49 protein-coding genes, 1 tRNA gene and 2 pseudogenes (2 of these 52 cut by a window edge) are annotated in these 57,671 nt (G+C 57.2%); 27 read left to right on the forward strand and 25 right to left on the reverse strand.

Annotation, left to right across the window (positions count from 1 at the left end; translation table 11 throughout):
• The 3 genes from N8E88_RS26735 to N8E88_RS26745 all read right to left on the reverse strand — a co-directional run.
• A protein-coding gene (locus N8E88_RS26735) for a RidA family protein (protein ID WP_262293232.1) crosses the window boundary here: on the reverse strand, positions 1–192 show its beginning. 204 nt of this gene lie to the left of the window's left edge; 192 of the gene's 396 nt are visible here — the first part of the coding sequence; its start codon is at positions 190–192; the stop codon falls past the left edge of the window.
• 259 nt (positions 193–451) lie between these two features.
• Positions 452–2,527 carry a DNA topoisomerase IV subunit B gene (gene parE / locus N8E88_RS26740; RefSeq protein WP_262293233.1) on the reverse strand — a complete coding sequence of 692 codons (2,076 nt, stop codon included), beginning with the start codon at positions 2,525–2,527 and terminating at the stop codon, positions 452–454.
• A 379-nt stretch (positions 2,528–2,906) separates the two neighbouring features.
• Positions 2,907–3,203 carry a GIY-YIG nuclease family protein gene (locus N8E88_RS26745; protein WP_262293234.1) on the reverse strand — a complete coding sequence of 99 codons (297 nt, stop codon included), beginning with the start codon at positions 3,201–3,203 and terminating at the stop codon, positions 2,907–2,909.
• A gap of 526 nt (positions 3,204–3,729) precedes the next feature.
• Between N8E88_RS26745 and N8E88_RS26750 the strand changes: the two genes are divergently transcribed.
• The 7 genes from N8E88_RS26750 (at position 3,730) to tgt (ending at position 11,085) form a co-directional block, all read left to right on the forward strand.
• Positions 3,730–4,653 carry a DMT family transporter gene (locus N8E88_RS26750; protein ID WP_262293235.1) on the forward strand — a complete coding sequence of 308 codons (924 nt, stop codon included), beginning with the start codon at positions 3,730–3,732 and terminating at the stop codon, positions 4,651–4,653.
• A 296-nt stretch (positions 4,654–4,949) separates the two neighbouring features.
• Entirely contained in the window at positions 4,950–6,962 is a 2,013-nt protein-coding gene (locus N8E88_RS26755) for an acetyl-CoA carboxylase biotin carboxylase subunit (protein WP_262293236.1), read from the forward strand.
• A gap of 269 nt (positions 6,963–7,231) precedes the next feature.
• A complete protein-coding gene (gene coaD, locus N8E88_RS26760; RefSeq protein ID WP_262293237.1) occupies positions 7,232–7,726 on the forward strand; it encodes a pantetheine-phosphate adenylyltransferase in 495 nt (164 codons plus the stop codon).
• Between the two features lie 13 nt (positions 7,727–7,739).
• Positions 7,740–8,318: a peptidylprolyl isomerase gene (locus N8E88_RS26765; protein ID WP_262293238.1), complete on the forward strand. Its 579-nt coding sequence runs from the start codon at positions 7,740–7,742 to the stop codon at positions 8,316–8,318.
• A gap of 35 nt (positions 8,319–8,353) precedes the next feature.
• Entirely contained in the window at positions 8,354–8,863 is a 510-nt protein-coding gene (locus N8E88_RS26770; protein ID WP_114429408.1) for a peptidylprolyl isomerase, read from the forward strand.
• Positions 8,864–8,875: 12 nt separating this feature from the next.
• Entirely contained in the window at positions 8,876–9,955 is a 1,080-nt protein-coding gene (gene queA / locus N8E88_RS26775) for a tRNA preQ1(34) S-adenosylmethionine ribosyltransferase-isomerase QueA (RefSeq protein ID WP_262293239.1), read from the forward strand.
• A complete protein-coding gene (gene tgt, locus N8E88_RS26780; protein ID WP_262293240.1) occupies positions 9,952–11,085 on the forward strand; it encodes a tRNA guanosine(34) transglycosylase Tgt in 1,134 nt (377 codons plus the stop codon). The genes queA and tgt overlap by 4 nt, the downstream gene beginning before the upstream one ends.
• On the opposite strand, the gene N8E88_RS26785 is transcribed toward tgt, so the two are convergent.
• A complete protein-coding gene (locus N8E88_RS26785) occupies positions 11,086–11,664 on the reverse strand; it encodes a TetR/AcrR family transcriptional regulator (protein WP_262293241.1) in 579 nt (192 codons plus the stop codon).
• A 157-nt stretch (positions 11,665–11,821) separates the two neighbouring features.
• On the opposite strand from N8E88_RS26785, the gene N8E88_RS26790 reads away from it, so the two are divergent.
• Positions 11,822–13,195 carry an efflux RND transporter periplasmic adaptor subunit gene (locus N8E88_RS26790; protein WP_315975264.1) on the forward strand — a complete coding sequence of 458 codons (1,374 nt, stop codon included), beginning with the start codon at positions 11,822–11,824 and terminating at the stop codon, positions 13,193–13,195.
• Positions 13,192–16,282 (forward strand): annotated as a pseudogene (locus tag N8E88_RS26795) (efflux RND transporter permease subunit). The gene N8E88_RS26790 and the pseudogene N8E88_RS26795 overlap by 4 nt, the downstream one beginning before the upstream one ends.
• 71 nt (positions 16,283–16,353) lie before the next feature.
• On the opposite strand, the gene N8E88_RS26800 reads toward N8E88_RS26795, so the two are convergent.
• The 3 genes from N8E88_RS26800 to N8E88_RS26810 form a co-directional block, all read right to left on the reverse strand.
• Entirely contained in the window at positions 16,354–16,608 is a 255-nt protein-coding gene (locus N8E88_RS26800) for a GlsB/YeaQ/YmgE family stress response membrane protein (protein WP_114429411.1), read from the reverse strand.
• A 298-nt stretch (positions 16,609–16,906) separates the two neighbouring features.
• Complete coding sequence (locus tag N8E88_RS26805; RefSeq protein ID WP_112526967.1) at positions 16,907–17,137, reverse strand: hypothetical protein; 231 nt, start codon at positions 17,135–17,137, stop codon at positions 16,907–16,909.
• Positions 17,138–17,179: 42 nt separating this feature from the next.
• The gene (locus N8E88_RS26810) at positions 17,180–17,461 is read right to left on the reverse strand and encodes an FKBP-type peptidyl-prolyl cis-trans isomerase N-terminal domain-containing protein (protein WP_262293242.1); all 282 of its coding nucleotides are present in this window, start codon (positions 17,459–17,461) and stop codon (positions 17,180–17,182) included.
• A gap of 305 nt (positions 17,462–17,766) precedes the next feature.
• Here N8E88_RS26810 and N8E88_RS26815 point away from each other — a divergent pair, with 305 nt between their 5' ends.
• Together N8E88_RS26815 and N8E88_RS26820 are read left to right on the forward strand one after the other, a co-directional pair.
• Positions 17,767–18,483, forward strand: coding sequence for a response regulator (locus N8E88_RS26815; RefSeq protein ID WP_112526971.1), 717 nt, complete (start codon positions 17,767–17,769; stop codon positions 18,481–18,483).
• Positions 18,480–19,892, forward strand: coding sequence for an ATP-binding protein (locus N8E88_RS26820; protein ID WP_262293243.1), 1,413 nt, complete (start codon positions 18,480–18,482; stop codon positions 19,890–19,892). The genes N8E88_RS26815 and N8E88_RS26820 overlap by 4 nt, the downstream gene beginning before the upstream one ends.
• A 23-nt stretch (positions 19,893–19,915) precedes the next feature.
• On the opposite strand, the gene doeB is transcribed toward N8E88_RS26820, so the two are convergent.
• The 10 genes from doeB to N8E88_RS26870 all read right to left on the reverse strand — a co-directional run bounded on the left by doeB (position 19,916) and on the right by N8E88_RS26870 (position 29,535).
• Positions 19,916–20,920 carry a N(2)-acetyl-L-2,4-diaminobutanoate deacetylase DoeB gene (gene doeB, locus N8E88_RS26825; RefSeq protein WP_262293244.1) on the reverse strand — a complete coding sequence of 335 codons (1,005 nt, stop codon included), beginning with the start codon at positions 20,918–20,920 and terminating at the stop codon, positions 19,916–19,918.
• 7 nt (positions 20,921–20,927) lie between these two features.
• Positions 20,928–22,109 (reverse strand): ectoine hydrolase DoeA, encoded by a 1,182-nt coding sequence (gene doeA / locus N8E88_RS26830; RefSeq protein ID WP_262293245.1) that lies wholly within the window; start codon positions 22,107–22,109, stop codon positions 20,928–20,930.
• A gap of 33 nt (positions 22,110–22,142) precedes the next feature.
• A complete protein-coding gene (gene eutC, locus N8E88_RS26835) occupies positions 22,143–23,135 on the reverse strand; it encodes an ectoine utilization protein EutC (protein WP_262293246.1) in 993 nt (330 codons plus the stop codon).
• Positions 23,123–24,124 (reverse strand): hydroxyectoine utilization dehydratase EutB, encoded by a 1,002-nt coding sequence (eutB, locus tag N8E88_RS26840; protein ID WP_262293247.1) that lies wholly within the window; start codon positions 24,122–24,124, stop codon positions 23,123–23,125. Before eutB ends, eutC begins: the two co-directional genes overlap by 13 nt.
• Before the next feature lie 3 nt (positions 24,125–24,127).
• Entirely contained in the window at positions 24,128–24,907 is a 780-nt protein-coding gene (gene eutA, locus N8E88_RS26845; RefSeq protein WP_262293248.1) for an ectoine utilization protein EutA, read from the reverse strand.
• Between the two features lie 11 nt (positions 24,908–24,918).
• Positions 24,919–25,575 carry an ectoine/hydroxyectoine ABC transporter permease subunit EhuD gene (gene ehuD / locus N8E88_RS26850; RefSeq protein WP_262293249.1) on the reverse strand — a complete coding sequence of 219 codons (657 nt, stop codon included), beginning with the start codon at positions 25,573–25,575 and terminating at the stop codon, positions 24,919–24,921.
• Between the two features lie 9 nt (positions 25,576–25,584).
• Positions 25,585–26,244 (reverse strand): ectoine/hydroxyectoine ABC transporter permease subunit EhuC, encoded by a 660-nt coding sequence (gene ehuC / locus N8E88_RS26855; protein WP_262295641.1) that lies wholly within the window; start codon positions 26,242–26,244, stop codon positions 25,585–25,587.
• Positions 26,245–26,323: 79 nt separating this feature from the next.
• On the reverse strand, positions 26,324–27,172 hold the full coding sequence (gene ehuB / locus N8E88_RS26860) for an ectoine/hydroxyectoine ABC transporter substrate-binding protein EhuB (RefSeq protein ID WP_262293250.1): 849 nt from the start codon (positions 27,170–27,172) through the stop codon (positions 26,324–26,326).
• A 54-nt stretch (positions 27,173–27,226) separates the two neighbouring features.
• Positions 27,227–28,024: an ectoine/hydroxyectoine ABC transporter ATP-binding protein EhuA gene (gene ehuA, locus N8E88_RS26865; RefSeq protein WP_112526990.1), complete on the reverse strand. Its 798-nt coding sequence runs from the start codon at positions 28,022–28,024 to the stop codon at positions 27,227–27,229.
• Between the two features lie 125 nt (positions 28,025–28,149).
• On the reverse strand, positions 28,150–29,535 hold the full coding sequence (locus tag N8E88_RS26870) for a MocR-like ectoine utilization transcription factor EhuR (protein WP_262293251.1): 1,386 nt from the start codon (positions 29,533–29,535) through the stop codon (positions 28,150–28,152).
• A gap of 86 nt (positions 29,536–29,621) precedes the next feature.
• On the opposite strand from N8E88_RS26870, the gene N8E88_RS26875 reads away from it, so the two are divergent.
• The 5 genes from N8E88_RS26875 (at position 29,622) to N8E88_RS26895 (ending at position 35,273) form a co-directional block, all read left to right on the forward strand.
• Complete coding sequence (locus tag N8E88_RS26875; RefSeq protein WP_262293252.1) at positions 29,622–30,119, forward strand: Lrp/AsnC family transcriptional regulator; 498 nt, start codon at positions 29,622–29,624, stop codon at positions 30,117–30,119.
• 84 nt (positions 30,120–30,203) lie between these two features.
• Positions 30,204–31,157, forward strand: a complete 954-nt coding sequence (locus N8E88_RS26880; RefSeq protein WP_262291788.1) for an IS481 family transposase — start codon at positions 30,204–30,206, stop codon at positions 31,155–31,157.
• Between the two features lie 119 nt (positions 31,158–31,276).
• Positions 31,277–32,770, forward strand: coding sequence for an NAD-dependent succinate-semialdehyde dehydrogenase (locus N8E88_RS26885; protein WP_262293253.1), 1,494 nt, complete (start codon positions 31,277–31,279; stop codon positions 32,768–32,770).
• Positions 32,771–32,788: 18 nt separating this feature from the next.
• A complete protein-coding gene (locus N8E88_RS26890; RefSeq protein WP_262293254.1) occupies positions 32,789–34,168 on the forward strand; it encodes an aspartate aminotransferase family protein in 1,380 nt (459 codons plus the stop codon).
• A 10-nt stretch (positions 34,169–34,178) separates the two neighbouring features.
• Positions 34,179–35,273 (forward strand): alcohol dehydrogenase family protein, encoded by a 1,095-nt coding sequence (locus N8E88_RS26895; RefSeq protein ID WP_262293255.1) that lies wholly within the window; start codon positions 34,179–34,181, stop codon positions 35,271–35,273.
• A gap of 13 nt (positions 35,274–35,286) precedes the next feature.
• Here the strand turns inward: N8E88_RS26895 and N8E88_RS26900 are convergent, their stop codons facing one another.
• Positions 35,287–36,219, reverse strand: coding sequence for a LysR family transcriptional regulator (locus N8E88_RS26900; protein ID WP_262295643.1), 933 nt, complete (start codon positions 36,217–36,219; stop codon positions 35,287–35,289).
• 99 nt (positions 36,220–36,318) lie between these two features.
• On the opposite strand from N8E88_RS26900, the gene N8E88_RS26905 reads away from it, so the two are divergent.
• Complete coding sequence (locus N8E88_RS26905) at positions 36,319–37,200, forward strand: NmrA/HSCARG family protein (protein ID WP_262293256.1); 882 nt, start codon at positions 36,319–36,321, stop codon at positions 37,198–37,200.
• Between the two features lie 82 nt (positions 37,201–37,282).
• Here N8E88_RS26905 and N8E88_RS26910 read toward each other — a convergent pair whose 3' ends face one another.
• On the reverse strand, positions 37,283–37,780 hold the full coding sequence (locus N8E88_RS26910) for a GNAT family acetyltransferase (protein ID WP_262293257.1): 498 nt from the start codon (positions 37,778–37,780) through the stop codon (positions 37,283–37,285).
• Between the two features lie 191 nt (positions 37,781–37,971).
• Positions 37,972–38,047 (reverse strand) — tRNA-Lys (locus tag N8E88_RS26915).
• A gap of 272 nt (positions 38,048–38,319) precedes the next feature.
• Here N8E88_RS26915 and N8E88_RS26920 point away from each other — a divergent pair.
• The 3 genes and pseudogenes from N8E88_RS26920 (at position 38,320) to glmS (ending at position 42,446) form a co-directional block, all read left to right on the forward strand.
• Positions 38,320–39,066 carry a cytochrome c biogenesis CcdA family protein gene (locus N8E88_RS26920; RefSeq protein ID WP_262293258.1) on the forward strand — a complete coding sequence of 249 codons (747 nt, stop codon included), beginning with the start codon at positions 38,320–38,322 and terminating at the stop codon, positions 39,064–39,066.
• A gap of 88 nt (positions 39,067–39,154) precedes the next feature.
• Positions 39,155–40,516: a bifunctional UDP-N-acetylglucosamine diphosphorylase/glucosamine-1-phosphate N-acetyltransferase GlmU gene (gene glmU / locus N8E88_RS26925; protein ID WP_262293259.1), complete on the forward strand. Its 1,362-nt coding sequence runs from the start codon at positions 39,155–39,157 to the stop codon at positions 40,514–40,516.
• A 105-nt stretch (positions 40,517–40,621) separates the two neighbouring features.
• Positions 40,622–42,446, forward strand: a pseudogene (gene glmS, locus N8E88_RS26930) (glutamine--fructose-6-phosphate transaminase (isomerizing)).
• Here glmS and recG read toward each other — a convergent pair.
• Positions 42,447–44,555, reverse strand: a complete 2,109-nt coding sequence (gene recG / locus N8E88_RS26935; RefSeq protein ID WP_262293260.1) for an ATP-dependent DNA helicase RecG — start codon at positions 44,553–44,555, stop codon at positions 42,447–42,449.
• A gap of 116 nt (positions 44,556–44,671) precedes the next feature.
• On the opposite strand from recG, the gene N8E88_RS26940 reads away from it, so the two are divergent.
• A complete protein-coding gene (locus N8E88_RS26940) occupies positions 44,672–44,959 on the forward strand; it encodes an FAD assembly factor SdhE (RefSeq protein ID WP_262293261.1) in 288 nt (95 codons plus the stop codon).
• A 7-nt stretch (positions 44,960–44,966) separates the two neighbouring features.
• Entirely contained in the window at positions 44,967–48,467 is a 3,501-nt protein-coding gene (gene mfd, locus N8E88_RS26945; RefSeq protein WP_262293262.1) for a transcription-repair coupling factor, read from the forward strand.
• Here the strand turns inward: mfd and N8E88_RS26950 are convergent, their stop codons facing one another.
• Together N8E88_RS26950 and N8E88_RS26955 are read right to left on the reverse strand one after the other, a co-directional pair.
• Positions 48,468–49,133 carry a DsbA family oxidoreductase gene (locus N8E88_RS26950; protein ID WP_262293263.1) on the reverse strand — a complete coding sequence of 222 codons (666 nt, stop codon included), beginning with the start codon at positions 49,131–49,133 and terminating at the stop codon, positions 48,468–48,470.
• An 8-nt stretch (positions 49,134–49,141) separates the two neighbouring features.
• Entirely contained in the window at positions 49,142–50,959 is a 1,818-nt protein-coding gene (locus N8E88_RS26955; RefSeq protein ID WP_410010620.1) for an extracellular solute-binding protein, read from the reverse strand.
• 285 nt (positions 50,960–51,244) lie between these two features.
• Here N8E88_RS26955 and N8E88_RS26960 point away from each other — a divergent pair, with 285 nt between their 5' ends.
• Positions 51,245–51,868: an invasion associated locus B family protein gene (locus tag N8E88_RS26960; protein WP_114430156.1), complete on the forward strand. Its 624-nt coding sequence runs from the start codon at positions 51,245–51,247 to the stop codon at positions 51,866–51,868.
• 68 nt (positions 51,869–51,936) lie between these two features.
• Here N8E88_RS26960 and hspQ read toward each other — a convergent pair whose 3' ends face one another.
• Complete coding sequence (gene hspQ, locus N8E88_RS26965) at positions 51,937–52,269, reverse strand: heat shock protein HspQ (RefSeq protein WP_262295645.1); 333 nt, start codon at positions 52,267–52,269, stop codon at positions 51,937–51,939.
• Between the two features lie 98 nt (positions 52,270–52,367).
• On the opposite strand from hspQ, the gene N8E88_RS26970 reads away from it, so the two are divergent.
• Together N8E88_RS26970 and N8E88_RS26975 are read left to right on the forward strand one after the other, a co-directional pair.
• Positions 52,368–53,312: an AEC family transporter gene (locus N8E88_RS26970; protein ID WP_262295646.1), complete on the forward strand. Its 945-nt coding sequence runs from the start codon at positions 52,368–52,370 to the stop codon at positions 53,310–53,312.
• Positions 53,313–53,442: 130 nt separating this feature from the next.
• Positions 53,443–54,789: an Nramp family divalent metal transporter gene (locus tag N8E88_RS26975; protein ID WP_262293264.1), complete on the forward strand. Its 1,347-nt coding sequence runs from the start codon at positions 53,443–53,445 to the stop codon at positions 54,787–54,789.
• A 37-nt stretch (positions 54,790–54,826) separates the two neighbouring features.
• Here N8E88_RS26975 and N8E88_RS26980 read toward each other — a convergent pair whose 3' ends face one another.
• Positions 54,827–56,026, reverse strand: coding sequence for a UbiH/UbiF family hydroxylase (locus N8E88_RS26980; RefSeq protein WP_262295647.1), 1,200 nt, complete (start codon positions 56,024–56,026; stop codon positions 54,827–54,829).
• A gap of 151 nt (positions 56,027–56,177) precedes the next feature.
• Here N8E88_RS26980 and pcsA point away from each other — a divergent pair, with 151 nt between their 5' ends.
• Both pcsA and N8E88_RS26990 read left to right on the forward strand, forming a co-directional pair.
• A complete protein-coding gene (gene pcsA / locus N8E88_RS26985; protein WP_262293265.1) occupies positions 56,178–56,930 on the forward strand; it encodes a phosphatidylcholine synthase in 753 nt (250 codons plus the stop codon).
• Positions 56,930–57,671, forward strand: partial view of a quinone oxidoreductase family protein gene (locus N8E88_RS26990; protein ID WP_262295648.1) — the 5' portion only. Its footprint extends 236 nt past the window's final position; 742 of the gene's 978 nt are visible here — the first part of the coding sequence; its start codon is at positions 56,930–56,932; the stop codon falls past the right edge of the window. The genes pcsA and N8E88_RS26990 overlap by 1 nt, the downstream gene beginning before the upstream one ends.

Below are 57,671 nucleotides of genomic sequence, written 5' to 3' on the forward strand. Positions count from 1 at the left end.
AAGCGCCCTGCCGATGTTTGCAAACACCTGACGGGCCTGAGCCGTCATATCGCCGCGACCGACAAGGTTGCCCTGGCTGTCTTCAGCCACCTGTCCAGCGATAAAAATCATTCGGCTGCCCGTAGCAACGATCACATGGCTGTAGGTCTGCGGGGTGGAGATGCCGTCAGGATTGATACATTTCAATGTCATGGTTTTGTCCTCGCGTTGTTCGAAAAAAACCCCCCTCCCTGCTGCTACGCAGCCTCCCTCCCCACAAGGGGGAGGACAAGACCCTAGCAGGCCTTCGCCTCTGTCCAAATTAAACCATTACTCTACAAGACATGGCACCATTACCCTCCCCCTTGTGGGGAGGGACAGAGCGAAGCGACAGGGAGGGGTGTTTTGAAAGCCGTGCAATGCGCGGCACGCATAGTAAGCTAGTCGAGCGACGCAAGTTGAGGCAGAAGCCCTAAATATCCAGTTCCTCAACGAACGCGGCGCGATCCTGGATGAAGCGGAAGCGCGCGTCGGGGCGGGTGCCCATCAGATCGTCCACGGCAAGCTTGGTTTCGTTGGCCCATTCCTCGTCGATCTGGACACGCAGCAGGGTGCGCTTCTTGCGGTCCATCGTGGTTTCCTTGAGCTGGTCGGCGCGCATTTCGCCAAGGCCCTTGAACCGGCCGATCTCAACCTTGCCCTTGCCGGTAAACAGCGTCTTCAGGAGCTCGTCCTTATGGGCATCGTTGCGGGCATAGGCGACCTTGCCGCCCTGCGCGAGACGGTAGAGTGGCGGTACACCAAGGAAGAGGTGGCCGTTGCGGATCAGCTCGGGCATTTCCTGGTAGAAGAAGGTGATGAGCAGCGATGCGATATGCGCGCCATCGACGTCGGCGTCGGTCATGATGATGATGCGGTCGTAGCGCAAATCCTCGTCGCGGTATTTCGAGCGGGTGCCGCAACCGAGCGCCAGGATGAGATCGCCGATCTGCTGGTTGGCCGTCATCTTTTCGCGTCCGGCACTGACCACATTCAAAATCTTGCCGCGCAGCGGCAGCACAGCCTGTGTGGCGCGATCGCGCGCCTGTTTGGCCGAACCGCCAGCGCTGTCGCCCTCCACGATGAAGAGCTCGGCGCCCAGCGCCCCGGTCTGGCTGCAATCGGCAAGCTTGCCCGGCAGGCGCAGCTTCTTGACGGCGGATTTGCGATTGACCTCTTTTTCCTGGCGGCGTTTGACGCGCTCTTCAGCCCGGTCCACCACCCAGTCGAGCAACTTCGATGCTTCCTGCGGCGAGGCGGCGAGCCAATGATCGAATGGATCGCGAATGACATTTTCAACGATGCGCTGTGCTTCGACCGTCGCCAGCTTGTCCTTGGTCTGGCCAACGAACTCCGGCTCGCGGATGAACACCGAAAGCATGGCGGCAGCGGAGATCATGACGTCATCGGTGGTGATGATCGAGGCGCGCTTGTTGCCGGTGAGTTCCGCATAGGCCTTGAGGCCGCGGGTGAGCGCGATGCGCAGCCCCGCTTCATGGGTGCCGCCTTCGCCTGTCGGAATGGTATTGCAATAGGAATTGACGAAACCATCGCCGCCATACCAGGCGACAGCCCATTCCATGGCGCCATGGCCGCTGGTTTTCTCCGTCTTTCCTGCAAACATTTCGCGCGTGATCTGAAAATCCTTGCCGAGCGAGGCGCCGAGATAATCCTTGAGGCCGCCCGGGAAATGGAAGACGGCCTTGTCCGGCGTCGGATCCTTCGGATCGAGCAGCGACGGCGCGCAATTCCACCGGATTTCGACGCCACCGAAGAGATAGGCTTTCGAGCGCGCCATCTTGTAAAGCCGCGCGGGGTCGAACTTGGCGCCCTGACCGAAGATCTCGGCATCGGGATGGAAGGTCACACGCGTTCCGCGCCGGTTCTGCACTTCGCCGACTTCTTCAAGCGGTCCAAGCGCCTTGCCGCGCGAAAAGCGCTGGCGATAAAGGCGGCGGTTGCGCGCGACCTCGACTTCAACGTGGTCCGAGAGCGCGTTGACGACCGAAACACCGACGCCATGCAGGCCGCCGGAGGTTTCGTAGACTTTGGAGTCGAACTTGCCGCCGGCGTGCAGCATCGTCATGATGACTTCGAGCGCGGATTTGTCCTTGAATTTCGGATGCGGATCGACCGGCATGCCGCGACCATTGTCCGTGACCGACAGATAGCCGTTTTCGTCGAGATCGATATCGATGAAATTGGCGTGACCGGCAACGGCCTCGTCCATGGAATTATCGATGACTTCAGCGAACAGATGATGCAGCGCGCGCTCGTCCGTGCCACCAATATACATGCCCGGACGGCGGCGAACCGGCTCCAGCCCTTCCAGAACCTCGATATCGGCGGCATTGTAATTGCCGCTGGCTTCGGGCGCGGTGCGCGCGGATTTGACAGGCAGGGCGGGGGCAGGCTTGGCAACTTGATCAGAACGTGCGGGTTCGCTCGCCGCCTGCCGCTCGCGCGCGGTTTTTACGATCGCTGAAAAGAGGTCGTTATTGTCATCCATGGTCTTGTTCGGCCAACTTCATAGAGATTCTGAATCACCCTTGATATTTGCACGCTTCATGGCGAAACGCGATGGGAGTTCGCTGTCTGTTCCGGTGTTCACCCACAGAACTATACGCCCGAGCGCTTACATTCAAGTGTGGCTGAAAAACTGACGCAAAGCATCGTGGAGAGTAAAACGTGGCAAAACCGCCATGTGCGTGGTTCGTCGTTCGACAAGCTCACGATGAGGGAGGTTGAGTGCTGCAAGATTAATCACCAACGTTTGAGCCATCCCAGCATTCAAGCTCCCCTGCAATCAACCCACCTCCCTCATGGTGAGCTTGTCGAACCACGCACATGGCGGTTTTGCCAAGCCTACCACCCAGTAACTATACAAATTATTCTGAGCGCTTTGAGCGATTCCTGGAGAGCTCGGGAAGTCCTTCATAGTTCATGGCAATAAGTGCTTGCTTCTTCACACGCGACCATCCTTTGATTTGCCGTTCGCGCGCGATCGCATCCAAAATGCGATCGTAGGTCTCGGTAAAAACAAGTTCAACAGGAAGCCGCGAGCGTGTGTAACCATTGTAGATCGCCGCGTTGTGCTCCCACACCCGGCCTTCGACTTCCTGCTTCGTGAGTCCTGTGTAATATGAACCATCCGCACAACGAAGAATATAAACGGTTACTTCCATAAGGACCTCGCCCAACCTGCGACACCGTAGAAACGATAGTCAGTTCGGGCAATTCAACCAAAGTTTGAACAACGCAATTGCATCGATTCCATGTGCGTGGTTCGACAAGCTCACCATGAGGGAGGTAGGGTATTGCAATAACAATCACCAACGTTTGGCTGTCGACAACTGTTGAGCAATCCCAGCGTTTCAAACTCCCCCGCAATCAACACACCTCCCTCATGGTGAGCTTGTCTTTGAGGTTCATTGTGGACGTGGAGAGTACCTTGGCAAAACCGCCATGTGCGTGGTTCGACAAGCTCACCATGAGGGAGGTAGAGTATTGCAACGTTAATCACCAACGTTTGAGCCATCCCAGTTAATCACCAACGTTGGAGCCATCCCAGTTAATCACCAACGTTTGAGCCATCCCAGCTTCAAGCTCCCCTGCAATCAACCCACCTCCCTCATGGTGAGCTTGTCGAACCATGGCGGGAGCGATATTCCAGCAAGCCACGTCGCCGCGGCGTCCAGAGGAATGATGAGCATGGAAAATACAACCGCACAGCAGGTGCAGGGTGTGTCGATGATGGCGGCGGCCATGTTCTTCCTGCCCGTGATGGACGCCATTGCCAAATGGCTTTCGACGGTGGACAGCGTCTCGCCGGCAACCGTAACGCTCTTCCGTTTTGGATTTCAGGCCATGCTTGCCGCGATGATCATCATTGCCATGACCGGGGTCAAATCCTTAAGGCCCGTCAAGCTATGGGGTAATCTGTTTCGCGGCGTTCTCATGGGTGTCGGAGGGCTCTGTTTCTATGCGGCGATCAAATACATGCCGTTGGCGGACGCCATAGCCGTGTTCTTCGTTGAACCGTTGATGCTGACGACCCTTTCGGCAATCCTGCTGAAGGAACATGTCGGCTGGCGCAGGTGGATGGCCGTCGCCATCGGGTTCATCGGCACACTGATCGTTATTCAGCCCAGCTGGGAACTCTTCGGCTGGGTTTCGCTTTTGCCTCTGGGCACGGCAGCATCCTTTGCCTTCTATCTTATCCTGAACCGACGGTATGGCACCGCCGACACAACGCTTGTCATGCAGTTATATGCGGGAGTAGGCGGTACGCTGACGACTCTCGTCGCGCTGTTCTTCGGCGCAGCCTTCGAGGTCAGCGATATGACATTCGGACTTCCCGCCAATGCCCTGTCGTGGTCTTTGCTCTTCGCAATGGGCGTCATTGCGACAACCGGACACCAGCTGATCACCAACGCCTCGCGCCTTGCCCCCGCCTCGCTGCTGGCGCCGTTTCAATATCTCGAAATCGTCATGGCAGTGCTCATCGGGCTCTTTGTCTTCAACGAATTCCCTACCGCATCGAAGTGGCTGGGAATCGCCATCATCGTCGCTTCCGGCGCCTATCTGATCTGGCGAGAGGGCAAACGCAAAGCGAGCGAGCCTGCGTATAACTAGGAACTACAGATTTTTAACAGTTGAGCGAAACGAGCTTTGGCAATAGAAACAAAGGCATATTTCGGGAGGTGAGAAAACTGTTTTCGATCGGGCAACACCATTGTGCGTGGTTCGACGGGGCTCACCATGAGGGTAGTGGGTTGATTGCAGGGAGCCAGGAGCTGCAACGCTGGTGATTGTCATTGCAATCCACGTGTCCCCCTCATGGTGAGCCCCGTCGAACCACGCACAATGCATTCTGCCAGCTCGTTCACTCATCCCCTCAATCTATTTGACCAGGGGCAGGAGATCATCGCGTGTTCAAAAAGATACTGATTGCCAACCGTGGCGAGATTGCCTGCCGGGTCATTAAAACTGCGCGCAGGATGGGGATTGCCACGGTTGCGGTTTATTCCGATGCGGATCGCGATGCTGTGCATGTGGAGATGGCCGACGAGGCAGTGCATATCGGGCCGGCTGCTGCTGCCGAAAGCTATCTGGTGGCGGACAAGATCATCGCCGCATGCAAGGAGACCGGCGCGGAAGCCGTTCACCCCGGCTACGGGTTTCTCTCCGAGCGGGCTTCCTTTTGCGAGGCGCTGGAAGAGCAGGGCATCATCTTCGTCGGGCCGAAGCCCAAGGCGATCATCGCCATGGGCGACAAGATCGAATCGAAAAAATTCGCCAACGCGGCCAAGGTGAGCACTGTTCCGGGCTTTCTCGACGTCATCACCGACCCGGCCCATGCGGAGCGGATCGCCGGCGAGATCGGCTACCCGGTGATGATCAAGGCTTCAGCAGGCGGCGGCGGCAAGGGCATGCGCATCGCCTGGAACAAATCGGAAGTGCGCGACGGTTTCGAGCGTGCGACCTCCGAAGCGCGCAATTCCTTCGGTGATGAGCGGGTTTTCATCGAGAAGTTCATCGTCGACCCGCGCCATATCGAAATTCAGGTGCTGGCCGATGCTTTCGGCAACTCCATCTATCTGGGCGAGCGCGAATGTTCGGTACAGCGACGCAACCAGAAGGTGGTGGAGGAAGCGCCGTCACCCTTTCTGGACGAGGCGACGCGCAAGGCCATGGGCGAGCAGGCGGTGGCGCTGGCCAAGGCGGTGGACTACCAGAGTGCCGGAACGGTGGAGTTCATCGTCGACAAGGACCGCAATTTCTATTTCCTCGAGATGAATACGCGGCTGCAGGTGGAACACCCGGTGACCGAACTGATCACCGGGATCGATCTGGTCGAGCAGATGATCCGCATTGCCGCTGGCGAAAAGCTGGCGATCAAGCAGGCCGATGTGAAGCTCAATGGCTGGGCTGTCGAAAGCCGGCTCTACGCGGAAGACCCGTATCGCAACTTCCTGCCGTCGATCGGACGGCTGACGCGCTATCGCCCGCCGGCGGAGGGGCCGGTGGGCAAGGCGATCATCCGCAACGACACGGGCGTGACCGAGGGCTCGGAAATCTCGATGTTCTACGACCCGATGGTCGCCAAGCTCTGCACCTGGGCACCGACGAGGCTCGAAGCCATCGATGCGATGGCGGACGCGCTGGATACGTTCGTCGTCGACGGTATCGCGCACAACATCCCGTTTCTCGCCGCGCTGATGCAGCACACGCGCTGGCGCGAGGGCAGGCTTTCGACCGCCTTCATCGCCGAGGAATTTCCCGATGGGTTCAAGCCGATTTCGCCGTCACCGGACGATCTGGATATATTGGCGGCGGTCGCGCTGGCAGTCGAACTGGTGCGCAAGGAGCGGCTGGATCGATTGTCGGATCGTTTGCGGCCGCATACGGGCAAGATGCGCACCGAATGGGAAGTGCGGATCAAGGACGATTATGTGCCGATCACGATTGCAAACTGTGTGGCCAAACCGCCTGTGAAGATCGAGCTTTCAATTCGTGGCGGCGATGTCGTTACCGTTCGCAGCGACTGGCAGCCCGGCGACGCCGTATGGAGCGGCTATATCGACAAGCGGGCGGTGAAGGCGCAACTGCGCCCGGTGCTCAATGGCATGCGCATCGACTGGAGGGGCATGTCGATCATCGCCCACGCCATGCAGAAGCACGTGGCGGCGCTGGAAAAGCTGATGCCGGTGAAGATACCGCCGGATACGTCGAAGCTGTTGCTATGCCCGATGCCGGGGCTGATCGTGTCGATCAATGTGACAGAGGGGCAGGAGGTCAAGGCGGGGGAAACGCTTGCCATCGTCGAGGCGATGAAGATGGAGAATGTCTTGCGTGCCGACCGCGATCTGACAGTGTCGGCGATCAACGCCAAGCAGGGCGACAGCCTGGCTGTGGACGCGGTGATCATGGAGTTCATCTAGAGACCTTTGCCAATCCACCCCGACGGTCATCTGATGCGACTTTCTGCGCTTCCGGTGCTCACGGACCAATACGTCCGCTGCCCGCCGGTTCTCGAAAATCACACCAGCTGACCGTCGGGCTGAATTCTCAAAAGGTCTCTGCCGCCATTCACGCTTCTTCTTGCATCTTTTTGCCGTTTCAGGCGCCATTTTCGATCATATTAACAGGTCCTGCCCCTTGCCGATTACCGACCATTGAAAGCGCGCAGCAAAACGGTTAGGACACGCTCATGACAATCGCGATCTATGCAGGATCATTTGATCCTATTACCAACGGTCATATGGATGTCCTGCAGGGGTCGCTCCGGCTTGCGGACAAGGTTTTCGTGGCGATCGGCGTTCACCCGGGCAAAGCCCCGCTGTTTTCGTTCGAAGAACGCGTCAATCTGATCAAGCGCGTCGCGACTGATGTTTTCGGCAAGGATGGCGAGCGGATCGACGTTGTCGAATTTGATGGTTTGCTGATCGACGCAGCGCGCAAATACGGGGCGTCCCTGATGGTTCGCGGCTTGCGTGATGGTACCGATCTCGACTATGAGATGCAGATGGCCGGGATGAACGGCAAGATGGCGCCAGAGCTGCAAACGGTATTCCTGCCGGCCGATCCGGCGGTTCGCACCATTACCGCCACATTGGTTCGCCAGATTGCAGCTATGGGCGGCGACGTCCGGCATTTTGTTCCCGCTCTTGTGGCCGACGCGCTCAAGACAAAATTCAAATCCTGATCTGGAGACTTTCATGTCCGTATTCCGCACAGCACTGCTTGTTGCTGCCGTCTCGTCCCTGTCATTCGCAAGTATAGCGCGTGCGGACGACGCCAATACCATGACGATCAAGCTCAAGGACGGCGACGTCAAGGTCGAGCTGCGTCCCGACCTGGCGCCGAAACATGTCGAGCAGATCAAGGCGCTCGCCAAGGAAGGCGGCTATAACAATGTCGTCTTCCACCGGGTCATTCCAGGCTTCATGGCACAGACCGGTGATGTCCAGTACGGCAATACGGAAAAAGGCTTCAATCCGCAGGCTGCAGGCACTGGCGGTTCGACGCGGCCCGATCTGCCCGCAGAGTTCTCGAAGGAACCTTTCGTGCGCGGAACAGTTGGCATGGCACGTGCCCAGAGTCCAAATTCTGCAAACTCGCAGTTTTTCATAATGTTCACCGAGTACCCCTCGCTGAATGGCCAATATACAGTCGTTGGCAAGGTCACGAGCGGCATGGATATCGTCGACAAGATCAAGAAGGGCTCGGAGGCAGACAATGGCGCTGTCGAAAACCCCGACAAGATGCTCAAGGTCACCGTTGGCGCGGGCAAGTAATCACGCAATTCAATAAAATCAGGAGATTGCCGGATATGGCTTACAAAGATCCAGAAAACACCATCCTTCTCGAAACCACAAAGGGCGATGTCGTTATCGAACTTTATCCGGACCTTGCGCCCGGACATGTGGAGCGTATCAAGGAGCTCGCACGGGAAGGCGCCTATGATGGCGTCGTCTTTCATCGCGTAATCGATGGCTTCATGGCGCAAACCGGCGATGTCAAATTCGGCAAGCAGGGCGGAAGTTCCTTCAACCCGGGACGCGCCGGAATGGGTGGCTCGGACAAGCCGGACCTCAAAGCTGAATTCTCCAATGCCAACCATGGCCGCGGCGCTTGCTCGATGGCTCGTTCACAGAGCCCGAATTCTGCCAATTCGCAGTTCTTCATCTGCTTTGACGATGCGGCATTCCTCAACCGCCAGTACACGGTATGGGGCCAGGTCATTGAAGGCATGGACAATGTCGACAAGATCAAGCGCGGCGAGCCGGTGCAGGATCCGGACTCCATCGTTTCCATGCGCGTTGCCGCAGACGCCGAATAATATTGATGCACTATGCGAGTTGATCTTTTCGATTTCGACCTGCCCGAGGAGAGCATCGCATTGAGACCTGCAGAGCCGCGCGATTCAGCGCGGCTTTTGCTTGTGCGGGCGGACGGTTCCGAGTTCGAGGACAGCAGCGTTCGCAATCTCGGTGATTTTCTAAAAGCAGGCGACGCTCTGGTATTCAATGATACCAAAGTGATACCGGCGCAACTTGAAGGCTTTCGTGAGCGCGAAGGTGTGAAAGCACAAATCGGTGCGACGCTGCACATGCGGACTGGACCCGACCGCTGGAAGGTCTTCCTGCGCCCGGCAAAGCGCATCAAGGCGGGGGAGCGGATCGACTTCGGCCACGGCAACAATGCCTGCCTGCTTGGATCTTTGCAGGCGACTGTCACTGAGAAAGGCGATGCCGGCGAAGCACTGCTGGTTTTCGATTTCAGCGGTGCCGATCTGGATCAGGCAATTGCCGCAGTCGGGCACATTCCGCTGCCACCCTACATTGCTTCAAAGCGTGCGGATGATGTTCGTGATCGAGAGGACTACCAGACCGTCTACGCCCGGGAAGAAGGTGCCGTTGCCGCGCCCACTGCTGGGCTGCATTTCACACCCGAACTGCTGGATGATCTGAAGAAATGCGGGATCGAAGAGCATTTCGTTACGCTGCATGTGGGGGCGGGCACCTTTCTTCCCGTCAAGGTCGACGATACCGCCGATCACAAGATGCACGCGGAGATCGGGACGGTCGATCAACGCACGGCAGATGCCCTCAATGCGGTAAAAGCGCGAGGCGGGAGGATCGTTTCCGTCGGAACGACATCGCTGCGCCTGCTTGAAAGTGCAACCGGCGAAGACGGCGTTATCAAGCCATGGTCGGGCCCGACGGATATTTTCATTACTCCGGGGTATCGGTTCCGCGCAGTCGATATGCTGATGACGAATTTTCATCTGCCGCGCTCGACACTGTTCATGCTGGTGTCGGCATTCAGCGGGTTCGAGCGGATGCATGCAGCCTATGAATATGCCATCAAGAATAACTACCGCTTCTATTCCTATGGCGATGCAAGCCTGTTATGGCGATCCGCATCATGAGCGAAAATTTCGAATTCAAACTGACTGCCACGGATGGCAGAGCGCGACGCGGCGAAATTACAATGCCGCGCGGGACAGTGCGGACGCCGGCCTTCATGCCGGTGGGCACCGGTGGAACAGTCAAGGCCATGTATATGGACCAGGTGCGTGACCTTGGTGCCGATATCATCCTCGGTAATACCTACCATCTGATGCTGAGGCCGGGCGCCGAGCGCGTGGCAAAGCTTGGTGGATTGCATGAATTTGCCCGTTGGCAGCCGCCAATCCTGACGGATTCCGGCGGGTTTCAGGTCATGTCGCTGGCACAATTGCGCAAGCTGACAGAAAGCGGCGTGACGTTTCGCTCGCATATCGATGGCCGCGCGTATGAGATGACGCCAGAACGCTCGATCGAGATTCAAGGGCTGCTGGATTCAGACATCCAGATGCAGCTCGACGAATGCGTGGCCCTGCCATCGACACCGAAAGACATCCAGCGGGCCATGGAATTGTCGCTGCGCTGGGCGGAACGCTGCAAGACCGCCTTTGGCAATCAGCCCGGCAAAGCCATGTTCGGCATCGTGCAGGGCGGTGATGTCGCCGATCTGCGTATTCGCTCGGCGCAGGCGCTTAAGGGCATGGATCTGAAAGGCTATGCCGTTGGCGGCCTCGCGGTTGGAGAGCCACAAGACGTCATGCTGGAAATGCTCGACGTCACCTGTCCGGAACTGCCGGATGACAAGCCGCGCTATCTCATGGGCGTGGGCACGCCTGACGATATCCTGAAATCGGTAGCGCGCGGCATCGATATGTTCGATTGTGTGATGCCAACGCGGGCAGGGCGCCACGGCCTCGCCTTCACCAGGCGCGGCAAGGTCAACCTGCGCAATGCACGACATGCGGATGATCCGCGTCCTTTGGACGAGGAATCGTCCTGTCCGGCGGCGCGCGACTACAGCCGCGCCTATTTGCACCATCTGGTCAAGTCAGGCGAAGCGCTTGGCGCCATGCTTCTGACGTGGAACAATCTTTCCTATTACCAGCAACTGATGCAGGGTATTCGCGGCGCTATCGAAGCCAGCAATTTCAATGGCTTCACGGAAGAAACGCAAGTCGCATGGGCACAGGGCGATATACCCCTATTTGCGTGATCACGCTGTAACGGGTACCTCTGCCGTTTGAGCATCAGCCGGTTCGAACAGGTTCTTCAACCGGTCGATGGCGGCGATTTGTTCTTCCTTGCTGAGCAGACCCATCTCGAACAGTTTCAGACTGCGTAGCCCCTCGATCGTCAAGAATACCATCATTGCCAGCGTAGGATCTTCTGCGTTCTCGCGCATGCGCTGCAGTAGCTGCTTGTTGTACCGCCGGATTGGCTCAAGAAATCCCGGATCGTTGGCGATGGCCGCAAGAATACCGGAAGGCTCCGGTTCGTTGCAAAGAAACTCCGCCCGATAAACGGCTATGCACGCCAGAACGACGCTGTTTGGGCCGTGATTTCGGGCCGCCTCTTCCTTGCGCAGTGATTCGTCAAATTCCGAAACGTGCTGTTCAACGAGTGCTTCCAGCAGTTTGGCCTTGGTCGGAAACGTATAGAGCAATCCCCCTTTTGAAAGACCCGCTCGCCGCGCCACGGCATCGAGTGACAGGTGCACAGGCCCGACTTCCTTGGCGATTTCGGCCGCCGCTTGCAGGATCTTGTCTTTCGTAGATAGGGTATCACTCGCCATTCCAACACTTTCGATGTAGGGCATTTATCGCCCGTATTGACATTACCGTCCGGACGGTACAGTACATTGCGCGTGGTCATCAAGTCCACACGATTCAAATTCATATGACAGGCTGGCAGACTTTTGCTGGCCATTGTTTTGTTGGAGCCGCCTTTCCATGATTAAGCGCTACATTGCACCCCTGATCGTTCTAATCCTGGTCGCCGTGATCAGTGGATTGGTGTGGACAAAGGCTCCGGAGTTCAAGGGTTACGTATTGCCCACGGCAATCGGCATCCTGGTCTTCGTTGGATTGATCTGGGCGTTGTTCCCCAAGATCAAGCGCTACATGATGCCTGCGATCATTCTAATTCTTGTCGTAGCAGTTGCCGGCGGCCTGGTCTGGTTCAATTTCTTCAGAGATTCGATGATCAAGCAGTTCTTTGCGACCATGCAGCAGCCAGCTGCGCCGGTCTCGACCTATACGGTCAAGCCGGGTGAATGGATGCCTGAGATCGAAGCGATCGGTACGGTAAGCGCGATCCAGGGTGTCGAGCTCTCCGTCGAAGTTGCCGGTATCGTCAAGGACATCCCGTTCAAAGCCAACCAGACAGTCGAGAAGGACGCACCGCTGCTGCAGCTCGACGATGCGATCGAGAAAGCCGATATTGTTGCGGCCCGGGCACAAGATGTACTGATGGATCAGACTCTGGCGCGTGCCCGCACGCTCAATACCCGAGGTGTTGGTGCTGTGTCTGCCGTCGACGAGGCGCAATCTGCATCGCTGGCCAAGAAGGCCGAGATTGCCAAATTGCAGGCCGTTATGGATCAGAAGCTGTTGAAGGCGCCTTTCAAGGGCACAGTCGGCATCCCGCGCATTGAACTCGGGCAATATCTGCCAATCGGCACGGTGGTCGTTTCCTTGCAGGATCTCACGACGATGCGCGTGGACTTTACAGTGAATGAGCAGGTCCTCAGCCAGATCAAGATCGGTCAGCCGATCAGACTTGGCCTGACGGATAGTGACATCAATTATGACGGCAAGATCACGGCGATCGAACCCAGAATCGATCCGGCCACAAGGCTTGTTTCGGTGCGTGCCCAGGTCGACAATTCCGAAGGAGAATTGCGCCCAGGTCAGTTTTCCCAGGTCCGGGTGACGCTGCCGAAGGAAGAAAATGTTTTCACACTGCCGCAGACGGCGCTCGTTTCGAGCCTCTATGGCGATTACGTGTACGTCGTTCGTCCTGCTCCGGATGAAACCAAGCCGGCAGATCCAGCAAAACCTGCGGATGCGCCAAAGCCTGCCGACGAGACCGCGTCAACACAACCAGCTTCTGCTGAGAAAAAAGAAGAAAAGCTCATCGTCACGCAGGTTTTCGTCAGACCAGGACGTCGCTCCGGCCTTGTCGTCGAAATAACCAAAGGTCTCAAAGAGGGCGACGTTGTCGTTACGGCGGGCCAGAATCGTTTGAGCCCTGGTGCAGCGGTCAAGATCGCCAATGATGTGAACCCCGCCAGCAAAACAGAATCAGGACTGCCAACAAAATGAATTTCTCAGACATATTCATTCGCCGTCCTGTCCTGTCGACGGTTGTCGCTCTGATGATCATCCTGCTTGGCGCGCAGGGACTTGTGAACCTTTCGGTGCGCCAGTACCCCAAGGTCGAAGAGACGGTTATCACCATCAAAACCGCCTATGCCGGCGCCAGTGCCGACCTGATGCAGGGCTTTATTTCTGCTCCGATCGCTAAGGCTGTGACCACCACGGAAAACATCGACTACGTGACATCTTCTTCCGCTCCGTCATCGAGCACGGTGACGGTACAGATGAAGCTTGGCGCAAATCCCGATGCGGCGTTGACCGAGGTAATCTCCAAGGTCAACCAGGTGCGCGGGGATTTGCCGGAAGAAGCCGACGATCCTGTCATCACCAAGGGTACCGGTCAGGACTTCGCAACGATGTATCTGGCCGTGCAAAACCCGAACATGACGAGCGAGCAGATCACCGAATATCTGGAACGCGTTATCCAGCCGCGCATGTCGACCATTCAAGGTGTCGCCGACGCCCAAATTCTGGGCGGTCAGGTATTCTCCATGCGCGTTTGGATCGATCCGATCAAGCTGGCGGCCCGCAAGACGACGGCGTCTGAAGTATTGACGGCGATCAACCAGTCGAACTTCCTGTCTGCGCCGGGCAAGATCGAAAATCTTTACACGGCTTCTCCTATCACGTTGAAGACGACGTTGCAGACGCCTGAAGCTTTTGGCGCGATGCCGATCAAATCTGACGGCGACAATATCATCCGTCTGCGCGATGTGGCGCGGGTTGAGCTCGGCGCCGTGAACAAGGACACGATCGTCAGCTTCAATGGAGCCAGTGGTACGTTCCTTGGGATATTCCCGACACCTGCTGCCAATCCCATCGATATGACAGCTGCTGTTCGCAAGGAATTGCCCTCGATTCAGGCGACCCTGCCCGAAGGCATGCAGCTTTACATGGTTTACGACTCGACGGAGCAGATCAGCTCATCGATCGAGGAGGTGTTCAAGACCATCGGCGAGGCGGTGTTGATCGTCGTTGCCGTGATTCTGCTCTTCCTTGGATCTTTCCGTTCGGTCATCATTCCGGTCGTAACCATCCCGATATCGCTGATTGGCGTGTGCTTCTTCCTGTTCATGCTCGGTTATTCGATCAACCTGCTCTCGCTTCTGGCGATGGTTCTGGCCATCGGTCTCGTGGTCGACGATGCGATTGTGGTCCTGGAGAATATCCACCGACATATCGAGGAGGGGCTGAGACCGCTTGATGCCGCATTGAAAGGCATGAAGGAAATCACCGGACCCATCGTGGCAATGACAATTACGCTTGCCGCCGTGTTCGCCCCGCTCGGATTTACCGGCGGCCTCACTGGCTCGTTGTTTCGTGAGTTTGCGTTCACGCTTGCCGGCGCCGTGATCATCTCCGGTGTGGCCGCTCTGACCGTCTCGCCGATGATGTGCGCGCTTTTGCTGCGGGCAGGCGGGCACAGCCGGTTTCAGCGGATTGTTGACAATAGTTTTGGCTGGCTTGAAAGCGCCTATGAACGACGTGTCGCGGGCTCGCTCAACTTTCGGTTCGTGACCTTGTTCATAGTCGTCGCGCTTGTCGCGTTGACCGGATTTCTCCTTACCAAGACCAATTCGGAACTTGCTCCTGAAGAAGATTCGGGCGCTCTCTTTGCCATCGTCAATGGTCCGCAATATGCGACGTCGCAATACACCAAGCTCTATGCGGATCAGATCGATGCCTTGACCAAGGATTTGCCGGAGTTGAAAACACGCTTCAACATCCTCGGCTTCGGCACAACGAATTCTGCCTTCGCCATCTGGGTGTTCAAGGATTGGTCCGAGCGCACCAAGTCGCAAGCACAGCTTAAAGAGGAATTGCAAGGCATGATCGGCCCGCTTGCCGGCGTCGAAGCCTTCATCTTCGCGCCTCCGGACTTGCCGGGTACCGGTGGTGGGCTGCCGATTTCAATCATTATCCAGTCGACAGGCCCGGCGGACAAGGTGTTCGAAGTTGCCGAAGAGATCAAGAACAAGGCGCAAGCCTCGGGGCAGTTCATCATCGTGCAAAACTCGCTCTCGTTCAATGCACCGCAAGTGACGGTGACGATCGATCGCGATCGTGCCTCGGCGTTGGGCGTGCCCGTAAGCGATATTGGCCAGACACTTGGGCTGTTGGTCGGTGGCGGCAAGATCTCGAAATTCGATCGGGATTCCAATAGCTACGACATCATCCCCCAGGTGCCGCAGGACTACAGGTCGAGATCCTGAAAATCTGGGTCAGTATTTCGTCAAGAGTGCATCTGGCGAGATGGTTCCGTTGTCGGCGGTCATCAAGGTCACCGAAAACGCTTCACCGGCCGCCATCGAGCAGTTCAATCAGCTGAACTCGGCGACGATTTCGGCTCTGCCGCTGCCGGGTGTTACGACCGGTCAAGGGTTGCAGACGGTTATCGATACGGCTAGGCCTTTGATGCCGGATGGGTTCTTCATGGATTATTCCGGCCAGTCGCGTCTGGAAATCGAGCAGGGAAGCACGATCCTTATTGCCTTCCTGCTGGCCGTGGTGGTGATCTATCTGGTGCTGGCGGCGCAGTTCGAAAGCTTCCGCGATCCGTTTATCATCATGATGTCGGTACCGCTTTCGATCTTCGGTGCGATCGTGCCGCTCAACCTGGGACTCGGCACACTCAACATCTATACGCAGGTGGGTCTGATCACACTGGTGGGACTGATTACCAAACACGGTATTCTGATGGTGGAATTTGCCAATCAGCAGCGTGAACTGCATGGTATATCGCGGCATGACGCGATCATCCTTGCGGCGAAGACCCGGCTTCGTCCGATTCTGATGACCACTGCGGCCATGGCGCTCGGTGTCATACCGCTCATCACAGCCACTGGTGCCGGTGCCGCAGCACGCTATTCGATTGGTCTGGTGATTTTCTCCGGCATTCTTGTCGGGACAGTCTTCACCCTGTTCGTCGTGCCGATGTTCTACACGTTCATTTCCAAGAAGGACGTAAAAGCTGAAGCAACGACGGGGATTCCCGACGCGGGAGGCGCCGCTCCGCAGGTGAGCCACACCTAGCAAGGTCTTCAAAGCCAAATAAAAAAGCCTCCGAACTGTCAGTTCGGAGGCTTTTTTTGTACCAACTGAAATCAGGCCCGTTTAACGGCGCGAAGGATAAAGAGAAGAATGACCGCTCCGACCGTCGCGGCGATGATTGCACCTATGATGCCGCTGCCGAGCGAGATGCCGAGCCTCGGAAAGAGATATCCTGCAATAAAGGCGCCGATAACGCCTACCACCAGGTCACCCACGAGGCCAAAACCGCCTCCGCGCACGAGCTGGCTCGCGAGCCATCCCGCTATCAATCCCACCAAAAGAAAAATAAGAAGGCTTTCTCCGCCCATAGCCAATTCTCCATAAAACCGGTTTGCCGGAGCACAATCCCGAGAGGACTATGTTCCATTCAATGTTGTGCGTCCGATTTGAACGCACGGCGCAGTAAGATGCTCCACCGGCCCCGGATTCTTGATCCATGCATTGGCCAAGAGAATCACCAAGTCGATTTTACGATGGGATGGGGGATTTGAATAACGAAAGTTTGCAAATGAAATTTAGACTTTGGCACTATCAAAAACTATGCCGGCTATGGTTTCCCACGACCGGCACAGTGTCTGTTACTAACTGATCTTTTGTTTGCAGAAATTATTGTGCAGGAGCAGGAGCAGTTGACTCAGCAGGCTTCACGGCCTTCTTCTTGGCGGACATCTTGTGCACCTTCTTAACAGGCTTGTGAGCCTTTTTTACTGTCGTCGTCGTATCCGGGGTAGTTGCCGTTGTTGCAGCAGGGGCGGCGTTGGCGCTGGAAGCGATAACCGGAGCCGAAACAGCGAGGGCAACGGCAAGACCGAGAGCTGTATAGAGGGACTTTTTCATTGGTCAGTTTCCTTTCGATGCGGGCCTGTGTGAAACAGTCGGTCAGTCGTCAACCGGCTGCACACCAAGCAGCTTCAAAGCCTGGGCATACGATCTGATCCCCTGCGCCTGCTTGTTGCTTGCACAGAATCTCGTTCCCGTTTTCTGAAGTGCTTTCGCCTTGGCTGCCCGTTTTGCCTCGGCGTGTTCCGTCATTGCGTGTTGAACTTGTTGCTGGAGTTTGCCGCACAACTCTGTGCGGGTGAGTGTCTCTGCTGCCATTGACTGCTCTATTGGTACGATGGATACGATCGCACCGGTCAGGACGATTGTCGAAATGGTCAATATGTTCCGCATAAGAGCCATTTGAGTTACGAAGAAATCCTGTTTCGACCAGTCAACCACGAGTTGACGGGCCTTTATCGGACGTGAGTGTTGCCTGAGTTTTTCTGTTTTGTGGTGTTTTGTTTCTGCATTGTAACAAGACACCAAACGACAGAATTTTGCCCGGTTCGCCAGTCATTGGATGTTGCGAGTTTGCTGTTCGATCCAAAGAATTACATGGCTTCCACAATGGATCGTGCGTAAAAACAACGGGTTGAACCGCGCCGTATGGCTGGGCGCAAAACGATCGCCATCAGGAATTGAGCATGAAATCTGAAGCGCATATTCTGATTGTCGACGACGATGAAGCCATTCGCGATCTCCTGCATGAATTTTTGAAGAAGCGGGGAATGCATGTCTCGGTTGCACGAGACAGCGAGGAAATGCAGGAAGTCCTTTCCCGTACGCCCATAGATCTTCTCATTCTCGATGTGATGCTTCCTGGCAAAAGCGGTATGGAAATTTGCAGGGATATCCGGATGCATTCGCGTATCCCGATCATCATGCTGACTGCCGTCACAGAAACCACCGACCGGGTGGTGGGGCTCGAAATGGGTGCGGATGATTATGTTTCCAAGCCATTCGATCCGAGGGAGCTACTGGCGCGGGTCAGGGCAGTGCTGCGCCGGCTCGATACATCCGGTCCTGACCGGCGCCTCGAACCGACGGTCTACAAATTCGCCGGCTGGACGATGGACTGCTCGCGACGGCGGCTTGTGTCTCCAGATGCAGTGCGCGTGGAACTGACGACGGCAGAATTCAATCTTCTGGAAACATTGGTCAAAAGCGCCCAGCGCATGTTGAGCCGCGACCAGCTCCTGGAATTGGTCGGCAACAACGCCGCCTATGGTTATGACCGCAGCATCGATATTTTGATCAGCCGCCTTCGCCGCAAGATGGAAGACGATTCCCGTTCGCCGAAGTTGATCCTGACGATCCGTGGCGGCGGCTATCAATTCGTTCCCGAAGTCAGCGCGGAATGAAACGGTTTCTGCCCCAGTCACTGCCAAGCTGGGTCCTGCTCATCCTGATTGCCAGCCTGCTGACGACGCAGGTTGCAACATTATCGATCGTGTCGCGTGATCGCGCCGAAAACAACAATGTGCTCGAACTGTTCCGCTTGAGCGAACGCGCTTATACGCTCGTCAAGGTGCTCTATGCCGCGCCGCCATCCGAGCGATCAATTCTTGCGAGCGCCTTGTCGAACACTGCCAACCCTCTCTCCATGTCCGACGAGCCGGCTGTGACATCGGCCATCGCTTCGGACGATAGTCTTGCCGAGCTCGAAGATGTGCTGGTGGCGCGATTGTCAGCGTTCGGAGTAACCGACGCCCGGATTCGCCGCGCATCGAACCGGCCACCTAGCAGACCTGCAACAAACCCCAGCGCACCTGATCCCGATGTCGGCATTGTCGAGCGTCAGCTTTCCGATATCGCGGAGGATTTCAGCCAGAGTGACGGGCTCGCGGCCTCGATCAAGTTCAAGGATGGCCAGTGGCTGAACTTCGTCACACCGATCGCGCCGGAGCCCCCGATCTTTACCGCACAGACGGTACCTCTGTTTGGCTCCGTTGCGGCGGTGGTCATTGCAATGACGATCTGGGCGATGCGCCGGTTGACGGCGCCATATCGAGCGCTGGAGAGAGCGGTCAAGCGCATCGGCGACGATGTAAAGTCGCCGCCACTGCCCGAATTTGGCAGCAGCGAATATAAATCGGCAGCGCGAGCGGTGAACACCATGCAGGCGCAATTGAGGGAATATGTAGCCGACCGTGAGCAGCTGGCGGCCGCGCTGGCGCACGACCTGCGCACGCCGTTGACCCGCATTCGCCTGCGCCTCGAACTGTTGCGGAAATCACCGTTGCGCCAATCGCTCACCCACGATCTGAACGATATCGAAGCGATATCCCGATCCGTCATTGATTTTGCCACCTATGAAATCGTCGATGAAGAGCAGGAGAAGATTGATTTCTGGTCGTTGGTCGACTCGGTTGCCGATGGTTTTCCGCAGGCCTCATTCGACAAAACCAGCCATGCGTCGCGCGGGTTGATCTGCATGGGGCGTCCAATCGCGCTGCGGCGCTGTGTAACGAACCTCGTGAACAACGCCGTAACCTATGGCGAAAAAGCCCATATCAGCCTCGCGCAGAGTGGCGCCGACATTTTGCTGACAATCCGTGACGAAGGGCCGGGCATTCCACAGGCCAAGCTCGACGAGGTGTTCCAGCCGTTCCGGCGGGTCGAAGGCTCGCGTAACCGGCAGACTGGTGGATTTGGTCTGGGCCTGACCATCGCGCGCAATATCGCGCGACGCAGCGGCGGTGATATCACGCTCGCGAATGACACAGACGGCGGCCTAAGAGCCGAATTGCGGATTCCGCGCGCAGTCTGATGCGCCGAAAGGCGGCCAGAAATTCAGTCGACAGTGCCTACAACTGCCACACAGTCACCCGGTTTGACCAAGCCCGGAAAATGCCGTGCGGCAAGCAGCCCGGTAAGCTTCGTCCGGATTTCAGCCGGAGCAACGCCGGTACGACCGATTGGATGGATGCGAGCGATCACTTGTCCCTCTTTAACGGAATCGCCCAAATCGACCATCGTTTCGATCAGCCCTTCATCCTCGGCGAAGGAGAAGCAATCACCCGATGGCATATCGAGCCAGCGCGTGTCGCGATGGTCGATCTTGCCGCTAACGATGCCCGCATGGCGCAAGACATTCATCGCGCCCCGTTTGGCGATGGCGACTGTTTCGGCTCGGGCCGTACCGCCGCCGCCAAGTTCGGTGGTGACGAAAACCTTGCCCATTTCCTCCACCGTCGTGTCATACATGCCGACCGCGTCGATTTCGAGCATGCGCATCGACCATGGCGCCGAGAATGCCGTGACGGCGTCGAAGCCTTTGGCCTCCTGCACTTTGTCAGGCAGGATATGGGCGGCCGCGAAGGGTACGAAATCGAGTGTCCTGCCACCGGAATGGAAATCGAGCACGACATCAGCACGCGGCAACAATTCGCGGGTGAAATAGTCAGCGATTTTCTGGGTTACCGTGCCATCCGGTTTTCCCGGATAGCTGCGATTCATATTACCCTTGTCGATCGGCGACGTACGCGTGCCGGCGCGAAACGCCGGATAATTCATCGCCGGAACAATGATAACCGTACCGCTTACATTGCCGACATCGAGGGTGCGGGCGAGGTCAAAAAGGGCGATCGGTCCTTCATATTCATCGCCATGATTGCCGCCAGTCAAGAGCGCAGTCGGCCCGTTGCCATTGCGGATGACTGCAATGGGTATCATGACAGATCCCCAGGCGGAATCATCACGGCTATAAGGCAGCCGCAAAAAACCATGCTGCACGCCTTGTTTGTCCAGATCGACGGTAGGTGTGATGGGCGACGGCCGGAGGATTTCTGATTGCATGACGGCCTCAGTTTTTGACGAACAGCTTGCGCGGCACATTGGCGAGGCATTCGACGCCAGTGTCGGTGATCAGGATGCTTTCGGTGATTTCAAGTCCCATGGTTTCGAGCCACAAACCGGTCATGAAATGGAAAGTCATGCCTGGCTTGAGTTCGGTCTTGTCGCCCGGTCGCAGGCTCATGGTGCGCTCACCCCAATCCGGCGGATAGGAAATGCCGATTGGATAGCCGGTGCGGTTATCCTTGACGATGCCGTATTTCTTCAGGATGCCAAAGAACGCGTTGGCGATATCCTCGCAGGCATTGCCGGGCTTTGCCGCAGCAAGACCGGCTTCCATGCCTTCCAGCGTGGCTTTCTCTGCGTCCAGAAACTCCTGAGTGGGCTTGCCCAGAAACACTGTGCGCGACAGCGGAACGTGGTAGCGATTGTAGCATCCGGCGATCTCAAAAAAGGTACCTTCACCGACCTTCATCGGCTTGTCGTCCCAGGTAAGATGGGGCGCCGAGGCGTCCGCACCAGATGGAAGCAACGGCACGATGGCGGGATAATCACCACCGAAATCATCGGTTCCGCGAATGCCAGCATCATAAATCTCGGCGACCAGATCGCATTTGCGCATGCCCGGCTCGATTTTGTCGACAATACGCTGATGCATAAGCTCAACGATGCGCGCTGCCTTGCGCATATATTCAATCTCAGTCGGGCTTTTCACGGCGCGCTGCCAGTTTACGAGTGCAGTGCCATCAACGAAGCGAGCGTTCGGCAGATGTTTCTGCAGTGATGCAAATGCGGCGGCGGAGAACCAGTAATTGTCCATCTCGACCGCAATGGTCAGCTTGTCCCAACCACGCTCTGCAATGATTTTCGACAGATAATCCATAGGATGGCGTTCGGTGGACTGAACATAATTATCCGGGTAACCAACGATGTTGTCGTTGGAGAGATAAGCCGTGCGCTTCGCACCGTTGGCGTCCTGGCTGCGGCCATACCAGATCGGTTCGCCCTCCGGGGGTACCAAGACAGCCTGATGCACGTAGAAAGACCAGCCATCATATCCCGTCAGCCACGCCATATTGGACGGATCGCTGCAGATCAGAAGATCAATGCCGCGCTTTTGCATCGCCGCGCGGGTCTTCTTCAATCTTTCGGCGAATTCCTGCCGCGTGAATTTGAGATTTGGCTCTGTCATATCAGTTTCCTCATGCTTGGGCCGAAGTCCATATCAACTTTCGAAATTGGTTCCAGCGTTCGACTGTCTGGCGCGATCACGGGCAAGTGTTGCGATGGCGGTATCCTGCACGCCGGTGCCGGTCAGATCGGCGATAGTGATTGCCTCTCGTGACGGCCTGCCTTTTACCGAACCGGCGATGATGGAGCCGAGCTCGGAGAAGATCGCGTCGGCCTCTACCAGTCCGGATTCGATGGCGTGATGCAGCTCGCCGAGGCGGCGTGTCTGTTTGAGGCTATCTGCGACATAAAGATCGGCTTTGGTGATGATGGCGGGATCGAGCTCGTTCTTGTGCTCGGCATCAGAACCCGTGGCGGTGACATGCTGGCCTGGCTGCAGCCAGGTCGATCGCAGGATTGGCTCGGAAGAGGGCGTTGTCGTCACGACGATATCCGCGTCGCGAACAGCCCTTTCCGGATCCTGTACGGCGCGGACGGGGATACCAAGCTTTTCAGTGAGTTCGTTTGCCACCGATTGAGCTTTGTCGATGTCGCGGGCCCAGATACGCGCCTGCTTGATTGGACGAACCAAGGTCAGGGCCTCGAGTTGCAGGCGCGCCTGAACACCGGCCCCGAATATAGCGGCGACACTGGATTCGGGCCGCGACAGGTGTTTTGCCGCAACCGCGCCCGCAGCTGCCGTGCGTATATCGGTGAGATAGCCATTGTCGAGCAACAGGGCTTCGACCAGACCTGTGCGGCTGCTGAGCAGAACCATCATGCCGTTCACGCTGGGCAGGCCGAGCTTGGGATTGTCAAAGAAACCGGGGCTGATCTTGATGGCAAAACCATCGATACCCGGAACATAGGCGGTCTTCACATCGACTTCACCGCGATGTTCGGGAATGTCGAGGCGCAGTATGGGTGGCATGGCGACAGCCTTGGTCGCCAAGGCCGCGAACGCAGATTCCACGCAAGCAATAGCGTCGAGATCGAGTGACACGACCTTGCGCAAATCTGCTTCGGTAAGAATCGTCATGCTGGGCATGGTTTAGCCCTTTCGTTGATGTCCGCACAGACGATGCGCCGGTGCTGGTTCATGTCGACATTGCGGCCGGAAAGAATGGCGACGACAGGCCCCTTTGCCCTGATTTTTCCGGCGAGCAGCGCACCTATGCCGACGGCCGCAGCGCCTTCGATGATTTCACGCTCATGCATGTAGGCGTGAGCCATGCCGGCAGCGATTTCATCCTCGGACAGCAGGATCAAATCATCGAGCAGGTCGCGCACCATCGCGAAGGTGAACCGGTTATCAATGCCGATTCCGCCGCCAAGCGAATCCGCCAGGCTCTCACTTTCTTCGACAAGAACCGGCTTGCCCGCATCAAGGCTGGCCCGCATGGCGGCGCCGCGATCCATCGAAATACCGATGATCTTCGCAGCGGAACGTTTGGCTTTTACCGCCGCCGCAACGCCCGAGGCCAGACCGCCGCCCGACACCGGAACGAGGACGGTGTCGACATCCGGAACGGCGTCGATGATCTCTAGACCGAGTGTTCCTTGCCCGGCAATGATCGAAGCATTGTCAAAAGGCGGCACCATGGTGAGGCCGCTTTCCTGCACGAGCCTGTCTACTTCTTCCTGCGCATCATCCTGCGATTTACCGATGATGCGGATCTCGGCGCCAAGACGGCGGATCTCATCCACTTTGTTCTGCGGGACAAGCCGCGACATGCAAATGATAGCGCGTACGCCTTCCAGATGGGCGGCATAGGCGAGGGCCCGGCCATGGTTTCCCGTTGATGCTGCCACCACGCCGCGCTGCTTTTCGCTTGTTGAAAGCCGGCTCAACGCATTGGACGCACCACGCAGCTTGAAACTGCCGGTAGTTTGGTGGTGTTCGAGCTTGAGAAACACCGGCAGGCCTGTCATTTCCGACAACGATACCGAGTTGACGGTAGGGGTGTGCACCACCTTGCCCGCAAGCGCGTCGCGTGCCTTTTCAATCTCAGCGATGGTCACCAATTTGTCGGTCATGGCTCACCAACCGGCCATGGATTGGGTCATCAGGCTGCCCCATTCCGGACGAGGCGTAAGATCGTCACATATGCGCAGTGTCGCCCAGGCAGTCGCAAGATTGCTGCTGACGACAGGCTTTCCGATTGCCTGTTCTATTGCGAGCGCAACGCCAGCCGCCCGCACCGCCGTACACGAAATGAACAGCGCGTCAGCGTCGCTCGCCATCGCTTCTCGAGCAGCGGAAATCAGCGATTGCGGGCTAATCCGCGCCATCTCGCGATCATCGTCGAGACCGAAACAGGTGAAACTCGCAATGTCGAAGCCCTTGGCCGCGAAGTAGCCCGCCATGGGCGTGCTGGTCTCGATCGTATAGGGCGTGAGAATGCTGATGCGTTTTGCTCCGAGCGCCTGTAATCCCCGCACGGCTGCCAGCGGCGGCGTCACAACCGGCACGCCGGGCTTGGCAAGGTTGATTGCGGCTTCGATCTCGTCGTCGCCGATCACGACAGAAGCCGAGGTACAAGAATAGCAAATCACATCAAGATCTTCATCCGGCAGGAGGAGGCTTGCGCCTTCGGTAAGCGACGGCTGCATGCGCCGCAGATTGTCTGGCGTTGTCGGGTTCGCATAGGGAATGCGTGCCGTATAAAGACCAATACGATCACTCGCTACCATGCGCTGAAAATCTGGTTCTGTAGTGTGATCGGTAGCGAGGATGACAAGCCCGACGCGTTTGCTGAGCGGGCGTTCGTCAAAATCCAGTGCCATGGCAGTTTGGCGGATCGCAGGGAAGGCGTCCATGATCATAATCCTCAGTCGATCCTGCCGTAGCGCCGTTCCAGCCAGCGCAGCCCGACGACGGAAATCAGGCTGATGACGAGGAAGAACGCTCCGACGAGCGTGATCGGCTCAATATAGCGGTAGTTGTAGTTGGCGATGCTGCGCGCCTGGTTCATCAGTTCAAGTACCGTAATTGCAGACAGAAGCGGCGTTTCCTTGAACATCGCAATGAAGTAATTGGCGAGAGCGGGGATCATGGGCGGCAGCGCTTGTGGCAGGATGACCTGCGTCCATGTCTGCCAGGCGTTGAGATTGCATGCCTTGGCTGCTTCCCACTGACCGCGCGCAACATTGTCGATCCCGGCGCGATAGACTTCAGCAGTATAGGTTCCGTAGTGGAGACCGAGACCGATTACGCCGGCCACGAGGGGCGAGAGCGTCAGTCCGAGATCCGGCAGCACGTAAAAGATGAAATAAAGCTGCACCAGCAGAGGCGTTCCGCGAATGAACTCAGCAACGAAGCCCATTGGCCTCGAAATCAGTTTGTTCTTTGATCGGCGAACGATAGCGATGGCAAGACCAACAATCGCAGACAGTATGTATCCAAGCACCGTCGCGAGGATTGTGATCTTCGCGCCCTCGATGAGGGTCGGAAGAATTTGAATGACGAAAGCCCAATCCCATTCCATCACTGCCTCCTACGACCTGATGCCGTCAAGGCCGCGCGTCAGATGACGCTCAAGGCCGCGAATGGCGAAGGAGATCACGCAGGCGATGGCAAAATAGAGAATGAGAATTGTCAGGAACGGAAACAGCGTGCTGCCAGTCTGTGCCCGTACAACTTGTGCCTGAAATGTCATGTCTGACAGCGAGATGAGCGAGACCACGGCCGATGCTTTCAAGAGTTCGATGGCGTTGTTGCCGAAGGTAGGGAGCATCAGCACGAAGGCCTGCGGCAAGATCACGTGACGAAGACCCTGCCAGCGATTGAAATTGAGCGCGGTGCAGGCCTCATATTGTTCCTTGCCAATGGATTTGACAGCGCCGCGCACCACTTCAGCAGCATAAGCCCCCACATTGAGGCCAAGCGCGAGGACGCCGGCTTGCAAGGGTGTCAGCGTGAAGCCAAAGAGCGGGAGCACGAAATAGGCCCAGAACAGCTGAACGAAGATCGACGTGCCACGGAAGAATTCGATATAGGCGGTCGCAAGCCAGCGGATCGGTGCAAAGCGCGACAAACGCCCGAGACCCGCCAGGAATGCCATGACGAGCGCCAGCGCCGAGCCCATCAGCGTCAGCTTGATGGTTACGACAGCGCCGTCGAGAATGAGTTGCAGATAGCCGGCCCATTGGCCCATCGCTACGCCACCTTTGCTGGAATTGCAGAACATGGGACCGCTTCGCTGCTAAACGAAGCGGTCGAAGCCTCGCGCGTAACTACTTGGCTGCGCAGAGCTTTTCGCGGGTGGTGGACATTGCTGCCTGTGCCGAGAAACCGTAGGGCTCGATGATCTTGGCGAACTCGCCCGACGTCTTCATCTCAGCGAGAACCTTGTCGAACTCATCGCGAAGCGCCGTGTCACCCTTGCGGAAGGCAGCGCCATCGCAATAGACCGGAGCGCCCTGCACGGGAGCGATAACTTCGAGATTCGGGTCATTGGCTTTCTTGACCAGATCATTGATCGACAAGACCGGCAGCGAGTAGGTATCGATACGGCCGTCTTGCAGCATTTTCAGGCCGCTCTGGCCATCCGGAACAACAATCACGCGCTCACGCGGTACACCGGCCTCGAGTGCAAGACGTTCTTCGGTGCCGCCGCCCGGCGCGCCGATGGTTGCCTTCTCATCCTTGGCAATATCGGCATAGCTCTTGAAGCCTTTTGGATTGCCCTTCTTCACCAGGAATGCTTCCGCATCGCAAAGGATCGGCTCGGAATAGGCCACGGCATTGCAGCGCTCCGGCTTCATGAAAAGACCGGCAGTGACGACATCATGACGTCCAGCCTGAAGGCCAGGGATCATTGCACCATACTCAGAGATAGACGCCACGACGTCGTTGACGCCGAGCTTCTTGAACACTGCCCGTGCAACGTCCGGGGCGGCGCCAGATACGGTGCCGTCGGCCTTGACGGCTGTGAATGGTGGTTCGTTGGCAATGGCGATACGGGCAAAGCCCTGCGCTTTCAGCTTGTCGAGCGCTTCGTCCGCCTTGGCAGGCAAGGACGAGACGAGGGCCGAAAGTGCCACCGCTCCAAGCAATGCGTTGATGGTTAGTAGTTTGGTCATGTTCCCAGCTCCTTTGGTTTTTCTTGTGTTGCTAATCGTCGGGGGTTCCCGTCTTCAGACGCGGTGACCGGCGGCGATGATCTTCTTCAGGAAGGCCTGCGTCCTTTCCTGTTTGGGATGGCGGAAGATTTCGTCTGGTTTGCCGTCTTCAACAATGCGTCCACGATCGAAGAAAAGAACGCGATCGGCAAAGTCGTGGGCAAAGCCCATTTCATGGGTTACCAGAAGCATCGTCATGTCGGTTTCCCTACAAAGCTTCCAGAGAACGTTCAGCACTTCCTCGACCAGTTCAGGATCGAGCGCGGACGTGACCTCGTCGAAGAGCATGATTTTTGGCTTGAGTGCGAGCGCGCGTGCAATGGCGACACGCTGCTTCTGGCCACCGGACAATTGCGACGGCATGGATTTTGCCTTGTCGGCAAGACCGACCATATCCAGCAATTCCATGGCGTGGTGCTCGGCATCCTTGCGCGACACGCCTTTCGTCAGCATCGGCGCGAGAGTGACATTGTCGAGAACGCATTTATGCGGGAAAAGATTGAACAGCTGAAAGACCATGCCAATCTTTTCGCGCATCTTGTGCAGATGAGCATCGTCGGCTGGCTGCAACTTGCCGTTGCGTTTCATCTGATAGAGACTGTCTCCATCGACAAGGATCTCGCCGCTGTCGATGCCTTCCAGCGTCATCAGGATGCGCAGGATCGTCGTCTTGCCCGACCCCGATGGGCCGATCAAAGCAAGCTTTTCGCGCGGCGCAACGCTAAACGACAGGTCGTTCAGGACTTTGAACGCGCCGAAGCTCTTGTTGATGCCGTTGATCTCGATGATCGGCGCGGTATTCGTTGGGGGCATGCATGTCTCCTTCTGGTTGAGACAGCCTCATGCCCCTAACGATGGGAGACTTATGAAATCATGTCAATTATAAAAATTAAATCATGACAATATAGATGATCGTGCTGAATTTTCAGGCGAGACGATTAAATCGCGAGCAACAGATGTTCGAGATCACCACGCAGCAAGTTGGCCACGACCCCGAGGCCGGAACGCAATTCCGCTTCTGTTGTCGAGCCGAGCGAAATGCGCACGGCCGGATGCCAGGGGTGGTTTGATATGCGAAACGAGGCGCCCGTGGCGATCGCCACACCCTGCAGCCTTGCATGGGCGACAAAGGCATCCTCGGTTCGCTCCCCCGTCAACGGCAACCAGATGTGAAGGCTTTGCGGATGCGACAGAAACGGAATACCGGACAGGACTTCCGATGCTGTAGCATGCCTTGTGCGAAGCGCTTCGCGTTGCCAATTCACCAATTCGAGCGCCGTACCGTCGGAAACCCAGCGCGTTGCGATCTCGGCAACGATCGGCGTTGCCATCCAGTTCGACACAAGATGACGATTGGCGACGGCAGCCACATAACGGTCCGGCGCGGCCAGGTAGCCGATGCGTAGTCCCGGCACGACGATCTTTGTGAAGCTGGTGAAATAAAGCGTCCGCTCTGGCGCCAGCGTTGCGATCGGAGGCGGGCGATTCTCGACAAGTGGACCCAGTATATCGCTTTCGATGATCGCAATGTCGTGTCGGCGTGCGACCTCGACAATGGCGGCGCGCCGCTCGATACCCATCAGGGTTGCGGTAGGATTGATCACGGATGGCTGCACGAAAACCGCGCGAATACCGCTCTCGCGGCAGCAGGCGTCCAGTGCTTCCGGAACAATCCCTTGATCGTCGATCGCCAGTCCTTCGAGCGTCAGGCCAAGATAGGAAGCGAGTGGCGTCAGTGTGTGATGGCCAATGCCTTCGGTTGCGACCTTCGAGCCGGGTGGCGCAGCGCTCATCAGCGCCACGCTCATGGCGGCAGTGGCGCCGTTGGTCAGGCTGATATTCGAAGCCGGAACATCCAGCCCGCAGGTGCGCAGCCATTCGACCGCAACAGCGCGATGGCGTGGAAACACCACATTGGGGCGAAAGGAGAGTGCCGAACTTGCAGGCAGGTTCTCGGCAAGCCAGCCAAGCGCCTTTTTCATGCGATCCAGATGCATGGGCTCGCAGATCGGTTTCAGAATCGAGAGATCGATGACCTCACCAAGCCGCTCCGGCAGATAGGGCGGATCCGGTTCGCGGCGCAGCGAGCGCACGAATGTACCGCGTCCGGTTTCACCGGAAATAAGATTGCGCCGGATCAATTCTTCATAAGCGCGGCTCACGGTTTGCACCGAGAGGTGCAGATCATCAGCCATTTGCCGGTGGGTCTGCAGGCGTGCACCGCTCTCAAGTTTGCCATCGGCGATTGCACGTGCAATCTGTTCGGCCAGCGAGAGGTAGGCCGGACGGCGGAGGGTTGTCGGATCGGGGCGCCAAAATGTCATGATTTATAAGTGATCCAAGTCAGTGCAATTGACAATCGAAAAATCACAACGTCATGGTTATTGGATTAATTTTAAACAGGCGGGACATGACACCACTCAAGCTTGATCCGATCGATATTCGCATCCTTGACGAGATTCAGCGCGAGGGCCGGATTACCAAACTTGCCCTGGCCGAACGCGTCGGCATCTCGCCGACGCCATGCTGGACGCGCCTGCGCCGGCTGGAGAAAGCCGGAATTATCACCGGTTATCATGCTCGTATTGCTCTGCGGCTGATGACGCCGGTAACAACCGTGCTGATGGAAGTGACCCTTGGAGCGCATCGCCAGGCGGATTTCGACCGGTTCGAACGGGCCATCAAGACCATACCGGAGGTTGTAGCGTGCTGGTCAGTCGGCGGCGGCGTGGACTATGTATTGAAGGTCATGGCGCGGGATATCGATGCCTATCAGCGTCTGGTGGACGGGCTGTTGCAGCGCGAAATCGGGATAGACCGCTATTTCACCTATATCGTCACGAAGACGGTCAAGGATGACACGATTCTGCCGGTCGCTGACCTCGTGACGGCCACGGAGCCGAGCTAGTTGTGAGCTTTCAATAGGTTGTCCATCCGGTCCAAACCGGGGAGACTGAGGTTGTCGAAGCTTCAGTGACTCTTGGAGGACCGGATGAACATCCACAAGAATGCCCGTCTTACGCGGTATGGTCGAGAGCGAATTGTGAGCCAGGTCGAGGGCGGGCAGACGCCGCAGGCCGTTGCCGAAGCCGCAGGCGTGTGCCCGCGGACGGTGCGCAAATGGGTCGATCGGTATCGCCGCGAGGGCTTGAGCGGACTGGAGGATCGTTCGTCGCGACCACATCGCTTGCGCCGGCCGACCCCTGAAGCCATTGTCGGGACGATTGAGCGGTTACGCCGCCAGCGTTGGACAGGCAAGCAGATCGCTGCCGAGGTCGGCGTCTCGCCGGCAACTGTCAGCCGTGTTCTGCGCCGGTTGGGCCTCAACAAACTGAGCGCCCTGGATCCCGAACCCGTGCGCCGCTATGAACGGGAACATCCGGGCGAACTCATTCATCTCGACATTAAGAAGCTTGGCCGTATTGGCTCGGTGGGACACCGCATCACCGGACGGCAAACGGGCGTTGTCAACCGCCATCTGGGCATCGGCTGGGAGTTCGTCCACGTCTGCATTGATGACGCTTCGCGGGTCGCTTTTGTGCAGGTCATGCCAGATGAGCGCAAAGAGAGCGCCGTTGCCTTCCTGGAGGCTGCCGTCGCCTACTATGCGAAGCTGGGTATCTGTATCGAGCGCGTGATGACCGACAACGGGTCATGCTACCGGTCAAAGGCTTTCCGCACAGCCTGCAAACGTCTGGGCTTGCGTCAAGTCTTCACAAGACCATACACGCCTAAGACCAATGGTAAGGCCGAACGCTTCATTCAGACGAGCCTACGCGAATGGGCTTACGCTCGTGCTTACAACAACTCTCAAGAACGCACGGAGGAGCTGCCGCACTGGCTTCATCGCTACAATTGGCACAGGCCGCACGGCAGTTTAGGATCAAAACCACCTATCAGCCGTCTCGGCCTGGATCGGGACAACCTGTTGAGGTTCCACAGCTAGTCAATCTCTCTTCATTCTGGTCCTCATGCAGACAATCTCTCCTGGATAGCAACGGGAAACAGCCTCTCTCTCTTCATCTTCATGCGAGTCTTGTACCGAACATTTTCGGGAGAAACCGCATGTCCGCCCATTTCGCACGACCAGACCGCCATCCCGCTCTTAACGGCCTGCGCGATCGCCGCATGCTGCGCGAATTGGCCTATGTCGGTGGCCATTGGACGGCCGGCGACGCAGGTCAGACGTTCGAGGTCAGCGACCCGGCCTCCGGTGCCAAAATCGGTTGGGTTTCGAAACTCAATGCCGATCAAACGACGATTGCGATCGATGCCGCCGCGAAGGCATTCCCAGTGTGGCGGGATCTCTTGCCGCAAGAGCGTGCAGCCAAGCTGCGCCGTTGGTATGAACTCATTCTCGAAGCCAAGGATGATCTGGCTTTGATCATGACGCTGGAGCAGGGCAAGCCGCTGGCTGAATCTCGTGGCGAGATCAACTATGCTGCGTCGTTTATCGAATGGTATGCGGAAGAAGCCAAACGGCTCAACGCCGAGAGCGTTACCAGCCATCTGCCGCATGCCGAAATGATTGTCCGGCGTGAGGCTTTGGGTGTTGTCGGGATCGTCACACCGTGGAACTTTCCATCGGCGATGCTGACGAGAAAAGCTGCGGCGGCGCTGGCGGCCGGGTGCACAATCGTTGCGCATCCATCGTCCGAAACGCCATTGTCGGCACTGGCATTGGCCGAACTTGCCGACCGCGCAGGCATTCCGGGCGGCGTTTTCAACATTGTCACAGGCGACGCAGCCACCATTGTTGGCCGCTTGTGTGAAGATGCGCGTGTTCGCGCCTTGAGTTTCACCGGCTCGACCGACATCGGTCGTCTGATCGCCGCCCAATGCGCTCCGACGATGAAAAACCTGATCATGGAGCTTGGCGGCCATGCGCCGTTGATCATTTTCGCCGACGCCGATATCGATCGCGCGGTCGATATCGCTATCGATGCAAAATTTGCAACGTCCGGTCAGGATTGCCTCGCGGCCAACCGCATATATGTCGAGCGCTCAATTCAAGACGCTTTTGCCACTGCATTTGCCAAGCGAATCAGAGAGCTCAAGGTCGCGCCGGGATTGGCCGAAGGCAGCGATATCGGGCCGTTGATGCACGAACGAGCGGTGCAGAAGGTTGAAGAACAAGTCGCCGATGCCTTGGCGCGCGGGGCAAATTGCCTCGCTGGCGGTAAACGCCATCACGCCGGTCCACTCTTTTACGAGCCGACGCTTCTGACCAACGTCTCCGACAGTGCGCTGATCATGCGCGAGGAAACGTTTGGTCCTGTGGCGGCGATCACCTCGTTCGACACCGAAGACGAGGTAGTCGCGCGGGCCAATGCCACGGAATACGGTCTCGTTGCCTATGCCGTCACGAAGGACGGAGCGCGTATGCTGCGTCTTGGACGCAAACTCGAATACGGCATGGTCGCGATCAATCGCGTGAAAATCACCGGCGCGCCGATTCCATTCGGCGGCATCAAACAGTCAGGTCTTGGCCGCGAGGGCTCGCGTCATGGGATCGAGGCTTTTACCGAACTCAAATATCTCTGCATCGATACGCACTGAATTTTAAAGGAAATCATCATGCTTGACCGCTCCAATGAACTGAATGCCTGGGACCGGGATCATTTCTTCCACCCCTCGACGCATATGGGCACACATGCGCGCGGCGAAACGCCGACCCGGGTGATCAGGGGCGGTGAGGGTGTTCACATCACCGATAGCACCGGACGGACGAGCATCGACGCGTTTGCCGGGCTCTATTGCGTCAATGTGGGCTATGGGCGGACGGAAATCGCCGACGCGATTGCCAAGCAGGCCAAGGAACTCGCTTATTATCATGCCTATGTCGGTCATGGCACGGATGCGTCGATCACATTGGCCAAGATGATCATTGACCGCGCGCCGGAAGGCATGAGCCGCGTCTATTTCGGCCTGTCCGGTTCTGACGCGAATGAGACCAATATCAAGCTGGTCTGGTACTACAACAATGTGCTCGGACGTCCGGAAAAGAAGAAGATCATCTCGCGCTGGCGCGGCTATCATGGCTCTGGCGTCATGACTGGCAGTCTGACCGGCCTCGAACTGTTCCACAATGCCTTCGATCTGCCGCGCGCGCCAATCCTGCACACGGAAGCGCCCTATTATTTCCGCCGCGAAGACCGCTCGATGAGCGAGGAGCAATTCTCCCAGCATTGCGCCGACAAGCTTGAGGAGATGATCCTGGCCGAAGGTCCGGAAACGGTGGCCGCGTTCATTGGCGAACCGATCCTCGGCACGGGCGGTATTGTGCCGCCGCCGGCGCAGTATTGGCAAAAAATCCAGGCTGTTCTCAACAAATACGATATCCTGTTGATCGCCGATGAAGTCGTGACCGGCTTTGGCCGTCTGGGCACCATGTTCGGTTCCGATCACTACGGCATCAAGCCGGACCTGATCACCATCGCCAAGGGTTTGACCTCAGCCTATGCGCCGCTGTCGGGCGTCATCGTCTCCGGCAAGGTCTGGCAGGTGCTGGTGCAAGGCTCGGATATGCTGGGTGCGCTTGGACATGGCTGGACCTATTCGGCCCATCCGATTTGCACGGCCGCCGGCGTTGCCAACCTCGAATTGATTGACAAGCTCGATCTCGTGACCAATGCAGGCGAGACAGGTGCCTATTTCCGCGGGCAGTTGACGCAGGCGCTGGCTGGTCATCCGATTGTCGGCGATGTCCGTGGCGACGGTATGCTGGCAGCCGTAGAGTTTGTCGCGGACAAGGACGACCGCAAGTTCTACGATCCGGCATTGAAAGTCGGGCCGCGGATCGCAACGGCCCTGGCAGAGCTGGGCGTGATAGGCCGCGCCATGCCGCAAGGCGATATTCTCGGTTTCGCACCACCCCTGTGCCTGACGCGGGAGGAAGCGGATATCGTCGTCAAAGCCGCAGCTGACGCTGTCGATTCGGTAGCCAAGACACTCTGAGGTAGCGAAGATGATGCATGAGAAGTTTCCGAAAACCATGGCCGCTGTTCAACTCACCGGCCATGGCGGTCTCGACAAGCTGGTCTACAACACGCAGGTATCAGTTCCAGCGCCAGCTGCAGGCGAAGTGCTGATTTCGGTCACGGCATGTGGCATGAACAACACCGATGTGTGGGTGCGGGAAGGCGCCTATGGCACCGAGGAAGATGCCGGCGCCGTTTCCACATGGCGCAGGCAAGCGCCGACGCTGACCTTTCCGCGTATCCAGGGAACCGATATCGTCGGAAATATAGCGGCTGTCGGCGAGGGCGTCCCGCAGGACCGCGTTGGCCAGCGCGTCATGGTGGACTTCTCGATCTACAATCGTGACGACGATAGCCTTGCCGATATCGACTATATTGGCCACGGCCGCGATGGCGGCTATGCGGAATATGTCACGGTGCCCGCCGAGAACGCCCATGTGGTGAATACGGACATGAGCGATATTGAACTGGCGACGTTCTGCTGTGCTTACCTGACCGGCGAACAGATGCTGGAGCGGGCAGGGCTGAAGCATGGCGAGAACATACTTGTCACCGGCGCGTCCGGCGGTGTCGGTTCCGGCATTGTCCAGCTTGCGCGAGCGCGCGGCGCCATTCCCTATGCACTCGTCGGGCCCGGCAAAGAACAGGCACTGCTCGATCTCGGTGCCGAAGCCGTCATAACGCGCGGCACGCAAGATCTCGTTGCTGCGGTTAATGATGCAACAGGCGGCAAGCCCATCGATGTCGTTGCCGATCTCGTTGGCGGTGCGATGTTCAACGATCTGCTGCGTATCCTGCGCGCCGAGGGCCGCTATACCACAGCGGGAGCGATCGGTGGACCGGTCGTGCAGCTGGACTTGCGTACCATGTACCTCAAGCAGCTCGCCCTGCATGGATCATCCCAGGGAACGCGCGGCGATTTCCGTCGTATCTTGCGCTACATAAAGGAAGGCAAGATCAAGCCGCTCGTCGGCGGCGTCTATCGCTTGTCCGAGTTCCACAAAGCGCAGACCGATTTCATGGCAAAGGGATTTGTCGGGAAACTGGTCGTAGTGCCGGATTCGAAATTTCCCCAAGTGTAGGAGCGGACCGGGCTTACCGGCTGCTTTGGTTCGATTCGACCACGGCTCCATCATTTCCGCTGGCGGCGCTCAATCGTTCTGCTGCAAGCTCGATGAATGCCTTGACCAGGGGCGAAAGGTGGCGGCTGCTCGGGTATACAACATAGAGGCCGCCGGCAGGTGTAGTGTAATCGTCGAGAACGCGGCGCAAGCGCCCGTCCCTGGTAGGTACCTCGGCCACCTGGTAGGGTAATTGGGCGATGCCGTAACCGGCAATCGCAGCAGCAGTTACCGCCTGCATTTCGTTGGCGGCGAAGCGTCCAGACACTGTAGCCGTTTCCTGGCCATGCGGGCCTTCCAACACCCAGTGCGCATTCGCTATCGACGGGCCAGCGATGACGCAGTGATGGCGGGCGAGGTCCGCCGGAGCTACCGGCACTCCATGACGGGCGAGATAGTCTGGGCTGGCGCACAGAATTCTATGCGTAGAGCCGAGTTTGCGGGCGATCAGTGTGGAGTCTGGAAGGACCCCGGTGCGGAATGCGAGGTCTATACCCTTCTCGACCAGATTAAGCGTGTCGTCAGTCAGGCACAACTCGACCTTTGTTTTCGGATACGCTGCCAGAAAATCGAAAATAGCGCTGGATAGAAAGTGACCGCCAAAGCCGACTGGAGCCGATATCCGGATTGTGCCCGAAGGCTCTGCCCTCGCTTCCGCGAGCTGTAGATTTGCATCTTCGATTGTCCGCAGCGCCTGGCTGCTCTGCTCGTAGTAGAGACGTCCTGCATCCGTCACGTTGAGGCTGCGTGTGGTGCGCTGAAGCAGGCGGACGCCCACTTCACGCTCAAGCGCCGCAATGCGGCGGCTGACCGTGGTCTTGGGCATGCCCAACAGGCGCGCGGCGGCGGTGAAGCTGCCGGCCTCAACCACCCGAGCGAACACCACAATATCGTTGAGATCCAGCATTGTATCCAAATTCGGCACGATGTTTTCCAATTATAGACTATTATGGTTCAATGTAACAGAGCTTAACTTTGCTCCATTGGAAACCAAAGGAGCAGAGATATGACTATCAAACGAAGCATTCTGGTTACTGGCGCGACGGGTCAGCAAGGCGGCGCCGTTGCGCACGCACTGCTATCGAGAGGACATCGCGTCAAAGCGCTTACGCGCAAGCCGGACGGCGATAACGCACGGCGACTGGCATCGGCAGGCGCTGAAGTCGTTGCCGGCGATCTCGGTGACGCGACATCCGTTCTAAGGGCTGCAAATGACGTCGATACGATGTTTTTGATGGGCAACAGCTATGAGGCAGGGGTGGAGGAGGAAACCCGCCAGGGAATCCTTGCCGCCGACGCTGCGAAGGCTGCCGGCGTCGGGCATTTGATCTATTCGTCCGTCGCCGATGCCGACAAGAAGACAGGTATCCCGCATTTCGAAAGCAAGTATCTCGTCGAGAAACATGTCGCTGGCCTCGGCATTCCCTATACGATCAGTGCGCCAGTCGCCTTCATGGAAAATTTCGTCGCATCGTGGTCGATTGGCGCGCTACGCCAGGGTACGCATGCTTTCGCGATGCCTGCCAAACGCGCTCTCCAGCTCGTAGCCGTGGCGGACATCGGAGCTTTCGTTGCCGCCCTGGTTGAGCGGCGCGAGCGCGTGTTCGGCAAGCGTTTTGATTTCGCCGGGGATGAGCTATCCGGCGAGGAGCAGGCAAAAATTCTGTCGCAAGCCATCGGCCGACCGATCAACTATCAGGAAATCCCGATCGCCGCGGCTCGCCAGCAAAGCGAGGATGCGGCGCTTATGTTCGAATGGTTCGACCGCGTCGGCTATGACGTCGACATTCCCGCCTTGCAACGGGACTTCCCGGAAGTCAGCTGGCACAGTTTCGCCGGCTGGGCGCGCAAGTTTGACTGGAGTATTCTCGAACAGCCTTCTACCTGAGCTCTTATAGACACCCCCGGGTGATGAAACCTGAGCGGAAGCGGATCAGCAATCGCAAAAATTGGTGGCCCGCTTCCCCTTTTCACTTGTTTGCTTGTGAAGCAGGGCGTTTGTTCCGTGTTGTCGGTGCTGGATCCCTGTCGGATATTTCATTTTCTACAGACGCACTTAGTTTTTGATAAATGCCCAATCCAACGACCAACAAAACGCCGGTGAGCAGCAGGAGGGTGGGGTAGATCATTGTCGGAACGTCTTTTTTCCCAGCCTCGAATACTGCGACCAATCCTTCCAGAAACACCGCGATGGCAATCGTCGAGATGAATTTGGTCAAACTCCTGCGTGCCTCGGCGGCTCGACGCATTTCACGCGCGCGAATTGCCTCTTCTTCCAACAGGTACTTGCCGACATCGAACACTGCGATGGCGATGACGGTGTATCCCACGGCTTCAAGCAGGGTCGTGCCGATGTCGGCACTGTATGTCACCAAATCCCTCGCAACTTCATAGGCAGCGTAAGCGATCAAACCGAAAGCCAACAACATGAGAAACGCGCTGGCGACTGCGAATGCAATGCGGGTCACTCTGTCGAAGATCATCCTTAAACTCCCCCTGAAAATTTCCTCCGAGATATCCGTGGTCTATTGAAAACGCTTCAACTCGGTATCAACGGGCGGCAGCATATTTTGATGCATGGCCAAGTTTGTGTGCACGGCAACCTCGACCATTGCGCTATATAAGTCGCATATGCTGCGGTGTTTGGAAATTGTTCTGTTGGTGAGCGCGCGGGGGTTCGAACCCCGGACCTACTGATTAAAAGTCAGTTGCTCTACCGGCTGAGCTACGCGCTCCCAAACGAAGCCAGCTCGGTGGCCTCGGGAAGTGCGGCGGAACATAGGTGCGACTTGCCAATCGGTCAACAACTAATGTGCAGGGTTTTCGCAACAAAAAGCCTTGTTTTCCGCCGTTCTTGTAATTTTTGACCGAAAGCACCCTCGGCTGGGCAGAAAAGAATATAATCAGGACAGGCTTTGCCGCCAAACTGGCGAAAAGGTGATTGGAATTTCAGGGAGATTCGGCTTAATCCACCGCGACAAGTAATAATGCCAGTGAAGGAGCGCGGATGGCGCTTGATGTTTCATACCTGACTGCTGCCGGCGCCGGCGCTCTGTCTTTCCTTTCTCCTTGCGTCCTGCCACTCGTCCCGCCCTATCTCTGTTATATGGCAGGTGTGACGGTTGAGGATTTCCGCTCGGATCAAGCCGCGGCGCGAATCTCGCCGGTGCGGCAGGCGCTGCTTCTGTCATCCTTGTGTTTTGTTCTCGGGTTTTCGACCGTTTTCGTGCTGCTCGGTGCCGGCGCATCGACCATCGGCGGCTTCCTGCGCATGTGGCAACAGGAAATCGCCATCGCCGCGGGCATCGTCATCATTCTCATGGGGCTGAACTTTCTCGGCATATTCCGCCTTGCATTTCTCTCGCGCGAAGCCAGATTCCAGACGCAGGGCGCACCTGCCAACCCGTTCGCGGCCTATGTCATGGGGCTGGCCTTTGCCTTCGGATGGACGCCGTGCATCGGGCCGGTGCTCGGACCGATACTTGCGCTGGCCGGAGCCCGTGACACCGTTGCCGACGGTGCACTGCTGCTCGCCGTCTATTCGCTCGGTCTCGGTATTCCCTTTATCGTCGCCGCGTTGTTTTCCGGAATGTTCATGCGGTTTCTAGCGCGATTCCGCATGCACCTCGGCAAGGTGGAAAAGTTGATGGGCGGCCTGCTGGTGCTGACTGGCATCCTGTTTCTGACAGGCGGCCTGCAGACTTTCTCTTTCTGGCTTCTCGAAACATTTCCCATCCTCGGCCAACTCGGCTAAACAGGCGGAAGTTTCCATGTTGGAAACCAATAGCGTGTCATGATTAGCCACGATATTGCCTTTAGCCCAACTGATCCGGAAGTCCGACATGACACCACGTTCCTGCCTCACGGTTATTCTCGCTGCCGGTGAGGGCACGCGCATGAAATCCTCGCTGCCGAAAGTACTCCACAATATTGCGGGTCTGCCGATCGTCGCCCATGTCGCCAAGGCCGTGCATGGCGCAGGTGTCCGCGACATCGCGCTGGTCGTTGGCAAAGGCGGCGATCAGGTCGAGGCAGCCGTCCGTTCAGTCGTTTCCAACGTGAGCGTGCATGAACAGACGGAACGGCTTGGAACCGCCCACGCGGTGCTTGCAGCGCGCGAAAGCATTGCACGCGGTTATGACGATATTCTCGTTGTCTTTGGCGATACACCGCTGATCGAAACCGCCGCTCTCGATCGGGCCCGCGCCAAGCTCGCAGACGGCGCGGATGTCGTCGTCATGGGGTTCAGGCCAGCGGTGCCGAATGGTTATGGCCGCCTGATCGAACAGGATGGCCGTTTGATCGCGATCCGAGAGGAGAAGGACGCCAGTGAGGCCGAGAAGAAAATCGGCTTCTGCAATGGCGGGCTGATGGCACTGCGCGGACAGAGCGCGCTCGCGCTGCTGGACAAGATCACCAACGACAATGCCAACAATGAATTCTATCTCACCGATGTTGTGGAGATAGCCAATGCGGATGGAAAATCCGTCGTTGCCATCGAGATTTCGCCCGACAATGTGATCGGCATCAATACGCGCGTTGAACTCGCCGAGGCCGAGGCGATCTGGCAGACACGCAAGCGCCGCGACATGATGCTGGCGGGTGTCACCATGCAGGCGCCGGAAACTGTTTTCTTCGCGCACGATACAGTGGTGGAAGCAGATGCAATCCTCGAACCGAATATCATTTTCGGCCCGGGCGTTACGATCGCGAGCGGAGCGGTCATTCACGCTTTCTCCTATTTTGAAGGCGCGAAGATTGGCGCAAACGCCAATGTCGGACCTTTTGCCCGGCTTCGTCCCGGTGCGGATCTGGCAGCAAAATCCAAGGTCGGAAACTTCGTTGAGGTCAAAAACGCGAAGGTCGGGGTCGGCGCGAAGGTGAACCACCTGACCTATATCGGTGATGCGATCGTGGGTCCGGCGGCGAATATCGGTGCCGGTGCCATCACCTGCAACTATGACGGCTACAACAAGCATTTGACCGAGATCGGTGCCAACGTGTTCATCGGCTCGAATAGTTCGCTGGTGGCGCCGGTTTCGATTGGTGACAATGCTTATGTCGCCTCCGGTAGCGTGATCACGGCCAATGTGCCGGCGGATGCGCTTGCATTCGGCAGGGCGCGGCAGGAGGTAAAAGAGGGGCGAGCGGTGCAATTGCGGGCACGCTATGCGGCGCAGAAATTAGCCAAGAAGGCTGACTAGGCACGCCTTTTGTTCGTGTGGGATTCTGACACAGAAAGTGTTTTTCTGTAGAGATGAATCTGCGTTAGCCAGAGCTGGAAACTATTCGGGGTATTGGAGTCGTTTATGTGCGGGATCGTTGGAATTATCGGGCGTGAGCAAGTGGCGCCGCTGCTTGTGGATGCACTGAAGCGGCTGGAATACCGCGGCTATGATTCGGCCGGCGTTGCGACCCTCGATTTCGGCGTGCTCGATCGCCGCCGGGCCGAGGGCAAACTTGGCAATCTCGACAAGCTGCTGAAGGAAAATCCACTCGGCGGCACCATCGGTCTCGGCCACACACGTTGGGCGACCCACGGCGCGCCGACGGTCCGCAATGCACACCCGCATACGACGCCGCGGCTTGCGGTGATACACAATGGCATCATCGAGAATTTTGCCGAACTGCGCGCAATGCTTGAAAAGGATGGATATGTCTTCGAGACGGAGACCGATACGGAGACCGTCGCGCATCTGGTCACACGCGCTCTCGATCGCGGCCTTGCGCCGGTCGAGGCGGTTCGCCAGACGCTGCCGCAATTGCGCGGTGCTTTTGCCATCGCGATCATGTTCAAGGGCGAAGACAATCTGTTGATCGCCGCCCGCAATGGTCCGCCTCTCGCTGTCGGCTATGGCGAAGGCGAGATGTATCTGGGTTCCGACGCGATCGCTCTTGCTCCGTTCACCGATCATTTGTCATATCTCGAAGATGGCGATTGGGCGGTGCTCACCCGTAGTGGCGTCATCATCTATGATGAAAGCGGCGAAATCGTAGACCGGCCCGTGCAGAAATCGGCGGGCACCGCGTTTCTGGTGAGCAAGGGCAACCACCGGCACTTCATGGAGAAGGAAATCCATGAACAGCCGGAAGTCATCTCGCACACGCTGGCAAACTATCTCGATTTTTCCAAGGGAATGATCCGCGCCGGCGCAGCGCCGGTCGATTTCGCCAAGGTGGACCGCATCGCCGCTTCCGCCTGCGGCACGGCCTATTATGCCGGGCTGGTCGGAAAGTACTGGTTCGAGCACATTGCACGGCTGCCGGTCGATATCGACGTGGCGTCCGAATTTCGCTATCGCGAAATGCCGCTTTCCAAAAACAGCCTTGCGCTCTTCGTCTCGCAGTCAGGTGAAACCGCGGATACGCTGGCTTCCTTGCGCTATTGCAAGCAGCAGGGTCTCAACATCGGAACTATCGTCAACGTCAAGGAATCAACGATGGCGCGCGAGATCCAACACCGTATTTCCAACCCTCGCAGGTCCGGAAGTCGGCGTTGCCTCGACCAAGGCTTTCACCTGCCAATTATCGGTTCTGGCATCGCTGGCTGTAGCGGCCGGCAAAATGCGCGGAACGATCAGCGACGAAGAAGAGCGCCGGCTTGTGCGCGAACTATCCGAAATTCCACGCTATGCAACGCAGGCGTTGAAGCTCGAAGGTCAGATCGAGGCTATCAGCCGAGAACTCAGCCAGGTCAAACACGTGCTTTATTTGGGGCGCGGCACGAGTTATCCGCTCGCGCTCGAGGGCGCGCTCAAACTCAAGGAAATTTCCTATATTCACGCCGAGGGTTATGCGGCCGGCGAGTTGAAGCATGGACCAATTGCATTGATCGATGAATCCATGCCGGTCATTGTGATTGCTCCGCATGACCGCTGGTTCGAAAAGACCATCTCGAATATGCAGGAAGCGGCGGCGCGTGGTGGCAAGATCATCCTCATCACCGATGAGAAAGGCGCCGCCGCCAGCACATTGAAGACGTGGCATACGATCCTTCTGCCGGAGATGCCGGAGATCATTATGCCGATCGTGTATACTCTGCCGATCCAGATGCTGGCTTATCACACAGCAGTTTTCATGGGCACGGACGTCGATCAGCCGCGCAATCTGGCAAAGTCTGTAACTGTGGAGTAATCAGCCTGCGCGAAGCAATCGCACAGCTTCGTCCCGCTCAAACAGATAGAGCAGGATGCGCAATGCTTCGCCGCGCGTGCTCTGCAATTCGGGATCCCGCGTCAGAATATACCGGGCATCCTTGCGGGCGATTTCCAGAAACTCTTGATGCGCCTCGATGCTGGCGAGCCGGAAACCAGGCGTTCCGGATTGTCGAGTGCCAAGCAACTCGCCTTCGCCCCGCAACTTCAGGTCCTCTTCGGCGATCCTGAAACCATCCTCGGTTTCCCGCATGATTTTCAGTCGCGCCTGTGCGACTTCGCCAAGTGGCCCCTTGTAGATCAGAAGACAGGTCGAGGGTTTGTCCCCACGCCCGACACGCCCGCGCAACTGGTGCAATTGCGCAAGACCAAAGCGCTCGGCGTGTTCGATGACGATGATTGTTGCATCCGGAACGTCGACGCCAACTTCAATGACTGTGGTTGCCACAAGCAATCGAGTCTCGCCGTTCTTAAACGCCAGCATGGCGGCATCTTTCTCAGGTCCATTCATGCGGCCATGGACGAGCCCGATCCTGTCGCCGAGCAGAGGTTTCAGCGATTCGAAACGTTCTTCGGCCGAAACCAGGTCGACCAGTTCGGACTCCTCGACCAATGGACAAATCCAGTAGATTTTTTGCCCATCGGCGATTGCAGTACGCATGCGATCAACGAGCTCGCTCAAGCGTTCCATCGGCAGGATCGCGGTGGTGATCGGCCGGCGGCCAGCGGGTTTTTCCGTCAGTTTCGAAACGTCCATATCACCGAACGCAGTCAATACCAGCGTGCGCGGAATGGGTGTGGCGGTCATGACCAGCATGTCGGGCGCCGTGCCTTTGGAGGTCAAAAGCAGACGTTGATGTACGCCGAAACGATGCTGCTCATCGACAATAACCAGCACCAGATCGTGATAGCTGACCTTCTCCTGAAAGAGCGCGTGTGTGCCGACAATGATATGGATGGCGCCAGTCCGCAGGCCCTCGAGGATATCTTCACGCTCGCGGCCTTTTTCGCGTCCGGTGAGCAACGCCGTGCGCAACCCTGCCTTCTGGGCCAGAGGCGCGATTGTAGCGAAATGCTGGCGCGCGAGCACTTCTGTCGGCACCATCAGGGCCGATTGACCGCCAGCCTCCGCAGCATGCGCCATGGCCAGTAGACCGACGACGGTCTTGCCGGAGCCGACATCGCCTTGCAGCAGGCGTAGCATCCGGTCTGGCTCGCGCAAATCGGCGATGATTTCCTTGATCGTCTGGTTCTGGCTATTCGTCAGCGAATAGGGCAGGGCCGCGATGATTTTCGCCATGAGATGGCCGTCGCCCTCCAGCTTGCGGCCGGAAAGGCGCCGTGTTTTCAAGCGCACCAGCGCCAACGCCAGCTGACCGGCGAGAAATTCATCATAGGCGAGCCGCTGTCTGGCGGGATGATCGAGTGCGATGTCGCTCGGATCTTGCGGATTGTGCAGGATCTGAAGTGCTTCGCGATGCGATGGCAGGCGATATGTTTCGAGCACTGGCGGATCGATCCATTCCGGCATATCCGGTGCTTTGGCCAGCGCTTCCTGAATACCGCGTGCCAGCACTTTTGGAGACAGGCCTGCGGTCAGCGGATAAACAGGCTCAACCAGTGGCAGCGACGAAGCATCTCCGATACTGGCAATATGATCCGGATGAACCATCGTCGGACGCCCGTTGAACCACTCCATGGTGCCGGACACGATGACCGTTTCGCCAATCGGCATGACTTTCTCAAGCCAAGCTTGTTTTGCGTGAAAGAAGGTGAGGCCGATTTCCCCGGTATCATCATGAGCGAAGACACGATATGGGACGTTGCTGCGACCGCTGGGTGACGGCTGGTGGCGGTCGACGCGCACCTCGAGCGTAACGATCGCGCCTTCCGGGGCGAAGGCAATTCCCGGCCGATTGCGCCGGTCAATCACGCTGTGCGGCGGCAGGTAGACCAGGTTGCCGACGCGCGGCTCGGCGCCCGGCGGCTGCGTGCCGAGCAATGTGCCGAGCAGGCCCGACACTTTCGGGCCTATGCCGGAAAGTGAACGAACGGAGGCGAAGAGGGGGTCAAGCAATGACGGACGCATGCATAAGGTTTAACGCGTTCGATGTGCGTTGCAAGGCTGACAGATGCAACAAGGCACGCTATACCCAGCCGCACCAACCACGCCCAATACATTCATTGCCATAACGGAGCTAGTTCATGACTGGAAGCAGTCGCACCACCGCCGATCTGCAGCCGAGACAGCGAAAAATCCTGTTTCGCTCCTGGCATCGCGGTATGCGTGAAATGGATCTGATCCTTGGGCAGTTTGCCGACGCCCATATAGACACCTTGTCCAATGATGAACTTGACCAATATGAAGCACTGATGGAAGCGCTCGATCGGGACCTGTTGAAATGGTTCACCGGGGAGGCTGCCGTTCCCGCCGAATTCGATACGCCGATCTTCCACAGGGTCGTCGCATCCCGCCAGAGAATGAAATTCTGAAATCGAAATGACTGCCTTTACCAAACTCGGACTGAAATCTGACGTCAATGGACACGTGGTCATCGACGGTGTTGTCGATGGCTATGAAGCTTTTGCTTTGGCAAAAGTGGTCGCTGAAGCCGGGGCAGGCGGTCCGGTGCTGTTCATCGCGCGTGATGGCAATCGCGTTGCTGATATCGAACAGGTGCTGAACTTCGTCCAGCCGGATTTGCCCGTACTGCAATTGCCTGCGTGGGACTGTCTTCCCTATGATCGCGTCTCGCCAGGAGCGGATACTTCCGCGCGCCGCCTAGCGGCACTTGCTGGTCTTGCAGCCTTGCGCGAACATAAGCACCCGGGCGTCATTCTGGCGACGGCCAATGCCGTTCTGCAAAAATTGCCGCCGCGCAAAGTCCTCGCAGAGCAGCTTTTCATGGCAAAGCCCGGCAATAGAATTGACATGAATGCACTGGTGCAACGCCTTGAAAACAACGGCTTTGAGCGCGTTCCAACTGTGCGTGATATCGGCGAATATGCCGTGCGTGGCGGTATTCTCGATCTCTTTGCTCCGGGTGCCGAGGAGCCGCTGCGCCTGGATTTCTTTGGCGACACCCTGGAAACGATCCGGACGTTTGATCCAGCGTCGCAGCGAACGTCGAGCCAAAAGAAAGAATTCTCGATGCAGCCGATGAGCGAAATTACGCTTTCGCCCGAGCTCATCAGCCATTTCCGCTCGCAATATGTGCAGACGTTCGGGGCACCATCGCGCGATGACGCGCTTTATCAGTCCATCTCGGAGGGGCGCCGCTTTGCCGGCATGGAACATTGGTTGCCACTATTCTATGACAAACTCGAGACCGTTTTCGACCATGCGGGGCAAATGCCCGTGGTCTTCGATCACCTCGCGCACGAATCCATGGCTGAACGCCACAAGATGGTGCTGGATCACTACGAGGCGCGCAGACGGCAATCCGATGGCAAGGAGCCAGGCGATACCATCCCTTACAAGCCGGTCGAGCCGGGTTCGCTGTATCTGACACCTGAGCAGGTTGAGGCGTCGGCAGTTAACTCAGGCATGCGCATCGATTTCACGCCGTTCGACGCGCCATTCGTCACAGGTCGGTCGGTTATCCACGCCGGTGCGCATCGGGGGCGCACATTCGTCGAGGAGAGGACCGCCAAGGACACCAATGTCTTCGATAGCGTTGTAAAACACATTGCCGATGAGCGCGCTGCAGGCAAGAAGGTGCTGCTTGCTGCATGGAGCGAAGGCACACGCGACCGGCTGGTGCAGGTTCTGAACGAACACGGTCTCGAAAAGATCGAGCTTGTCGATGATCTGAGAACGGTCAAGGCGCTTGCTCGCGACAAAATTACTGCGGGCATCCTCTCGCTTGAAACCGGCTTCGATGCTGGAGAACTGGTCGTTGTTGCAGAGCAGGACATCCTCGGCGACCGGCTGATCCGTCACTCCAAGCGCCGCAAACGCGACCGGGATTTCATCAGCGAGGTTGCTGCGCTGAACGCCGGCGACATCGTCGTGCATGTGGATCATGGGATCGGCCGGTTCATCGGCCTGAGAACAATCACAGCTGCCGGGGCACCGCATGATTGTCTTGAATTGCACTATGCGGGCGATGACCGGCTGTTCCTCCCGGTAGAAAATATCGAGCTTTTGTCACGGTTTGGCTCGGAAACTTCGACTGCCGTGTTGGACAAGCTCGGCGGCGGGGCCTGGCAAGCCCGCAAGGCAAAGCTGAAGAAACGCCTGCTCGACATTGCCGGCCATCTCATTCGCATTGCGGCGGAACGGCAGATGCGTGGTGCACCGATCCTGTTGCCACCAGACGGCCTCTATGGCGAATTCGCGGCGCGGTTCCCCTATGACGAGACCGAAGATCAGGATCGCGCCATCGACGCGGTTATCGACGATCTTTCGCTCGGCAAGCCCATGGACCGCCTGATTTGCGGCGATGTCGGCTTTGGCAAGACTGAAGTTGCACTCCGCGCCGCATTCGTTGCGGCGCTGAATGGCGTCCAGGTTGCCGTCGTGGTGCCGACGACGCTGTTGTCGCGCCAGCACTTCAAGACCTTCACCCAGCGTTTTCAGGGCCTGCCTGTCAATGTGGCGCAAGCATCGCGGCTCGTGGGTTCGAAGGAACTGGCTGAAAACAAGAAGGGCATTGCCGAGGGGCAGGTTGATATTGCCGTCGGCACGCATGCGCTGCTCGGAAACGGCATCAAGTTCAAGAATCTCGGCCTTTTGATCATCGACGAAGAGCAGCATTTCGGCGTCAAACACAAGGAACGGCTGAAAGAACTTAAATCGGACGTGCATGTGCTGACCCTGTCCGCAACGCCGATACCGCGCACGCTGCAACTCGCCTTGACGGGTGTTCGCGAGCTTTCCTTGATTACCACGCCACCTGTGGATCGCATGGCTGTGCGAACCTTCGTCTCGCCGTTTGACGCGCTTGTCATCCGCGAAACGCTGCTGCGCGAGCGCTATCGCGGCGGGCAGAGTTTCTATGTCTGTCCGCGCATCTCCGATTTGAGCGACATCAAGGAATTCCTTGATACTCAGGTGCCGGAACTGAAAGTTGCGATTGCCCATGGCCAGATGGCGCCGGGTGAGCTCGACGACATCATGAATGCTTTCTACGACGGGCAGTACGACGTGCTGTTGTCGACGACGATCGTTGAATCCGGGCTCGATATCCCGACAGCAAATACGCTGATCATCCATCGTGCCGATATGTTCGGCCTATCGCAGTTGTATCAGCTGCGCGGGCGCGTCGGGCGATCGAAGCAGCGTGCCTATGCGCTATTCACGCTACCAGCCAACAAGCTGCTGACGCAGACGGCAGAACGCAGGCTCAAGGTTTTGCAATCACTGGACACGCTAGGTGCCGGTTTCCAGCTGGCGAGCCATGACATGGATATCCGTGGTGCAGGCAATCTGCTCGGGGAGGAACAGTCGGGGCATATTCGCGAGGTCGGTTTCGAACTCTACCAACAGATGCTGGAAGAAGCGGTTGCGGAGATCAGGGGTACCGGCGAAGTCGAGGACGGCCATTGGTCGCCGCAGATTGCGATCGGCACCGCCGTCATGATCCCTGAAACCTATGTGCCGGACCTGCAATTGCGTCTCGGCCTATATCGCCGTCTGGCCGATCTGGAGGAGCTGCAGGACATCGACGGCTTTGGCGCTGAAATGATCGATCGCTTTGGACCGCTGCCGGAAGAAGTTCAGCACCTCTTGAAGATCGTTTACATCAAAGCGTTATGCCGGCGTGCCAATGTGGACAAGCTCGATGCGGGACCAAAGGGCGTTGTCATCCAGTTCCGCAACAAGACGTTCAATAATCCAGCTGCACTGGTACAAATGATCGGCGAGCAGGGTTCGATGGCGAAGATCCGGCCCGATCAGAGCATAGTGTTTGTGCGCGACTGGCCTACGGCGGAGAAACGGTTGAACGGTGCAGCGGTCGTCATGACGCAGCTGGCGAAACTCGCCGAGGCCGCATAGTCAGACCGGACGCGGCTCAAAGCCATCGGCGGCCTGGCGGATGGCGTCCGCCAGAGCCTCTGCAGACTGCGCACCCATAACGGCGTATTTCTGGTCGAGGATGAAGCAGGGAACGCCGCGCACCCCGATCTGATTGGCGGTGTCGATTTCCTGCCGCACACCGAGAGTATCGGCGTCGGTTGGCAACAGGCTTGCAACGATGGCGACATCCATGCCGGCCTCTTGCGCGGCCTCCAGCAATATCTGGTGATCACCGATGTTCTTTCCCTGTTCGAAATAATAGGAGAAAAGGATGCCGACCATCTTGTCCTGAACGTTGGGCGTAGCCTGCGATGCCCAGCGGATCAGGCGATGCGCGTCCAACGTATTAGGGCTAACTTCGATGGCCTCGAAGTCAAACTCGATGCCAGCTTCCTTGCCAAGCTCGGTCAATTGCTGATGAATCTCGAAGATCTTGTCGGAACTTCCGAACTTTTCCTGCATGTAGCGATTGCGATCTTTTCCCTGCGGCGGGATCGTCGGGTCGAGTTGAAATGGTCGCCAATTGACAATGACGTCGAGGTCGGGATTAAGGGCGAGCGCGCTTTCCAAGCGCTTCCGTCCGAGAAAACACCAGGGACAAACGACATCCGACACCACGTCGATCGTGAACTTCTTATCGGTCATGGCTATTCCTATCGTTTATCGGACCACCACGTGGACAGTTGGTTGCCGACCATGGACGTCTTGTCCGGATGTTGCAGATGCGCCCAGCGGGCAACCCATTGCTCGGGCTGGTAGTAGATCGGGACCATATAATGGCCGGAGATCAGGACTCTGTCGAGGGCACGCACAATGCTGGTAAATTCCTCGTCACCGCGGGCGGCCAGCATTTTGTCCAGTAGCGCGTCGATGACGGGATCGGCTACCCCCGCATAATTGAAGCTGCCTTCAACTTCCTTCGACTGGCTGCCCCAGCGGTTGAATTGCTCATACCCTGGCGAAAGCGAGTTTGAATAGGCGCCGAGGATAACGTCGTAGTCGAACGTCTGGAGGCGTTTTTGATACTGTGCGTCGTCGACTGTACGGATGGTCGCACCGATGCCCAGGCGCTCGAGCGTACGTTTGTAGGCAAGCCCGAGACGCTCTTCGCCAACCGAGCGCGTCAGAATTTCGAATGTGAGCGGCGTACCATGCGGATCGAGCATCTGTTCGTTCTCGATCTTGTAGCCCCGGCTGACGAGAATGTCATAAGCGCGCTTCATTTCCTTGCGATCGCGCCCTGTTCCATCCGTTTTGGCGGGCTCGTAGGTGCCATCCATCACTTCCGGCAGCACCGCATCCGGATATGGCGCAAGTAGCGCGCGTTCGGTCGCATCTGCGGATCTGCCAAGGGCCGACAACTCCGAGCCCTGCCAGTAGCTACCCAGTCGCTGGTAGCGGCCGGCGTAGAGGTTGCGGTTGGTCCACTCGAAATCGAACATGAGTGCGAGCGCTTCCCGCACCGCCTTGTCTTGAAACAAGGGGCGCCGCGTATTGAAGACAAAGCCGAACATATTTGCCGGTGATCTGGACCGGAACGTGTCCCTGATAACCCTGCCATCTTTCACCGCCGGAAAATCATAGGACGTCGCCCATTTGTTGGGATCGCCTTCCATGAAGACGTCGAATACGCCTTTCTTGAATGCTTCGAACTGCGCCTGATCGTTACGGAAATACTCGACAGTTACCGTTTCAAAATTGTTGAAACCGACCCTGCTCGGCAGGTCGGCGGCCCAGTAGTCGGGGTTTCGCTTGAAAACGATACGCTGGCCTGGCTGAACCTTCGAAACGATGTAGGGTCCGCTGCCAACCGGGATAGCCAAGGGCGAAGCGTCGAATTTGTCGATGTCGATCGCATGTTTTGGAAGAACCGGCATAAGTGCCAGGACCAGCGGAAACTCCCTGTTCGCCTGCTCGTTGAATGTGAACCTTACGCCGCGTTCGCCGACCTTTTCGATTTTTGAGATCAGTTTCATGCGGCTGCTAAAAGGCGGTCGTCCCTTTTTGGTAAGAACATCGAACGTGAAGATTACATCATCGGGCGTTACCGGCTGCCCGTCGGACCATTTCGCCTTCGGATTGAGCGTGAATTCGACCCAGGTTCGCTCGTCATTGGTTTCAACCTTTTCGGCGAGCAAACCATACATGGTGAATGGTTCGTCGGCGCTTCGCTGCATCAGCGACTCGTAGACCAGATTGCCAAATTCGGAATCGCCGAACATGCCGCGTGCGGTCGTCCGCATGCTCTTGATCAGGAACGGATTGAGGCTGTCGAATGTGCCGACGACACCATAGGTTATGGAGCCTTCCTTTGGTGCAACCCGATTGACATAGGGGAAATTCTTGTAGTTTGCGGGCAGGGCAGGCTCGCCGTGCATGGCGATTCCATAGGTCGGTTCTGCAAAAGAAGCGCCCGTTGCCGAACATGCTGCGATCAAAAGCGCCAGAATCTGCAAACTTCTCTTCAACATCGTCTCAACCTTGCGCCTTTAGGGACGCGATTTACCCTGATTCGTGCCAAAGACTATCATTTGAAGACGATTCTGCGGCGGAAGACGTGCTATGTGCCATCTGAATTCAAAGACCAGCCAAAAGTAGTCTGGATTTGCATCGGCATGCAGTGTAACACGGCGTTCGATAATTGCATCTGGCGCTAGGGTCACTCTGTTGCCGCATTTAGTGACCAAAGCCAGACAAGCAAATACAAGTGATCAAGCCACACTTCGGATAAGTGCGCTGAAAGGAACCAGTTGACCATGTCCACCCGAAAGACTTTCGCTGCAACCGCATCTCTCGCAGGCGCCGTTGCATTACTTGCCGCCGCGGCCGTACCAGCCTCAGCCCAGCAACAGCAAAGAGCGCCTCAGGGTTGGTTCAAGGTTTGCTCGAAACAGGAAGACAATGACATCTGCAATACGCAGAATATCGTGACGGCCGACAGCGGCCAGCTCCTGACTGCTGTCAATCTCATCGAGATCAAAGGTAAGATCAATCGCAAGATCTTCCAGGTTTCCGTCCCGACCGGCCGTCTCATCGCGCCGGGTGTTGGCCTCCAGATCAACGGCGGCAAGACTCAGAAGGTTGATTACGCCATCTGCTTCCCGGATCGTTGCATTTCAGAAGTTGCCTTGTCCGATGACCTGCTTGCTGCCTTCAAGAAGGGCAACCAGCTGACGATGACTTCCGTCAACTTCCAGAACAAGCCCAATCCGATCAACGTTGCGCTCACGGGCTTCACTCAGGCTTACGACGGTCCCGGCCTGCAGCAGAACGAGCTCGAACAGCGCCAGAAGACACTTCAGGACGAAGTTCAGAAGCGTCAGAAAGAGTTCGAGGAGAAGATGAAGGCTGAGCAGCAAAAGGCCAAAACCGGCAACTGATCAACCGGCACTGAAAAGCAAAAAAGGACGCTTTGAGCGTCCTTTTTTATTGCGCATGAGTCGGTGCACTAGTTCATGTGAGGTTTCTTCACGCGATAGACGCCGTTTTCCGGCGTTTCAAACATGTTCCCGATCTGCGGATGCCTCAGGGGCACACCGGTCGTATCGGCAACAAGGTTCTGTTCCGATACATAGGCGACATATTCGCTTTCGGAGTTTTCTGCAAAAAGATGATAAAAGGGCTGGTCGCGCCGCGGCCTTATATCCTCGGGGATAGATCTATACCATTCTTCTGTATTGTTGAATTCCGGATCCACGTCGAAGATTACGCCTCGGAACGCGAAGATCCTGTGGCTCACCACCTGGCCGATCTGAAATTTTGCATGGCGTATCTGTGTCATCATCGTCATTCGTAGTAGGTATCTGTTTCTATCAAAGCTCGCGAGCCTAAATGGTTCCTGCGATCACTCTATCCCGCCATAAATTCATAAAGTCCGTCATGCTCAGTGTCTTCAATCTGGTACTTCCATTCTTTGGACTGATTTTCCTTGGCTTTTTCGTGGCACGAATCAACCACCAGCCTTTGGAGGCGCTAGGATGGATGAATACGTTCATCATTTATGTGGCGTTGCCGGCTCTATTTTTCCAGATACTCTCGAAAACGCCCGTGGCGGAATTGACCAAGTGGAACTTTATCCTCGGATGCACTTTGTCAACATTTGTCATTTTCCTGGTGATGTTTCTGATCGCCTTCGTGCGGACGCGGAAGATCGATGAAAGCACAATTCAAGGGCTTGCCGCAGCCTATGGCAATATCGGGTACATGGGGCCAGCCCTGGCGATCCTCGCCTTCGGTGCGACGGCAGCTGTGCCCGTCGCGCTGATATTTTGCTTCGACAACATGCTGCATTTCGTCATGGCACCGCTGTTGATGGCGCTTTCGGGCAATGACAAGCGTTCTCCGCGCGATGTCACTATAGGTGTCCTTCGCAAGATATTCGGCCATCCTTTCATTATCGCGACGATCCTGGGTGTTGGTGCGGCGCTACTCGGTATCGAGCCGCCTGTCGCAATCGACCGCATGATCGATCTCCTTGCAAGGGCGGCAGCGCCTTGCGCGCTCTTCGCCATGGGAGCAACGCTTGCACTACGTCCACTGAGGCGCGTACCGAAGGAACTTTATCTCATTGTCCCTATCAAGCTGCTGGTTCAGCCGTTGCTGATTTATGGGGTGCTGAATCTCGTCGGGAATTTTCCACCAGTGTGGATTTACACGGCCATGCTCATGGCCGCATTGCCTACCGCAACCAATGTCTTCGTCATCGCTCAACAGTACGGCGTGTGGGTCGAGCGGGCCTCCAGCAGCATTCTGGCGACCACTTTGTTTTCAATCGCGACCCTGACCCTGTGGCTCTACTTCATGACGCATGGTCTCATTCCCTGACACGCCGTCAACGTCTTTGTTACCAAGATAATCGCCCGCTTGGCTCTTTCGATCCAGCTGAGCCCTTGCGGCTGTCGATTTTCTGTATATATAGTTGCGAATGATTTGCAATTGCGATTAAGGGTATTCCATGGATCAACTACGGCAGGCGGTCGACACGCCTAAGGGCTGGCGACACGCAAGGGGCGAGGCGTCACTGTCGGACGTTCATCGTTCGATTGCCGTACGGACGAGTGGACCGGGTTGGCGTCGTGCAGCGGCCTTCGTCGGTCCGGGCTATCTGGTCGCCGTGGGCTACATGGACCCTGGCAACTGGGCGACATCGCTCGCCGGTGGTTCGAAATTCGGTTACACGCTTCTCGTCGTTGCGCTCGTTTCCAATATCATGGCGATTGTCTTGCAGGCTCTTTGTGCACGGCTCGCCATAGGTTCGGGCAGAGATCTGGCGCAGGCTTGCCGCGATGCATTTCCGAAGCCAGTTGCTTATACGCTATGGTTTCTGGCGGAAATTGCCATCATCGCTACGGATATTGCCGAAGTTATCGGCACGGCCATCGGTCTCAATCTGATTTTCGGTATTCCGCTTGAAATTGGCGTACTCATCACAGCGCTCGACGTATTCCTCATTCTTTATCTGCAGAAGCTTGGTTTCCGCTGGGTCGAGGCGCTCATTATTACGCTCCTCGGCGTCATAGCCGTTTGTTTCGCGATCCAGATTTTCATGGCGGATCCGGAATGGGGCGCTGTCATCAAGGGTTTTGCACCAACGACAGAGATCGTGACCAATCCGGAGATGCTGTATCTTGCGCTGGGTATCCTCGGGGCGACGGTGATGCCGCACAATCTCTATCTGCATTCAGGTATTGTGCAGACCCGCGATTACGGAAATACGCTGCCGGAAAAACGCTCTGCACTGAAATACGCAACGATCGATTCCACTTTGGCACTGATGTTTGCGCTCCTGATCAACGCGTCGATCCTCATTCTTGCTGCGGCAACATTCCACAAGACGGGTCAGACAGACGTCGCGGAACTCGGGGAGGCGCATTCTCTGCTCGCGCCACTCCTGGGCTTGGCCATAGCGCCGACGCTGTTCGGCATTGCTTTGCTCTGTTGCGGTATAAATTCGACCGTAACGGCAACGCTGGCAGGGCAGATCGTCATGGAGGGGTTCCTCCACATCAAGATCGCGCCGTGGCTGCGGCGGCTGATCACGCGCGGCATCGCCATCATTCCGGCCTCTATCGTTACCATCTGGTATGGCGAAAGCGGCACCGCAAAGCTGCTGGTCCTGACGCAGGTGGTCCTGAGCCTTCAGCTATCGTTCGCCGTATTCCCGCTGGTCATGTTCACAGCAAGCAAGGCAAAGATGGGCGCCCTCGTTTCACCGCGCTGGCTCTCGGCATTCGCGATGTTCATCGCCGTGGTAATTGCCCTGCTGAACGTGAAATTGCTGAGCGATTTCGTGCTGGCGTGAATTGGAGCCTCGGGCACCAAGATTGTTGCCCGAGGCGCTAATGTCTGCCAGATTCCTTGTGCGAAAATCGCCAGCCGCTGCCTGGGCGCAGACCTTCGCGCATGACAAAGCCACGAAGCGGTGAAAAGGCCCGCAAGAGCTCAAGGCCGCCGCTGCGAACCATCTGAACCGGCAGAAAATCCGACAGGAGCGAACGGTTCAGGGCGTCCACGGCACCCGTCCGTGCAAGAATGTCCGGGCTTCGCTTGCGATTATAGGTTGTCAAAACGCTGGCTGCGCCGAGGTCCATACCGTCGACCGGCAGAGTTGCCAGTAAGGTCTCCACATCACGAACACCGAGATTGAGGCCCTGTGCGCCAATCGGCGGGAAGACATGGGCCGACTCGCCAGCCAGGAACACGCGGTTGCGGGCGAACGAATTGGGAACCAGGCCGGACAGTGGCCAGCTCTGAGGATCGTCGTCGATGGTTATGGCGCCGAGCATGGATTGCATGCGCTCTTCAACGCGCGTCGCCAGTTGGTCACGGGAAAGTTCAAGCAATTCCACAGCATGGGCCGGGGTTGTCACCCAGACAAGACTTGAACGCTTGCCGGGCAAGGGCACCTGCGTGAAAGGACCATGCTCCGTATGAAATTCCGTTGAAATATCATGATGATCACGCGTATGGCTAAAGCTCAGAACGATGGCAGTCTGATTGTAGCTCCAGGTCCGCGCCGATATTCCAGCTGCCTCTCGTGCCAGCGAGGAACGGCCATCGGCAGCTATGACGATATTGGCGGTGTACATAGAACCGTCGCTGCCTTCGACAGCAATCGCATTTTCAGCCGGGTGATAATGACTGGCCGAGGCAGCGACATGCTTCACCGTCGAATTTTTCAGCGCATCGCCCAGGACCGATGTCAAAGTGACATTGGGAATATTGTAGCCGAAGGCTGGCTCGTTGATCTCGCTCGCCTCGAAGGTTACGGCCGGGCTCCTGATGAGCCGGTTTGTGCCATCGAGGATACGCATCGTGGTAATTGGCGCGGCATGTGGCTCGATGCTTGCCCACAGGCCAATCCTTTCGAGAAACTTGATTGCAGGTACCATCAGCGCGGTTGTGCGTTTGTCGGAACCCTCCGGCAGAACGCCAAGACTGATGACATTGTCGAAACTTTGCGCAAGTGCAATAGCAGCAATCAGCCCCACATGACCTGCGCCCGCAACAATAATCGGATCGGTTCTGGTACTGGTCATCATTGTCTCCGCTTCACGCTTTCAACAGTTTATATTAGCCTAATTGCTTGCACTTTGGGCATTTTTCAAGAAAAGCTGCTCACAAATCGTTCGCTATCGCTAAGGTACAACAGCGAACGCATTATTATCATGCAGCAGATTGGCACGGACCGTGAAAAAACCGATATTGCCCAAGGCCATAACGCCCAAGAAGGTAACGGCACCGCAAGCCAAAGCATTTTCCGTCCATCTTCTCACGGCGTCCGGCTCCTTTCTGGCGTTTCTTTCTGTGGTTGCGGCCAGTGAGGAAAGCTGGACAGCGATGTTCTGGTGGCTTGGGCTGGCGCTTTTTGTCGATGGTATCGACGGGCCGATTGCACGTAAGCTGGACGTCAAATATGTCCTGCCGAACTGGTCTGGCGAACTCCTCGACAACATCATCGACTATATGACCTACGTGCTCATTCCGGCCTTTGCGCTGTATCAGCGTGGCTTCATGGGCGAGGGGCTGTCCTTTTTGGCAGCGGCGATCATCGTGGTTTCCAGTGCCATCTACTATGCCGACACCGGCATGAAGACCAAGGAGAACTTCTTCAAGGGTTTCCCGGTTGTCTGGAATATGATCGTCTTCACGTTGTTCATCGTGCGCCCCGGAGAGTGGGTGGCATTCGCCATCGTTCTCGTTGCGGCGATCGTCTCGTTCCTGCCGATCTATTTCCTCCATCCCGTGCGAGTGCAACGCTTGCGACCACTCAATCTTGCGATATTCTTCCTGTGGTGTGCCTTTGGCGCATATTCACTGTTTCAGGAACTGGATTCGCCGCTCTGGGTGCGGATCGGCATTTCGGTGACGGGCATCTATCTTTTTTTCATTGGCGCCGTGATGCAGGCATTCCCCAATCTTGGTCGTACGGAGAAACTATGATGGTCAAGGCTGTTCGCGTTCATCAGGTTGGCGGACCTGAAGTACTGACCTATGAAGACATCTCCCTTGGTGCTCCGGGACCCGGCGAAGTGCGCATCCGCAATGAGGCTATCGGGCTAAATTTTCTTGACGTCTATTACCGGACTGGCCTCTATCCATCACCAAGCGCTCTGCCGCTCATTGTTGGTCACGAAGGTGCTGGCGTCGTGCTGGCAGTGGGGCCTGACGTCAAGGACATGAAGGTTGGCGACCGTGTCGCCTATACCAATCCCATCGGCGCCTATGCGGAAGAACGGCTCATTCCGGCAGATCGGCTTGTCAAAGTGCCTGATGGCATTCCGTTGAAACAGGCAGCCTCGATGATGCTGAAAGGCCTGACCGCCCAATATCTGCTGCGCCAGACCTTTCCGGTCAAACAGGGTCATACGATCCTCTTCCACGCCGCGGCTGGCGGCGTTGGCCTTATCGCCGGCCAATGGGCAAAACACCTTGGCGCGACGGTCATCGGCACTGCCGGCTCAGACGAGAAGGTCAAGCTGGCGCTCGACAATGGTTATGATCACGTCATCAATTACAAGACCGAGGATTTTGTCGAGCGGGTAAAAGAACTTACCGGCGGCAAAGGCGTCGACGTCGTCTACGATTCGGTCGGCAAAGATACGTTTGACGGCTCGCTGGATTGTCTGCGACCGCGTGGCATGATCGTATGTTTCGGTCAGTCTTCCGGACCGGTTCCGCCGT

It is taken from the genome of Phyllobacterium zundukense (assembly GCF_025452195.1).
In the GTDB taxonomy this organism is placed as follows: Bacteria; Pseudomonadota; Alphaproteobacteria; order Rhizobiales; family Rhizobiaceae; genus Phyllobacterium; species Phyllobacterium zundukense_A.

What these genes read in the sequence shown, in the direction of transcription:
- doeB (WP_262293244.1), bottom strand. Translation starts at nt 20,920, where the DNA reads ATGCAATCAGAAATCCTCCGGCCGTCGCCCATCACACCTACCGTCGAT.
- N8E88_RS26820 (WP_262293243.1), top strand. Translation starts at nt 18,480, where the DNA reads ATGAAACGGTTTCTGCCCCAGTCACTGCCAAGCTGGGTCCTGCTCATC.
- recG (WP_262293260.1), bottom strand. Translation starts at nt 44,555, where the DNA reads ATGCGTCCGTCATTGCTTGACCCCCTCTTCGCCTCCGTTCGTTCACTT.
- N8E88_RS26905 (WP_262293256.1), top strand. Translation starts at nt 36,319, where the DNA reads ATGACTATCAAACGAAGCATTCTGGTTACTGGCGCGACGGGTCAGCAA.
- N8E88_RS26880 (WP_262291788.1), top strand. Translation starts at nt 30,204, where the DNA reads ATGAACATCCACAAGAATGCCCGTCTTACGCGGTATGGTCGAGAGCGA.
- mfd (WP_262293262.1), top strand. Translation starts at nt 44,967, where the DNA reads ATGACTGCCTTTACCAAACTCGGACTGAAATCTGACGTCAATGGACAC.
- N8E88_RS26895 (WP_262293255.1), top strand. Translation starts at nt 34,179, where the DNA reads ATGATGCATGAGAAGTTTCCGAAAACCATGGCCGCTGTTCAACTCACC.
- N8E88_RS26815 (WP_112526971.1), top strand. Translation starts at nt 17,767, where the DNA reads ATGAAATCTGAAGCGCATATTCTGATTGTCGACGACGATGAAGCCATT.
- ehuB (WP_262293250.1), bottom strand. Translation starts at nt 27,172, where the DNA reads ATGACCAAACTACTAACCATCAACGCATTGCTTGGAGCGGTGGCACTT.
- N8E88_RS26800 (WP_114429411.1), bottom strand. Translation starts at nt 16,608, where the DNA reads ATGGGCGGAGAAAGCCTTCTTATTTTTCTTTTGGTGGGATTGATAGCG.
- N8E88_RS26975 (WP_262293264.1), top strand. Translation starts at nt 53,443, where the DNA reads ATGGATCAACTACGGCAGGCGGTCGACACGCCTAAGGGCTGGCGACAC.
- eutC (WP_262293246.1), bottom strand. Translation starts at nt 23,135, where the DNA reads ATGCCCAGCATGACGATTCTTACCGAAGCAGATTTGCGCAAGGTCGTG.
- N8E88_RS26750 (WP_262293235.1), top strand. Translation starts at nt 3,730, where the DNA reads ATGGAAAATACAACCGCACAGCAGGTGCAGGGTGTGTCGATGATGGCG.
- eutA (WP_262293248.1), bottom strand. Translation starts at nt 24,907, where the DNA reads ATGGACGCCTTCCCTGCGATCCGCCAAACTGCCATGGCACTGGATTTT.
- N8E88_RS26790 (WP_315975264.1), top strand. Translation starts at nt 11,822, where the DNA reads ATGATTAAGCGCTACATTGCACCCCTGATCGTTCTAATCCTGGTCGCC.
- parE (WP_262293233.1), bottom strand. Translation starts at nt 2,527, where the DNA reads ATGGATGACAATAACGACCTCTTTTCAGCGATCGTAAAAACCGCGCGC.
- tgt (WP_262293240.1), top strand. Translation starts at nt 9,952, where the DNA reads ATGAGCGAAAATTTCGAATTCAAACTGACTGCCACGGATGGCAGAGCG.
- N8E88_RS26805 (WP_112526967.1), bottom strand. Translation starts at nt 17,137, where the DNA reads ATGAAAAAGTCCCTCTATACAGCTCTCGGTCTTGCCGTTGCCCTCGCT.
- N8E88_RS26765 (WP_262293238.1), top strand. Translation starts at nt 7,740, where the DNA reads ATGTCCGTATTCCGCACAGCACTGCTTGTTGCTGCCGTCTCGTCCCTG.
- ehuC (WP_262295641.1), bottom strand. Translation starts at nt 26,244, where the DNA reads ATGGGCCAATGGGCCGGCTATCTGCAACTCATTCTCGACGGCGCTGTC.
- hspQ (WP_262295645.1), bottom strand. Translation starts at nt 52,269, where the DNA reads ATGACACAGATACGCCATGCAAAATTTCAGATCGGCCAGGTGGTGAGC.
- N8E88_RS26875 (WP_262293252.1), top strand. Translation starts at nt 29,622, where the DNA reads ATGACACCACTCAAGCTTGATCCGATCGATATTCGCATCCTTGACGAG.
- N8E88_RS26955 (WP_410010620.1), bottom strand. Translation starts at nt 50,959, where the DNA reads ATGTTGAAGAGAAGTTTGCAGATTCTGGCGCTTTTGATCGCAGCATGT.
- N8E88_RS26960 (WP_114430156.1), top strand. Translation starts at nt 51,245, where the DNA reads ATGTCCACCCGAAAGACTTTCGCTGCAACCGCATCTCTCGCAGGCGCC.
- N8E88_RS26920 (WP_262293258.1), top strand. Translation starts at nt 38,320, where the DNA reads ATGGCGCTTGATGTTTCATACCTGACTGCTGCCGGCGCCGGCGCTCTG.
- doeA (WP_262293245.1), bottom strand. Translation starts at nt 22,109, where the DNA reads ATGACAGAGCCAAATCTCAAATTCACGCGGCAGGAATTCGCCGAAAGA.
- N8E88_RS26890 (WP_262293254.1), top strand. Translation starts at nt 32,789, where the DNA reads ATGCTTGACCGCTCCAATGAACTGAATGCCTGGGACCGGGATCATTTC.
- ehuD (WP_262293249.1), bottom strand. Translation starts at nt 25,575, where the DNA reads ATGGAATGGGATTGGGCTTTCGTCATTCAAATTCTTCCGACCCTCATC.
- N8E88_RS26950 (WP_262293263.1), bottom strand. Translation starts at nt 49,133, where the DNA reads ATGACCGATAAGAAGTTCACGATCGACGTGGTGTCGGATGTCGTTTGT.
- N8E88_RS26940 (WP_262293261.1), top strand. Translation starts at nt 44,672, where the DNA reads ATGACTGGAAGCAGTCGCACCACCGCCGATCTGCAGCCGAGACAGCGA.
- N8E88_RS26770 (WP_114429408.1), top strand. Translation starts at nt 8,354, where the DNA reads ATGGCTTACAAAGATCCAGAAAACACCATCCTTCTCGAAACCACAAAG.
- N8E88_RS26970 (WP_262295646.1), top strand. Translation starts at nt 52,368, where the DNA reads ATGCTCAGTGTCTTCAATCTGGTACTTCCATTCTTTGGACTGATTTTC.
- N8E88_RS26785 (WP_262293241.1), bottom strand. Translation starts at nt 11,664, where the DNA reads ATGGCGAGTGATACCCTATCTACGAAAGACAAGATCCTGCAAGCGGCG.
- N8E88_RS26980 (WP_262295647.1), bottom strand. Translation starts at nt 56,026, where the DNA reads ATGACCAGTACCAGAACCGATCCGATTATTGTTGCGGGCGCAGGTCAT.
- ehuA (WP_112526990.1), bottom strand. Translation starts at nt 28,024, where the DNA reads ATGCCCCCAACGAATACCGCGCCGATCATCGAGATCAACGGCATCAAC.
- N8E88_RS26900 (WP_262295643.1), bottom strand. Translation starts at nt 36,219, where the DNA reads ATGCTGGATCTCAACGATATTGTGGTGTTCGCTCGGGTGGTTGAGGCC.
- N8E88_RS26885 (WP_262293253.1), top strand. Translation starts at nt 31,277, where the DNA reads ATGTCCGCCCATTTCGCACGACCAGACCGCCATCCCGCTCTTAACGGC.
- queA (WP_262293239.1), top strand. Translation starts at nt 8,876, where the DNA reads ATGCGAGTTGATCTTTTCGATTTCGACCTGCCCGAGGAGAGCATCGCA.
- eutB (WP_262293247.1), bottom strand. Translation starts at nt 24,124, where the DNA reads ATGACCGACAAATTGGTGACCATCGCTGAGATTGAAAAGGCACGCGAC.
- glmU (WP_262293259.1), top strand. Translation starts at nt 39,155, where the DNA reads ATGACACCACGTTCCTGCCTCACGGTTATTCTCGCTGCCGGTGAGGGC.
- N8E88_RS26870 (WP_262293251.1), bottom strand. Translation starts at nt 29,535, where the DNA reads ATGACATTTTGGCGCCCCGATCCGACAACCCTCCGCCGTCCGGCCTAC.
- coaD (WP_262293237.1), top strand. Translation starts at nt 7,232, where the DNA reads ATGACAATCGCGATCTATGCAGGATCATTTGATCCTATTACCAACGGT.
- N8E88_RS26745 (WP_262293234.1), bottom strand. Translation starts at nt 3,203, where the DNA reads ATGGAAGTAACCGTTTATATTCTTCGTTGTGCGGATGGTTCATATTAC.